Source organism: Aquabacterium sp. A7-Y (genome assembly GCF_026153205.1).
Taxonomy (GTDB): Bacteria; Pseudomonadota; Gammaproteobacteria; order Burkholderiales; family Burkholderiaceae_C; genus Caldimonas.
Map to the genome: position 1 here is coordinate 1 of NZ_JAPFBW010000014.1, position 56,760 is coordinate 56,760.

The 56,760-nt window shown below is 69.4% G+C and carries 48 protein-coding genes, 1 tRNA gene and 2 pseudogenes (1 of these 51 only partly in view); 23 read left to right on the plus strand and 28 right to left on the minus strand.

Features of this window, described 5'->3' with window-relative positions:
- Positions 1-96: 96 nt before the first annotated feature.
- The 3 genes from rapZ to OOT46_RS14210 are packed head-to-tail and all read right to left on the minus strand — an operon-like array spanning position 97 to position 3,610.
- Positions 97-1,023: an RNase adapter RapZ gene (rapZ, locus tag OOT46_RS14200; protein WP_265404269.1), complete on the minus strand. Its 927-nt coding sequence runs from the start codon at positions 1,021-1,023 to the stop codon at positions 97-99.
- A complete protein-coding gene (recN, locus tag OOT46_RS14205) occupies positions 1,023-2,732 on the minus strand; it encodes a DNA repair protein RecN (RefSeq protein ID WP_265404270.1) in 1,710 nt (569 codons plus the stop codon). The genes rapZ and recN overlap by 1 nt, the downstream gene beginning before the upstream one ends.
- Positions 2,732-3,610, minus strand: a complete 879-nt coding sequence (locus OOT46_RS14210) for an NAD kinase (protein ID WP_265404271.1) — start codon at positions 3,608-3,610, stop codon at positions 2,732-2,734. Before OOT46_RS14210 ends, recN begins: the two co-directional genes overlap by 1 nt.
- Before the next feature lie 178 nt (positions 3,611-3,788).
- On the opposite strand from OOT46_RS14210, the gene hrcA reads away from it, so the two are divergent.
- Both hrcA and OOT46_RS14220 read left to right on the plus strand, forming a co-directional pair.
- Complete coding sequence (gene hrcA, locus OOT46_RS14215; RefSeq protein WP_265404272.1) at positions 3,789-4,805, plus strand: heat-inducible transcriptional repressor HrcA; 1,017 nt, start codon at positions 3,789-3,791, stop codon at positions 4,803-4,805.
- Between the two features lie 91 nt (positions 4,806-4,896).
- A tRNA-Ile gene (locus tag OOT46_RS14220) sits at positions 4,897-4,973 on the plus strand.
- Between the two features lie 180 nt (positions 4,974-5,153).
- On the opposite strand, the gene OOT46_RS14225 is transcribed toward OOT46_RS14220, so the two are convergent.
- Entirely contained in the window at positions 5,154-5,822 is a 669-nt protein-coding gene (locus OOT46_RS14225; RefSeq protein WP_265404273.1) for an SH3 domain-containing protein, read from the minus strand.
- A 599-nt stretch (positions 5,823-6,421) separates the two neighbouring features.
- Here OOT46_RS14225 and OOT46_RS14230 point away from each other — a divergent pair.
- From OOT46_RS14230 to OOT46_RS14260, 7 genes are all read left to right on the plus strand, one after another.
- Positions 6,422-6,856, plus strand: coding sequence for a hypothetical protein (locus tag OOT46_RS14230; RefSeq protein WP_265404274.1), 435 nt, complete (start codon positions 6,422-6,424; stop codon positions 6,854-6,856).
- Positions 6,857-6,883: 27 nt separating this feature from the next.
- Positions 6,884-7,573: a TIGR02594 family protein gene (locus tag OOT46_RS14235; protein ID WP_265404275.1), complete on the plus strand. Its 690-nt coding sequence runs from the start codon at positions 6,884-6,886 to the stop codon at positions 7,571-7,573.
- 142 nt (positions 7,574-7,715) lie between these two features.
- On the plus strand, positions 7,716-9,041 hold the full coding sequence (locus tag OOT46_RS14240) for an SWIM zinc finger family protein (RefSeq protein ID WP_265404276.1): 1,326 nt from the start codon (positions 7,716-7,718) through the stop codon (positions 9,039-9,041).
- Positions 9,038-10,585 carry a DUF5691 domain-containing protein gene (locus OOT46_RS14245; RefSeq protein WP_265404277.1) on the plus strand — a complete coding sequence of 516 codons (1,548 nt, stop codon included), beginning with the start codon at positions 9,038-9,040 and terminating at the stop codon, positions 10,583-10,585. The genes OOT46_RS14240 and OOT46_RS14245 overlap by 4 nt, the downstream gene beginning before the upstream one ends.
- Positions 10,582-11,676, plus strand: a complete 1,095-nt coding sequence (locus tag OOT46_RS14250; RefSeq protein WP_265404278.1) for an ATP-binding protein — start codon at positions 10,582-10,584, stop codon at positions 11,674-11,676. Before OOT46_RS14245 ends, OOT46_RS14250 begins: the two co-directional genes overlap by 4 nt.
- Positions 11,677-11,686: 10 nt before the next feature.
- Positions 11,687-14,041 carry a DUF5682 family protein gene (locus OOT46_RS14255; RefSeq protein ID WP_265404279.1) on the plus strand — a complete coding sequence of 785 codons (2,355 nt, stop codon included), beginning with the start codon at positions 11,687-11,689 and terminating at the stop codon, positions 14,039-14,041.
- Positions 14,038-15,234, plus strand: coding sequence for a VWA domain-containing protein (locus tag OOT46_RS14260; RefSeq protein WP_265404280.1), 1,197 nt, complete (start codon positions 14,038-14,040; stop codon positions 15,232-15,234). The genes OOT46_RS14255 and OOT46_RS14260 overlap by 4 nt, the downstream gene beginning before the upstream one ends.
- 66 nt (positions 15,235-15,300) lie before the next feature.
- Here the strand turns inward: OOT46_RS14260 and OOT46_RS14265 are convergent, their stop codons facing one another.
- On the minus strand, positions 15,301-15,642 hold the full coding sequence (locus OOT46_RS14265) for a response regulator (RefSeq protein ID WP_265404281.1): 342 nt from the start codon (positions 15,640-15,642) through the stop codon (positions 15,301-15,303).
- Positions 15,643-15,921: 279 nt separating this feature from the next.
- Here OOT46_RS14265 and OOT46_RS14270 point away from each other — a divergent pair, with 279 nt between their 5' ends.
- Positions 15,922-20,067, plus strand: coding sequence for a CheR family methyltransferase (locus OOT46_RS14270; protein ID WP_265404282.1), 4,146 nt, complete (start codon positions 15,922-15,924; stop codon positions 20,065-20,067).
- A 24-nt stretch (positions 20,068-20,091) separates the two neighbouring features.
- Here the strand turns inward: OOT46_RS14270 and OOT46_RS14275 are convergent, their stop codons facing one another.
- Entirely contained in the window at positions 20,092-20,220 is a 129-nt protein-coding gene (locus OOT46_RS14275; RefSeq protein WP_265404283.1) for a hypothetical protein, read from the minus strand.
- A 159-nt stretch (positions 20,221-20,379) separates the two neighbouring features.
- Positions 20,380-21,381: a 2-dehydropantoate 2-reductase gene (locus OOT46_RS14280; protein WP_265404284.1), complete on the minus strand. Its 1,002-nt coding sequence runs from the start codon at positions 21,379-21,381 to the stop codon at positions 20,380-20,382.
- Positions 21,382-21,498: 117 nt separating this feature from the next.
- Here OOT46_RS14280 and OOT46_RS14285 point away from each other — a divergent pair, with 117 nt between their 5' ends.
- A complete protein-coding gene (locus OOT46_RS14285; protein WP_265404285.1) occupies positions 21,499-23,412 on the plus strand; it encodes a SulP family inorganic anion transporter in 1,914 nt (637 codons plus the stop codon).
- On the opposite strand, the gene rocD is transcribed toward OOT46_RS14285, so the two are convergent.
- Positions 23,380-24,633: an ornithine--oxo-acid transaminase gene (gene rocD, locus OOT46_RS14290; protein ID WP_265404286.1), complete on the minus strand. Its 1,254-nt coding sequence runs from the start codon at positions 24,631-24,633 to the stop codon at positions 23,380-23,382. The genes OOT46_RS14285 and rocD overlap by 33 nt on opposite strands.
- Before the next feature lie 119 nt (positions 24,634-24,752).
- Here rocD and OOT46_RS14295 point away from each other — a divergent pair, with 119 nt between their 5' ends.
- Together OOT46_RS14295 and OOT46_RS14300 are read left to right on the plus strand one after the other, a co-directional pair.
- Positions 24,753-25,223 carry an Lrp/AsnC family transcriptional regulator gene (locus tag OOT46_RS14295; protein ID WP_265404287.1) on the plus strand — a complete coding sequence of 157 codons (471 nt, stop codon included), beginning with the start codon at positions 24,753-24,755 and terminating at the stop codon, positions 25,221-25,223.
- A 77-nt stretch (positions 25,224-25,300) separates the two neighbouring features.
- On the plus strand, positions 25,301-25,516 hold the full coding sequence (locus tag OOT46_RS14300; protein ID WP_265404288.1) for a heavy-metal-associated domain-containing protein: 216 nt from the start codon (positions 25,301-25,303) through the stop codon (positions 25,514-25,516).
- Positions 25,517-25,557: 41 nt separating this feature from the next.
- Here OOT46_RS14300 and OOT46_RS14305 read toward each other — a convergent pair whose 3' ends face one another.
- From OOT46_RS14305 to hmgA, 5 genes are all read right to left on the minus strand, one after another.
- Positions 25,558-26,880, minus strand: a complete 1,323-nt coding sequence (locus OOT46_RS14305; RefSeq protein WP_265404289.1) for a TRAP transporter large permease — start codon at positions 26,878-26,880, stop codon at positions 25,558-25,560.
- A gap of 182 nt (positions 26,881-27,062) precedes the next feature.
- A complete protein-coding gene (locus OOT46_RS14310) occupies positions 27,063-27,554 on the minus strand; it encodes a TRAP transporter small permease (protein WP_265404290.1) in 492 nt (163 codons plus the stop codon).
- A gap of 76 nt (positions 27,555-27,630) precedes the next feature.
- The gene (locus tag OOT46_RS14315; RefSeq protein ID WP_265404291.1) at positions 27,631-28,662 is read right to left on the minus strand and encodes a TRAP transporter substrate-binding protein; all 1,032 of its coding nucleotides are present in this window, start codon (positions 28,660-28,662) and stop codon (positions 27,631-27,633) included.
- A 112-nt stretch (positions 28,663-28,774) separates the two neighbouring features.
- The gene (fahA, locus tag OOT46_RS14320) at positions 28,775-30,091 is read right to left on the minus strand and encodes a fumarylacetoacetase (RefSeq protein ID WP_265404292.1); all 1,317 of its coding nucleotides are present in this window, start codon (positions 30,089-30,091) and stop codon (positions 28,775-28,777) included.
- A gap of 2 nt (positions 30,092-30,093) precedes the next feature.
- Positions 30,094-31,392: a homogentisate 1,2-dioxygenase gene (gene hmgA, locus OOT46_RS14325; RefSeq protein ID WP_265404293.1), complete on the minus strand. Its 1,299-nt coding sequence runs from the start codon at positions 31,390-31,392 to the stop codon at positions 30,094-30,096.
- A 312-nt stretch (positions 31,393-31,704) separates the two neighbouring features.
- On the opposite strand from hmgA, the gene OOT46_RS14330 reads away from it, so the two are divergent.
- Positions 31,705-32,529 (plus strand): IclR family transcriptional regulator, encoded by an 825-nt coding sequence (locus OOT46_RS14330; protein WP_265404294.1) that lies wholly within the window; start codon positions 31,705-31,707, stop codon positions 32,527-32,529.
- A gap of 15 nt (positions 32,530-32,544) precedes the next feature.
- Here the strand turns inward: OOT46_RS14330 and OOT46_RS14335 are convergent, their stop codons facing one another.
- Positions 32,545-33,360: an IclR family transcriptional regulator gene (locus OOT46_RS14335; protein WP_265404295.1), complete on the minus strand. Its 816-nt coding sequence runs from the start codon at positions 33,358-33,360 to the stop codon at positions 32,545-32,547.
- 87 nt (positions 33,361-33,447) lie between these two features.
- Between OOT46_RS14335 and OOT46_RS14340 the strand changes: the two genes are divergently transcribed.
- The 4 genes and pseudogenes from OOT46_RS14340 to OOT46_RS14355 all read left to right on the plus strand — a co-directional run bounded on the left by OOT46_RS14340 (position 33,448) and on the right by OOT46_RS14355 (position 36,801).
- Positions 33,448-34,149 carry a 3-oxoacid CoA-transferase subunit A gene (locus OOT46_RS14340; protein WP_265404296.1) on the plus strand — a complete coding sequence of 234 codons (702 nt, stop codon included), beginning with the start codon at positions 33,448-33,450 and terminating at the stop codon, positions 34,147-34,149.
- A 43-nt stretch (positions 34,150-34,192) separates the two neighbouring features.
- A pseudogene (locus OOT46_RS14345) lies at positions 34,193-34,809 on the plus strand (3-oxoacid CoA-transferase subunit B).
- A 59-nt stretch (positions 34,810-34,868) separates the two neighbouring features.
- Positions 34,869-35,430: pseudogene (locus OOT46_RS14350) on the plus strand (3-oxoadipyl-CoA thiolase); the annotation flags it as partial.
- A gap of 198 nt (positions 35,431-35,628) precedes the next feature.
- Positions 35,629-36,801, plus strand: coding sequence for an ABC transporter substrate-binding protein (locus OOT46_RS14355; protein ID WP_265404297.1), 1,173 nt, complete (start codon positions 35,629-35,631; stop codon positions 36,799-36,801).
- Positions 36,802-36,952: 151 nt separating this feature from the next.
- Here OOT46_RS14355 and pcaB read toward each other — a convergent pair whose 3' ends face one another.
- Positions 36,953-38,347, minus strand: a complete 1,395-nt coding sequence (gene pcaB, locus OOT46_RS14360; protein WP_265404298.1) for a 3-carboxy-cis,cis-muconate cycloisomerase — start codon at positions 38,345-38,347, stop codon at positions 36,953-36,955.
- A gap of 239 nt (positions 38,348-38,586) precedes the next feature.
- Here pcaB and OOT46_RS14365 point away from each other — a divergent pair, with 239 nt between their 5' ends.
- Complete coding sequence (locus OOT46_RS14365; protein ID WP_265404299.1) at positions 38,587-39,366, plus strand: IclR family transcriptional regulator domain-containing protein; 780 nt, start codon at positions 38,587-38,589, stop codon at positions 39,364-39,366.
- Between the two features lie 40 nt (positions 39,367-39,406).
- On the opposite strand, the gene OOT46_RS14370 is transcribed toward OOT46_RS14365, so the two are convergent.
- The 8 genes from OOT46_RS14370 to OOT46_RS14405 all read right to left on the minus strand — a co-directional run bounded on the left by OOT46_RS14370 (position 39,407) and on the right by OOT46_RS14405 (position 48,510).
- Positions 39,407-40,168, minus strand: coding sequence for an FkbM family methyltransferase (locus tag OOT46_RS14370; protein ID WP_265404300.1), 762 nt, complete (start codon positions 40,166-40,168; stop codon positions 39,407-39,409).
- A 377-nt stretch (positions 40,169-40,545) separates the two neighbouring features.
- Entirely contained in the window at positions 40,546-41,280 is a 735-nt protein-coding gene (locus OOT46_RS14375) for an amino acid ABC transporter ATP-binding protein (RefSeq protein ID WP_265404407.1), read from the minus strand.
- A gap of 48 nt (positions 41,281-41,328) precedes the next feature.
- The gene (locus tag OOT46_RS14380; RefSeq protein WP_265404301.1) at positions 41,329-41,994 is read right to left on the minus strand and encodes an amino acid ABC transporter permease; all 666 of its coding nucleotides are present in this window, start codon (positions 41,992-41,994) and stop codon (positions 41,329-41,331) included.
- Positions 41,994-42,698, minus strand: a complete 705-nt coding sequence (locus OOT46_RS14385; protein ID WP_416136198.1) for an amino acid ABC transporter permease — start codon at positions 42,696-42,698, stop codon at positions 41,994-41,996. The genes OOT46_RS14380 and OOT46_RS14385 overlap by 1 nt, the downstream gene beginning before the upstream one ends.
- Positions 42,699-42,824: 126 nt before the next feature.
- Positions 42,825-43,718, minus strand: a complete 894-nt coding sequence (locus OOT46_RS14390; protein WP_265404303.1) for an amino acid ABC transporter substrate-binding protein — start codon at positions 43,716-43,718, stop codon at positions 42,825-42,827.
- A gap of 117 nt (positions 43,719-43,835) precedes the next feature.
- Positions 43,836-44,744, minus strand: coding sequence for an amino acid ABC transporter substrate-binding protein (locus tag OOT46_RS14395; RefSeq protein ID WP_265404304.1), 909 nt, complete (start codon positions 44,742-44,744; stop codon positions 43,836-43,838).
- Positions 44,745-45,237: 493 nt separating this feature from the next.
- Complete coding sequence (locus tag OOT46_RS14400; protein ID WP_265404305.1) at positions 45,238-47,478, minus strand: hypothetical protein; 2,241 nt, start codon at positions 47,476-47,478, stop codon at positions 45,238-45,240.
- A 108-nt stretch (positions 47,479-47,586) separates the two neighbouring features.
- A complete protein-coding gene (locus OOT46_RS14405; protein WP_265404306.1) occupies positions 47,587-48,510 on the minus strand; it encodes a LysR substrate-binding domain-containing protein in 924 nt (307 codons plus the stop codon).
- Positions 48,511-48,622: 112 nt separating this feature from the next.
- Between OOT46_RS14405 and OOT46_RS14410 the strand changes: the two genes are divergently transcribed.
- A complete protein-coding gene (locus OOT46_RS14410; RefSeq protein ID WP_265404307.1) occupies positions 48,623-48,877 on the plus strand; it encodes an acyl-CoA-binding protein in 255 nt (84 codons plus the stop codon).
- Between the two features lie 10 nt (positions 48,878-48,887).
- Here the strand turns inward: OOT46_RS14410 and OOT46_RS14415 are convergent, their stop codons facing one another.
- Genes OOT46_RS14415 through OOT46_RS14425 form a run of 3 tightly spaced genes read right to left on the minus strand, consistent with a single transcriptional unit; the run spans position 48,888 to position 52,368 of the window.
- A complete protein-coding gene (locus OOT46_RS14415) occupies positions 48,888-49,223 on the minus strand; it encodes a polyhydroxyalkanoic acid system family protein (protein WP_265404308.1) in 336 nt (111 codons plus the stop codon).
- On the minus strand, positions 49,220-50,305 hold the full coding sequence (locus OOT46_RS14420; protein ID WP_416136194.1) for an aminopeptidase: 1,086 nt from the start codon (positions 50,303-50,305) through the stop codon (positions 49,220-49,222). Before OOT46_RS14420 ends, OOT46_RS14415 begins: the two co-directional genes overlap by 4 nt.
- Complete coding sequence (locus OOT46_RS14425; protein WP_265404309.1) at positions 50,302-52,368, minus strand: molybdopterin-containing oxidoreductase family protein; 2,067 nt, start codon at positions 52,366-52,368, stop codon at positions 50,302-50,304. Before OOT46_RS14425 ends, OOT46_RS14420 begins: the two co-directional genes overlap by 4 nt.
- A 187-nt stretch (positions 52,369-52,555) precedes the next feature.
- Between OOT46_RS14425 and OOT46_RS14430 the strand changes: the two genes are divergently transcribed.
- From OOT46_RS14430 to OOT46_RS14440, 3 genes are read left to right on the plus strand one after another with little or no spacing between them, the layout of a single operon-like run.
- Positions 52,556-53,749, plus strand: coding sequence for a M20 aminoacylase family protein (locus OOT46_RS14430; RefSeq protein ID WP_265404310.1), 1,194 nt, complete (start codon positions 52,556-52,558; stop codon positions 53,747-53,749).
- A gap of 58 nt (positions 53,750-53,807) precedes the next feature.
- Entirely contained in the window at positions 53,808-54,902 is a 1,095-nt protein-coding gene (locus OOT46_RS14435) for a M14 family metallopeptidase (RefSeq protein ID WP_265404311.1), read from the plus strand.
- Positions 54,899-56,026: a class I SAM-dependent methyltransferase gene (locus tag OOT46_RS14440; RefSeq protein ID WP_265404312.1), complete on the plus strand. Its 1,128-nt coding sequence runs from the start codon at positions 54,899-54,901 to the stop codon at positions 56,024-56,026. The genes OOT46_RS14435 and OOT46_RS14440 overlap by 4 nt, the downstream gene beginning before the upstream one ends.
- Before the next feature lie 10 nt (positions 56,027-56,036).
- Here the strand turns inward: OOT46_RS14440 and OOT46_RS14445 are convergent, their stop codons facing one another.
- A complete protein-coding gene (locus tag OOT46_RS14445) occupies positions 56,037-56,714 on the minus strand; it encodes an HAD family hydrolase (protein ID WP_265404313.1) in 678 nt (225 codons plus the stop codon).
- Positions 56,711-56,760 carry the end of a glucose-6-phosphate isomerase gene (gene pgi / locus OOT46_RS14450; RefSeq protein WP_265404314.1) on the minus strand. The gene runs 1,549 nt beyond the window's last position, so 50 of the gene's 1,599 nt are visible here — the last part of the coding sequence; its start codon lies off the right edge, out of view — the gene reads right to left on this strand; its stop codon occupies positions 56,711-56,713. The genes OOT46_RS14445 and pgi overlap by 4 nt, the downstream gene beginning before the upstream one ends.

The following is a 56,760-nucleotide window of genomic DNA, read 5'->3' on the forward strand; positions in this document are numbered from 1 at the left end:
CCCCGCTGTCCGGGTACGGCCAGCGACCCTCCGAGAGGGTCGGGCCTTGCTCGGGGCGGCCCGGCGCGGCGGCCCGGGGAGAGGACAGCACCCCGCTCATGCCGAAGCATCGCGCGCATCGAGTTCCCGATGGCGGATCAAGGTGGTGCCACGCGCCTGGAAGCGCCGGGCGAGTTGTTCAACACAGTAGACCGAGCGGTGCTGCCCGCCCGTGCATCCGATGGCCACGGTGAGATAGCTGCGCTGGTCCTGCTCGAAGGCCGGCAGCCAACGCCGGATGAAGGCCTCGATCTGGGCCACCATCTCGGGCACCTCGGGCTGGGCCTCCAGGTAGTCCACCACGTCGGCGTCGCGGCCGGTCTGCGGGCGCAGCTCGCGCACGTAGTGCGGGTTGGGCAGCACCCGCACATCGAAGACGTAGTCGGCGTCCAGTGGCACCCCGTGCTTGAAGGCGAAGGACTCGAACACCAGCGTCAACTTGGCGGCCGGCGCCTGCACCAGGTTGCGGATCCAGCTGCGCAGCTGGGCAGTGCGCAGCTCGCTGGTGTCGACCACGCTGGAGATCTGGCGCAGCTCGGACAGCAGCTCGCGCTCCAGCTCGATGGCCTCGATCAGCGCATGGTGCGCGTCGCCGCCCGCGGAGGACTGCTCGGACAGTGGGTGGCGCCGACGCGTCTCCGAGAAACGCCGCACCAGCGTATCGGTCGAGGCGTCGAGGAACACCGAGCGCACCGTGACACCCGCCTCGCGCAGCTTGTCCATGGCCGGCAGCAGATGGGGCAGGGAGCGGGCGCTGCGCACATCGGCGGCAATCGCCAGCCGGGCGGTCGAGCGCGCATGCTCCAGCGCCACGAAACTCTCGATCAACTCGGGCGGCAGGTTGTCGACGCAGAAATAGCCCGCGTCCTCCAGCGCGTGCAGCGCCACCGACTTGCCGGAGCCCGAGATGCCGGTGATCAGCACCACCTCGCGCCACGAAGGCGGCGAGGCGGCAGCGTTCGAATCGTTAGCGGGAGAGCTCATCAGCGTTTCCGTGTGCGGGCCGCGGTGTCCTTGGGTGCGGCGGCCGGCGCCTCGGTCGCGGCCGCTGTCGCGGTCGCGAGCATTTCCTGTGCATGCGCGAAGCTGGTGCCCGAGAGCTGCTGGCCCCCCATCATGCGGGCGATCTCGGCCACGCGCTGCTCGCCGCCGACCGGCGCGACGCCGCTGGTGGTGACACCGCCGCTGCTGGCCTTGCTGACCAGCAGGTGCTGGTCGGCACAGGCGGCAACTTGCGGAAGATGGGTGACGGCCAGCACCTGCCGGTCGCGGCCGAGCTGCTTCATCAGGCGTCCGACCGTGTCGGCCACCGCGCCGCCGACGCCGGTGTCGATCTCGTCGAAGATCAGCGTGCCGGCCTCGCCGAGCCGGCTGGTGGTCACGGCGATCGCCAGCGAGATGCGTGAGAGCTCGCCGCCGGAAGCCACCTTGCCCAGCGGGCGCGGCGTGCTGCCCTCGTGCCCGGCCACCAGGAACTCGACGCCTTCGAGGCCGAAGGATTGCGGCGCATCAAGCGCGACCAGGCTGACCTCGAAACGGCCACCGGCCATGCCCAGCACCTGCATGGCCTGGGTCACCGCCGCCGACAGCCTCGGCGCGGCCTGGCGGCGTGCTTGCGACACCAGCCGCGCGGCAGCGTCGTAGGCCTTGCGCGCCGCGGCCGCGCTGCGCTCCAGCGCTTCGAGATCGGCCGACTCCTCGAGCTGGCGCAACTCGGCCTTCCACGCTTCGAGCAGCGCGGGCAGTTCCTCCGGCGGGCGGCGGTAGCGGCGCGCCAGGCCGATCCAGGCCGACAGACGCTCATCCAGCTCCTGCAGGCGATCCGGATCGAGCTCGGCGTGGCGCAGGTAGCCGTGCAGGGTGTGCGAGGCGTCCTGCAGCTGGGCCTGGGCGCTTGTCAGCACCTCCACCACGGCCTGCAGCGAGCTGTCGTACTCGGCCACGGCCTCCAGCTTCTCGACCGCGCGGCCGGCCAGCGCATCGGCACTGCTTTCGGCCTCGCTGACCGCTTCGAGAGCGCCTTGCACCGCGTCGAGCAGGGCCTGGGCGTGACTCAAGCGCTTGTGCTCGGCGTTGAGCTCTTCCCACTCGTCGCTGCCGGGGGCGAGCTTGTCGACCTCGCCGATCTGCCAGCTCAGGCGTTCGCGTTCGCGCTCCAGGTCGGCCTGCGAGTGGCGGGCCTCGTCGAGGCGCTGCTGCGCCTCGCGCCAGGCGCCCCAGGCGGCCGACAGGGGCTTGAGGTCGGTGCCGGCATAGGCGTCCAGCAGCGCACGCACCGAGTCGTTGCGGGTCAGGCTCTGCCAGGCGTGCTGGCCGTGGATGTCCACCAGGTGTTCGCCGGCTGCCTTGAGCTGGGCCACCGTGGCGGCGCTGCCGTTGATCCACGCGCGGCTCTTGCCCTGGGCATCGATGGTGCGGCGCAGCAGCAGTTCGTCGCCGCTGTCGAAGCCGGCTTCCTCCAGCCAGGGCAGCAGCGAGGCCGGCAGGTCGAAGGCGGCGGTGATCTCGGTGCGCGAGGCGCCTTCGCGCACGACACCGGCGTCACCGCGGCTGCCGAGCGCCAGCTGCAGCGCGTCGATCAGGATGGACTTGCCGGCGCCGGTTTCACCGGTCAGGACCGAAAAGCCGCCCGCGAACTCGACGTCGAGCTCGCTGACGATGACGAAATCGCGCAAGACGATGCGGCGCAGCATCAGGACCCCACCCCTTCGTTCCAGTGCAGTTTTTTCCTCAAGGTGCCGTAATAGCTCCAGCCCCTGGGATGCAGGAAGCGCACCTGGTGCGCCGAGCGCCGCACCAGGATGCGGTCGCCGTGCAACAGGCTGGCCAGGCTCTGCATGTCGAAATTGGCGCTGGCGTCGCGCCCTGCCACGATCTCCACCGAGATGTGGCTGGCATCGGGCAGCACGATGGGACGGTTCGACAAGGTGTGCGGCGCGATCGGCACGATCACCCAGCCCTTGATGCCCGGATGCAGGATCGGGCCGCCGGCCGACAGCGCGTACGCGGTCGAGCCGGTTGGCGAAGCGACGATGAGACCATCGGCCCGCAGGTTGGCCACGAACTGGTCGCCCACCTCGACGCGCAGCTCGACCATGCTGGCCGTCGCGCCGCGGCTGACCACGACGTCGTTCATCGCGATGCCGTCGAAGATCACCTCGCCGTCGCGCACCACCTGCCCTTCGAGCATGCTGCGGTGTTCTTCCTCGTAGTCGCCGCGCAGCATGGGCCCGAGCGCCTCCTGCACCTGGTTGACCGGCACGTCGGTGATGAAACCCAGGCGGCCCTGGTTGATGCCGATCAGCGGCACGCCGTAGCGGGCCAGCTCGCGCGCAATGTGCAGCATGGTGCCGTCGCCGCCGACCACGACCGCCAGGTCGCAGTGAGCGCCGACGCCTGCCACGTCGAGCGCGGGATAGCCCGGCAAATCAGTGTTGCGGGCGGTGTCGCGATCGAGCGAGACCTCGGCGCCGAGGCGCATCACGAACTGCGCGATCTCCTCCAGCACGGGCTCGATGCCCAAGGCCTGGTACTTGCCGATCAGAGCGACGTGGCGGAAGCGCGACTGCATGGCGGGATTACACCACAGCGCCCTTGTTTTGCCGGCGTTCCAGCCGGGTGCTGCACGGGATGACAGGCGGTCTGGCGTCGTCCTGCCGCCCCGGACGCCGACCGGCCGGGGATCCGGTCGCGCCGCCTGCGTAAAGTGCCCTACCGCACGGTCCGCCAGCCGGCCTACAATCTTTTTCATGTTGGACGATCGCTCCCGGATGCTGCTGAAAACGCTGGTCGAACGCTACATCGCGGACGGCCAGCCGGTGGGTTCGCGCACGCTCTCCAAGGCCTCGGGTCTGGAGCTTTCGCCGGCGACCATCCGCAACGTCATGGCCGACCTCGAGGAGCTGGGCCTGATCGCCAGCCCGCACACCTCGGCGGGGCGGATACCGACCGCGCGCGGCTATCGCCTGTTCGTCGACACCATGCTGACCGTGCAATCGCGCGACTTCGACCCCACCGGCTTCGAAGTGGCCGAGCAGCTGCAGCCCGACCAGCCCAAGCGCGTGATCGCCAACGCCGCGCAGCTGCTGTCCAACCTGTCGCAGTTCGTCGGCGTGGTGACCTCGCCGCGCCAGCCCTCGGCGTTCCGCCACATCGAGTTCCTGCGCCTGTCGGACCGGCGCATCCTGGTGATCCTGGTCTCCCCCGACGGCGACGTGCAGAACCGGGTCATCTTCACCGAGCACGACTACAGCCAGTCGCAGCTGGTGGAGGCGACCAACTTCCTGAACACCCACTACGCGGGGCTTGCGATCGAGGAGGTGCGCCAGCGCCTGAAAAACGAGGTCGACGCGCTGCGCAGCGAGATCGCGCAGCTGATGCAGGCTGCGGTGCAGGCCGGCTCCGACGCGATGGCCGAGAACGACCCGGTGGTCGTGTCCGGTGAGCGCAATCTGCTGCAGGTGCAGGACCTGTCGAGCGACCTCGCGTCGCTGCGCAAGCTGTTCGACCTGTTCGAGCAGAAGACCCAGCTGATGCGCCTGCTGGAGGTATCCAGCCGCGCCGAGGGCGTGCGTATCTACATCGGCGGCGAGAGTCAGGTGGTGCCCTTCGAGGAGCTGTCGGTGGTCTCGGCGCCCTACGAGGTGAACGGCCAGATCGTCGGTACGCTGGGCGTCATCGGCCCCACCCGCATGGCCTACGACCGCATGATCCGCATCGTCGACATCACCGCCCGCCTGGTGTCGAACGCGCTGAGCCAGAAGTAGCGCTTCGGCGGGGCCCGGCCGCGGCACCGCAGCCCCTACAATCACGCCTTTCGGCGCGGGAGTCGTGCAAGGCGATCCGAGCGCACGGAGAGGGCCGTTAGCTCAGTTGGTTAGAGCAGAGGACTCATAATCCTTTGGTCGCAGGTTCGAGCCCTGCACGGCCTACCAAACATTCGTGCGGGTAGCGGGCCATCTTGGCAGGCCCATCTTCCCTGCCGGTTCGTGCCCCGGTACAGCGTATCCGCGCTGCACTGATCCGAAGCCCGGCCCACCATCGTCGAAACCCGGTCTGGACCTGGAAGGCGCTTATCCGCGCTTCAAGACCGGTTCAACCATGAGCGAGTGCGATCAGCGGCCCGGCCCGTCGCAGCTCGTCTCCTGCAGCGCGCAGACCTGATCGACCCAGGCTCGGAAGCGTCCGGCCGGCAACCCCGAGCGCGCGGCCGGCGCGACGTGCAGCGCGCCGCGCACCTCGGCCGGCAGGCGGTCGTCGGCATACTCGACCAGCGCCCACACCCCGTCGCAGCCCACCAGCCGGCCCGCGGCCACCATCGTGTCGTTGTCGAAGCTGTCGCCCTCGCCCAGCCGCAGCACCACCGGCGCGCCGGACGCCGGGCGGGCGCGCCCGCCCGTAGCCTGCGACTTCACGACGAGCTTGCGGCCGCTGACCCAGCCTTCGCCGCCATACACCGGCCGTGCGGAACGGCCGGTCAATTCCTCGTTGTCGCGCGCGTGGCGGATGCGGAACCAGCCATCGGCAGCTGCGGTGACCTCGACCTCCACTCGCACCTGAAAGCCGCCCGCGAACGCGTCAGCCCATGTGGGGGGCAACGTGCCGAGCACAGCGGCGGAGGCATTCGGCGCTGCGCGCACGTTGAGGCCCGCGGAGTCGGTCTCCTCGACGAACGCGCCGAACGAACAGGCGCGAGGCGAGGCCGGAGCCGCGGCGGCGCAGCCGGCGAGGGTGGCGCAGGCGAGCAGCGAAACGGCAAGGCGAAGGAGGCGGTCAGCGGCCATCGATGAGCACGTCGCAGAACGACCTGACCCCGCCGAGCGCGGCGAGGAAGCCGGAGTAAAGGTTCTGAGGAATGGGCTGGCAACCGGCAGACCAGGTGTTGATGTCGGCGGCCGCTGTTTTCGGCGGGTTGCCGCGGGCGGTCCGTCCGCATTATCGAAGCCGGCGGCCTGACGGGGCCAGCCGTCCGAGTGACGAAGTGCAATGGTGGCGGCCGTCATGCCGACTGCTCGACCCCATCGAGACCGCTTTCCTGGAGGACGACGCTTTGCGGCTCCCGGCGGAGTCGCTGTTCGAACTCCACCGCGTCTTGGCGCGGACAAAGTCGCCGCCTCCCGCCGATGGCTCACGTCCACAGCAGGACCGAGCATCCGTCGGAATGCGCCTTCCTTCCCCTGAGTGTCGCTGCGCGCCCCGCAGCTTGTGGCGCGGCTCGGAAGAAGCAGGCAGAGTGAGGAGCGTCGAGCGGTGTGAGTGCCCGCACCGGAATCCCTCAACGAGATCTGCACGATGGCGCCGAAGCCTGCCAGCTCAGCTGGCTTCCAAGGTTCACCCCGCGCCGTCACCCAGGCAACCGCCCACCTTGATGAACTTGCGACGCATGAACTCATGGGGACCGTGCAGCGCCTTGCTGCTCGCACTGTCTTGCGCGACGCCGGCCACGGCGGCCAAGGCCGCCCCGTGCCCCGACAGCGCCCAGAGCTACTGGACGACTTTCCGGGCTGCCGCACTGAAAGGCGATGTCAAGACCGTCGCCGGCCTGACCCGCTTTCCGCTCGAGGTCCACGGCCCGCTGGACGAGAGCGACGAGCACTCGGTGGCCCGCAGCCAGTTGGGCCACTGGTGGCCCAGGCTGCTGAACGCCGACCCCGGCCTGAGCGCCGAAGCCACGACCATGAAGAGCTATGTCCTGGCCCATCCGCGCTTGCAGGACGGCTTCTGCACCGCAGAAGGACAGCAGTTCCGCGTCGGCGAATGGCTGTTCCACCTCGGGCCCGAAGGGTGGCGTTTTGTCATCGCCTACGTCAACGAATGAACATCGGCAGGGAGAGGAAAGAAAAGAATGAAGCCCATCCAGATCAACGACAGCGGCCCGGAGGTCACGCAGCTGCAGCTGCGGCTGAACTCGGCCCTGGCGTCCCGCCCGCGGCTCAAGGCGGACGGACGTTTCGGCCCGCGCACCGAGCAGGCCGTGATCGCCTTCCAGCGATCCAAGGGGCTGACAGCAGACGGCAAGGTCGGCCCGCGCACCTGGCAAGCCCTGGGTCTCAAGCCGGTCCCGGCAGCGTCGCCCGGCAGCGGGGCCGACGCTACGGCACGCTGGCTGCAGATCGCGATGGACGAGGCCGGCATCGAGGAGAACAAGCTGCCCGGGCAGCACACTGCGCGCATCGCCGAATACCACCAGACCACCACCCTCAAGGCCACCGATGACGAGACCGCCTGGTGCTCGTCCTTCGTCAACTGGGTGGTCATGCAGGCCGGCGGCACCGGCACCAACAGCGCTGCCGCGAAGAGCTGGCTCACCTGGGGCACGCCGGTGAGCCAGCCGACCCCGGGCACGATCGTCGTGCTCAAGAAAAAGACCGGCGGCTACAGCTCGGCCACCGGTTCGACCTCCGGCTGGCATGTCGCGTTTTTCGTTTCGAAGACGCCGACCCACATCACCCTGCTCGGCGGCAACCAGAGCGACCGGGTCAAGACCTCGAGCTTTTCGCTGTCCACCTACGAGGTCAAGGGCTACCGCAAGTAGGCGGCACGCCCCGCCGGCCGGGACCGCCTGCCATAACCCAGCGCGGGAGCTCTTTCAGCCCCCTGTGTCGGGGACGGCCCGGCCTGCCTCTCTCCCGTGACCTCGCCTACACTCGCGCCGAGGTGACGGGAGAACCATCAGAATGACTTTGACCGCCGAGGCGGTGCTGGCACTGGCGCCCGACGACACGTCGGCCAAAGCGGCCCGCGGACTGGTAGCGCCGGCGAAGTGGCCAACGGTTGGCGCCGACGCAGCCGCCGTCTGGGGCGAGTGCCAGGGCAGCGGCAGCAAGCCCTATCAGACCCAGGTCGATCTCAACGGGCCCGCATTCCGCTGCAGTTGCCCGAGCCGCAAGTTTCCCTGCAAGCATGGCCTGGCGCTGCTGTTGATGCGCGCGGCGGATCCCGCCCGCTTCCAGGGCGCGGCCCAGCCGGCCTGGGTCAGCGAGTGGCTGCAGTCGCGCGCCGACAAGGCCGAGAAGAAGGAACAGAAGGCGCAGGCGGGTGCGAGCGCTCCGGCCGATCCGGAGGCCGCAGCCAAACGCAGTGCGTCGCGCTGGGACCGCATGGCCCATGCCGGCGAAGAGTTGCAGCGCTGGTTGTGCGACCAGGCCTCGCGTGGGCTGGGCGGGCTGTCGGATGCACAGCGCGGCGAGTGGAAGACGCTGGCTGCACGCCTGGTCGACATGCAGGTGCCCGGCCTGGCGCAACGTGTGCTCGACGCGGCCGAGCGGATCGGTCAGGGCAGCGACTGGCCCGAGCACCTGCTGACGGCGCTGGGCAGCCTGCAACTGGCCTGCGATGCGCTCAAGCGCCGCGAGACGCTGAGCCCCGCGCTGCGCGCCGAATTGCGCACCGTGCTCGGGTGGCCCTTCGACAAAAGCGAAGTGATGGCCGAGGGCGAGCCGGTGCGCGACTGCTGGCTGGTGCTCGGGCAAATCACCGAAGAGCGCGCCGGCCGCCTCAGCGAGCGTCGCGTATGGCTGCAGGGCGCCAGCACCGGGCGACGCGTGCTGCTGCTCGATCACGCCTATGCCGGCCGGGGTTTCGAGCAGGGCTGGCTCACCGGCCAGGCGCACGATGCCACGGTGGTGTTCTTCCCCGGCGCCAGCCGCTTGAGGGCCTTGATCGGGCAGTTGCACGGCAGCGCCGAGCCGGTGCTGCCTGCCGTCACGAGCTGGCAGGACGAGTGGCAGCTGCTGGCAGACCGCGTGGCCGCCTCCCCCTGGACCGAGCTGCACCCCCTCGTCCTGGCCGATGTCGTGCCGGTGCGCGAGGGCGAGACATGGCGGCTGCTGGCCGATGGCCGGGCGCTGACCCTGGTGCTGAGCGAGGCGGACGGCTGGCTGCTGCTGGCGCACTGCGGAGGCCGACCGGCCCGGCTGATGGGCGAGTGGAACGGCAACACGCTGCGGCCGCTGGCCGCCTGGAACGATGACGGCCTGTGGCAGCGAGGAGGCGACGCATGAGCGTTTGGACCCCATTGCTGCCGGCAGCCATGGTCGGGACCGAGCGGGCGCCGGCCTGGTCCGCCGCCCTGCCCGGCCCGATCGGCGCGGTCCTTCGCGAGCTGGAGGCGGCGGCACCCGATGCCGCGACCCGTCTGCTGCAAAGCGCCGCGGTGCTCGCCACCTGCTCGCGGGCCGGCGCCCAGGGCGTGTTGCGCACCTCCCCGAAGCCAGCCGCCGCCGCGTCCGACCGCTGGCCGCCGCTGCCCGCCGGGGCGCTCCAGCTGCACCTGGCCTGGGCCCTGCGCGAAGGCCCGGCGCGCCTGCAGCACGAAGCGCTGTGCCATTTGGCCGAGGCCGGATGGCGGTTGCCCACCACGCTGCTGCCACTGGCGCTGGATCTCGGCCGACGCGCCACGCCCTTGCGAAGCTCGGTCATCGCAGCACTGGGTGAACGCGGCCTGTGGCTGGCTCGCCAGAACCCGGAATGGCGCTACGCCGCGGGCGCCAGCGCAGCAGCCGACGACGAGGACCGCTGGGCCCACGGCAGCATCGAGCAGCGCCGCGAACTGCTCGCGCAGGAGCGCGGCCGCGACCCGCAGGCGGCGCGCGAGCGCCTCGCCGCGGAGCTGCCGGGTCTGGCGGCGCGCGAACGCGCGGACCTGATCGGCACGCTGGCCCACCGGCTCGGCCCCGACGATGAGCCGCTGCTGACCGGCCTGCTCGGCGACCGCAGTCGCGAGGTGCGGCAGCTGGCCGTGGGACTGCTGGTGCGCCTGCCCGACAGCGCCTTCGTGCGACGCGCCGGCGAGCGCCTGGCTGCCTTGCTGCGGCAGGAGCAGTCGCCGCTGCGCCGCCGCTGGCAGATCGAGGCGCCCGCCGCGGCCAGCCCCGACTGGGACCAGGACGCGATCGACGCCACCCGCCCCAAGCAGGAGTCGCTGGGCGAGCGCGGCTGGTGGCTGTACCAGCTCGCGAGCCGCGTGCCGCTGGCCTGGTGGAGCGGCCACACCGGCCTGAGCCCCGCCGAACTGGTCGCCTGGGGCCTCAAGTCGGACTGGAGCGAGGCGCTGCTGCGCGCCTGGCGCGACGTGCTGCTCCAGACCGCCGAGCTCGAGGCCATCGAAGCCCTGCTGGCCGGCTGGCCGCGCAAAGGCCCCAGCCTCGATGCCGCCGCCCTGCTCGCCCTGCTGCCCCTGGAACGCCGCGAGCGCCACTGGCAGCAGCAGCTGTCGCAGGGCGCGAACGCCTGGCGCACGCTGCTGCCGCAACTGCTCGACGCCTGCCCGAGCGGCGTGCACCTGTCGCCCGCCTTCTCGGAGGCGCTCGCCGGCGTCATCCGCAGTGTGCTGGCCGACCCCAGCATCGTCTACGACTACACGCTGCGGCCGGTGCTGCCCGAGCTGTGCTGCCTGTTGCACCCATCGACCCTGTCCTTGCTGGCCGCGCTGCCGCAAAGCGGGAACGAAACCCCGGCCCATGCCGAAGCCCTCCACACCGCAAGCCGCATCGTCGAGGCCCGGCGTGTCTTTCACTCACCGACTTCCGCCCCCACCGCACCATGAGCACCTCCTCTGCCTCCCACGTCCTGCGCCAGCATGCCGAACAGCGCTTCGCGGAGGAGCTGGCCGAGCTGCAGCGCCACGACCAGCGCCATCGCCCCGAGCACTGGAAGCTGTCGCCCTGGGCGGCGGTCACCTACCTGATGGGCGGCCGGCTCGACAACGGCTACGAGGTCAGCCCCAAGTACATCGGCAACCGCCGCCTGATGGAAATCGCGGTGGCCACGCTGGCGACCGACCGGGCCCTGCTGCTCTACGGCGTGCCGGGCACCGCGAAGTCCTGGGTGTCCGAGCACCTGGCCGCCGCGATCAGCGGCGACTCGACCCTGCTGGTGCAGGGCACCGCCGGCACCAGCGAGGAGCAGCTGCGCTACGGCTGGAACTACGCCAGCCTGCTGGCGCACGGACCGAGCGAGAACGCCCTGGTGCGCAGCCCGCTGATGCAGGCCATGCGGCGCGGCCAGATCGCGCGCATCGAGGAACTGACACGCATCCCGGCGGATGTGCAGGACAGCCTGATCACCGTGCTGTCGGAGAAGACCCTGCCCATCCCCGAACTGGGCTCCGAGGTGCAGGCCGTCAGCGGCTTCAGCGTGATCGCCACGGCGAACAACCGCGACAAGGGTGTCAACGAGCTGTCCGCCGCGCTCAAGCGCCGCTTCAACACCGTGGTGCTGCCGGTCCCGGCCACCGAGGACGAAGAGGTCGCCATCGTGGTCAAGCGGGTCGCCGAGATGGGCCGCGCGCTGGCCCTGCCGGCCGAACCACCGGCCTTGAAGGAGGTGCGCCGCATCGTGCAGATCTTCCGCGAGCTGCGCAACGGCCGGACCGAGGACGGCAAGATGCAGATCAAGTCGCCGACGTCCACGCTCTCCACCGCCGAGGCGATCTCGGTGATCAGCAGCGGCCTGGCGCTGGCCGGCCACTTCGGCGACGGCGTGCTGCGCCCGCACGACATGGCATCGGGCCTGATCGGCGCGGTGGTCAAGGACCCGGTGCAGGACAGCGTGGTGTGGAAGGAATACCTCGAGACCGTGGTCAAGGAGCGCAGCGACTGGAAGGACCTCTACCGCGCCTGCCGCGAACAGGTCTGAGTCGGCTGCGATGGGAACTGTCGCGGCCGGCAAGCCGCACCTCTTCGGCATCCGCCACCACGGGCCGGGCTGCGCGCGCAGCCTGCTGAAGGCGCTCGACGCGCTGCAGCCCGACTGCCTGCTGGTCGAGGGCGCACCGGAGGCCGAAGGCCTGCTGCGGGCGATCGTGGACGAGGCAATGCAGCCGCCGGTGGCACTGCTCAGCTACTGCCCGGATGACACGACGCTGGCGGTCTACCACCCCTTCGCCGTGTTCTCGCCCGAGTGGCAGGCCTTGCGCTGGGCCATGTTGCGCGGGGTGCCGGTGCGTTTCATCGACCTGCCGCTGGTGCACGCGCTGGCGCTGGAGCAGCAGCAGACGCAGAAGCAGCAAGACGAGGCGCCGGCCAACGAAGCGGCCGACACAGAAGCCGAGGTGGAGCCTGACATCGCGCCCGATGGGGTGCTGGACGACGCGTCCGGCGGCGAGCCAGTCGCCGAGCGGCCCGACACGGACGACCCGCTGGACTGGCTCGCCCGGGCCGCCGGCCATGCCGACGGCGAAAGCTGGTGGAACCACATGGTCGAGGAGCGCGGCGACGGCGAGGAACTGTTCGCAGCCATTGCCGAAGCCATGCTGACCCTGCGGCTCGAACTCGGCGAGCAGGGACGGCGCGATCCCGAGGAGGCCCGCCGCGAGGCGCTGCGCGAGGCCCACATGCGTCAGTGTTTGCGCGAGGCACAGAAGGCCGGGCATGAACGTATCGCGGTGGTCTGCGGCGCCTGGCACCTGGCGGCCTTGCAAACAAACACGCCGGCCAAGGCCGACCAGCAGCTGCTCAAGGGCCTGCCCAGGGTCAAGGTCCACAGCACCTGGATCCCCTGGACCTACCGGCACCTCGCACGCAGCAGCGGCTACGGCGCCGGCGTGACCTCGCCGGGCTGGTACGAGCACCTGTGGAGCGGTGGCAACGCCGGGCAGCCGTCGCGCGCAGTGGGCTGGCTGGCCCGCGTCGCGCGCCTGATGCGCGACCGGGACCTGGACTGCTCGTCCGCCCATTTGATCGAAGCCGCCCGCCTGGCCGAGACGCTGGCCGCCCTGCGTGATCGGCCGCAACCCGGCCTGGACGATCTCAACGAGGCGGTTCGTACGGTGCTGTGCATGGGCGACGACACGGTGCTGCGCCTGGTCGAGGCCGACCTCGTGGTCGGCGACCGGCTCGGCACGGTACCGGCCGACGTGCCGGCGGTGCCCTTGCAGCGCGATGTCGAACAGGCGCAGAAATCGCTGCGCCTCAAACCGGAAGCCCTGAGCCGCACGCTGGACCTGGATCTGCGCAACACCAACGATCTCGCGCGCAGCCGGCTGCTGCACCGTCTTCGGCTGCTCGACGTGCCCTGGGGGGAGATCGCGCGCACCGGCCGCAACGCGCGCGGCACCTTCCACGAGGTGTGGTCCCTGCAATGGCGGCCGGAGTACGCACTGCGCCTGATCGAGGCGAGCCGCTGGGGCCGCACGGTGCTGCAGGCGAGCACCGCGCGCGTAATGGATCGCGCCGCACAGGCTTCCAGCCTCCAGGAACTCGCGGCGCTGGTCGACCAGGTGCTGCTGGCCGAGCTGCCCGACGCCGTCGAGCCGGTGACCCAGGCGCTGGAGCGCCGCGCCGCCGGCACCGGCGACGCGATGCAGCTGCTCGCGGCCCTGCCCCCGCTGGCCAATGTGTTCCGCTACGGCAGCGTGCGGCAGACCGACGGTGCGCTGGTCGCCCATGTGCTGGACGGCCTGATCGTGCGCGCCTGCATCGGCTTGCCGCTGGCCTGCACCTCGCTGGACGACAGCGCCGCCGAGGCCTTGCGCGAGCAGATGCTGGCGGCCCATGGTGCCGTGGCCTTGCGTGCCGCCCCCGAGCAGAGCGAAGCCTGGCGCCGCGCGCTGGGCAGCCTGAGGCAGCAGTCCGGCAGCCACGCGCTGCTGGCCGGGCTCGCCAGCCGACTGCTGCTGGACGACGCTGCGCTCGAAACGCGCGAGGTGGCACAGACCCTGGAACTGCAGCTCTCGCGCGGCGCTCCGCCGGCCCAGGCGGCGGCCTGGCTGGACGGCTTCCTCAACCGCAATGCCGCGGTGCTGTTGCACGACCCCACCGTGTGGGCGCTGGTGGACGGCTGGCTCGCGCAACTGAGCGAAGAGCACTTCCTCGCGGTGCTGCCGCTGACAAGGCGTACCTTCGCCGCCTTCAGTGCCGGCGAGCGGCGCGACCTCGGCGTGCGCGCGCGCGGTTCGGCGGGTGCCGCCGCGACCGCAACCCCGGCCGACGCGGGCTGGGACGAGGCGCGCGCGGCCCTGCCCCTGCCGACCTTGCGCCAACTGATCGGACTCGCCTCATGAGTGACGACACCCTGCTCCCCGATGAAACGCAGCGCCTGCGCCGCTGGCGCCTGGTGCTCGGCAGCGAAGCCGAGGCGAGCTGCGGCGCGCTGGGTGGCCCGCTGACCGAACTCGACCAGGCGCTCGCGGCCCTCTACGAGCCGGACGGGCCGCATGGGCTCGGTGGCGGCAACCGGCGCGGAGGCCGTGGCGGTTCGGCCCCCACGGTGGCGCGCTGGCTGGGTGACATCCGCAAGTACTTCCCGAGCTCGGTGGTGCAGGTGATGCAGCACGATGCGCTGCAGCGCCTGAACCTGCGCGACATGCTGCTGCAGCCGGAGATGCTGGAAAGCGTGCAGCCGGACGTGCACCTGGTGGCCAACCTGATCTCGCTGGCCGGCGTGATTCCGGCCAAGACCAAGGCCACCGCCCGGCTGGTGGTGCAGAAGGTGGTCGACGACCTGATGCGGCGGCTCGAGGAGCCGATGCGCTCGGCGGTGAGCGGCGCGCTCGACCGCAGCCAGCGCAACCGGCGGCCGCGCCACAGCGAGATCGACTGGCACCGCACCATCCGCGCCAACCTGCGCCACTGGCAGCCCGAGTACCGCACCGTGGTGCCGCAGCAGCTGCACGGCTGGGGCCGCAAGTCGCGGCGGCCGCAGCGCGAGGTGGTGCTGTGCATCGACCAGAGCGGCTCGATGGCGAACTCGGTGGTGTATTCGAGCATCTTCGGCGCGGTGCTGGCCTCGCTGCCGGCGGTCAGCACGCGCCTGGTGGTGTTCGACACCTCGGTGGTCGACCTGAGCGACAAGCTCGACGACCCGGTGGAGCTGCTGTTCGGCGTGCAGCTGGGCGGGGGCACCGACATCAACGGCGCGGTGAGCTACTGCCAGTCCATCATCCGCGAGCCGCGCAACGCCATCTTCGTGCTGATCTCCGACCTCTACGAGGGCGGCGTGGAAGCGCAGCTGCTGCGCCGCGCGGCCGACCTGGTGGAGTCCGGGGTGCAGTTCGTCACCCTGCTGGCCCTGAGCGACGAAGGGGCGCCGGCCTACGACCGCGCGCTGGCAGCGAAGCTGGCGGCGCTCGGCGTGCCTTCCTTCGCCTGCACGCCCGATGCCTTCCCGGGGCTGATGGCCGCCGCCATCCGGCGCGATGACATCGCCGGCTGGGCCGCGGCGCAGGGACTGGTGACCCAGCGTGCGGCGGGCTGAACCCCGGGGCGCGTCAATGCCGGCTGATGCAGGACCGGACCCGTGCACGGGCCGGTTGAAAAAACGCTAGTTCGCTGACAACAACGCATCCAGGCGCGCGAAATCCACGGGCTTGGTGAGGTATTGCTCGCATCCGGCCGCCTCCGCCGCAGCCGCGTACTCGTCGGGCGACCAGCCGCTCAACGCGATCAGCCGCAGCGGCCGGCCGCGCGACTCGGCGCTCAGCCGGCGCGCCAGCTCCAGTCCGCTGACGCCGGGCAGCGCCAGGTCCAGGATCACGCAGTCGGGATGGAAGGACGCGGCGCTGAGGAGGGCCTGCTCCGCGTCGCGGGCGATGGCGACCTCATGGTCCGCCAGCTTCAGCAGTGAAGCCAGCAGGCCGGCTGCCTCCTCGCAATCGTCGACCACCAGAATGCGCAGGGGAGCGCCGGTCTTTGTCTTCTCTTGGGTGAGGGGGGCTCTCGCAGGAGCCGGACGATATGCGCCGGGTCTTGCCGTCGGCGTTCCGGGATTCGACGATCTCATGGTCATCCTCCTTTCTCCGTGGCCTCCCCAGCCGAGCAATCGGGATGCCATACCGACCTGGCACCACGCGTGCTTTCCGGGTTGCCCGGCGCGCGCCCCTGCGCCGCGCACGGGTGCGTTTTGAAATGCCTGATTCTCACTGCGGCTCCCTAGAATCACCCCATGAGCCCCACCACTCCCTCGCTGCCTGACGTGGGCGACATCATTCCCAGCGCCCTCAACTTCCCCGTCGTGGGTATAGGCGCTTCGGCAGGGGGACTCTCCGCGCTCCTGCGCTTTTTTCAACACCTGCCGGCGGACAATGGCATGGCCTTTGTCGTCATCCTGCATCTCTCGCCCCAGCACCCGAGCGATGTCGACACGCTGCTGCAGGGCGTGACGAAAATGCCGGTGGTGCAGGTCAAGGGCAGCACGTCGATCGAGGCGGGCCACGTCTACGTGATCTCGCCGACCAAACACCTCTCGATGAACGACGGCTATCTGAGCGTGGAGGAGCAGCACCGCCCGCACGGACGCCATGTCGCCGTCGACCTGTTCTTCCGCAGCCTGGCGCTGGTCCACCGCGACCGCGCCTTCGCCATCGTGCTCTCGGGCACCGGCTCCGACGGGGCCGGCGGCATCGCCCGCATCAAGGAGCAGGGCGGCGTCACGCTGGCACAGCTGCCCGAGGACGCCGAGTTCGACGGCATGCCGCGCGCCGCGATCGCGACCGGCGCGGTGGACTGGGTGCTCCCGGTCGTCGAAATGCCGCAGAAGCTGATCGAGATATGGGGCAACGCGCGCCGCATCCAACTGCCCGAGGTCAAGGACGAGGAAAACGCCGTCCCACAGACCCACACGCAGCTCAGCGCCTCTGCGCAGAAGGAATCCGACGAGGCGCTGCGCGACATCATGCTGACGATGCGCACCCGCACCGGCCACGACTTTCGCCACTACAAGCGGGCCACCGTGCTGCGCCGGCTGGAACGCCGGCTGCAGGTCAACGCCCTGCCCCACCTGCCGGCCTACCGCGCCTTCCTGAACAAGCAGCCGGAGGAAGCCCCCGCGCTGCTGAAGGATCTGCTGATCGGCGTGACGAACTTCTTCCGTGACCGGGAGGCCTTCGAGGCGCTGGAGCGCGAGGTGCTGCCGAGCCTGTTCGACCGCACCCTGGGGCACGACATGGTACGCGCCTGGGTGCCCGGCTGCGCCTCCGGCGAAGAGGCCTACTCGATCGCGATGCTGCTGCATGAACACGCGGCCCTGCATTCCAGCCCGAGGGAAGTACAGATCTTCGCCACCGACATCGACGAGCAGGCCATCGCCATCGCGCGCAGCGGCGCCTATCCGGAGTCCATCGTCACCGATGTGCCGCCCACCCGGCTGCGCCACTTTTTCCAGAAGGAGGCGCACCAGTACCGCATCCGCAAGGAGGTGCGCGAGAAGGTCCTGTTCGCGGCCCACAACATCCTGCGCGCCCCGCCTTTCTCGCGTCTGGACCTCATCTCCTGCCGCAACCTGCTGATCTACCTGGACCGCGAAATTCATCCGCAGATTCTGGAGATGTTCCACTTCGCGCTGCGTCCGGGCGGCTATCTTTTCCTGGGCAGCTCCGAGTCCGCCGACGCTGCTTCGCAGCTTTTCTCGGTGGTGGACAAGAAAAACCGCATCTACCGCGCCAACGCCGTGCCCCACGCCGCCCGCTACACCACCAGCGTGCCCGCCCGCACCTTCGAGACGCCGCCCCTGCCCGGCCGCGAGACCGGCGTGGAGCGGCGCAAGGTCACCTATGCCGAGATCCACCAGCGCCTGGCCGAGCAATACGCGCCGCCCAGCGTGCTGATGGATGCCGACTCCAACATCGTCCACCTCTCCGAGCAGGCCGGCCGTTTCCTGCGCTATGCCGCCGGCACGCCCTCGCACCACCTGCTCACGCTGGTGCGCCCGGAGCTCCGGCTCGAGTTGCGTACCGCGCTCTACCAGGCCCTGCAGACCGGCAAGAGCGTCGAGGCCCGGCGCGTGCGCCTGGGCGACGAGAACCAGCGGACCCGCTACGTCAACATGGTGGTGCGCCCGGTGCAGGAGCCCTCCGCCGGCGGCCAGCTGGTGATGGTCGTGTTCGCCGAGGCCGAGGACTCGCTCGCGAACGATGCGGCGGCCCCCGACGCCCAGGGGCGCGACCCGCTGATCATGCAGCTGGAGGAGGAACTCAAGCGCACCAAGGAACAGCTGCAGAACACCATCGAGCAGTCGGAGAGCTCCACCGAGGAGCTCAAGGCCTCCAACGAGGAGCTGCAGGCGATCAACGAAGAGCTGCGCTCCACGACCGAGGAGCTGGAGACCAGCAAGGAAGAGCTGCAGTCGATCAACGAGGAGCTGATCACGGTCAACCACGAGCTCAAGACCAAGGTCGAGGAAACCGGCAAGATCAACGACGACCTGCAGAACCTGATCGCCTCGACCGACATCGCGACTGTCTTCATCGACCGCGGCATGGCGATCAAGCGCTACACGCCGCGGGCGACGCAGATCTTCAGCATCATCCCGAGCGACGTCGGCCGCTCGCTGCTGGACATCCGGCACCGCCTCGACTACGAGACGCTGGCCGACGATGCGACCGAAGCCTTCCAGTCGCTGCGTCAGATCGAGCGCGAGGTCTCGAGCAGCGACGGCAAGTGGTATCTCGCGCGCCTGCTGCCCTACCGCACCACCGAGGACCGCATCGACGGGGCGGTGCTGACCTTCATCGACATCACCACCCGCCGCCAGGCCGAGGAGAGCATGCGCCTGGTGGCCGAGAGCACCAAGGACTACGCCATCATCACGATGGACCTGGAGGGCCGCATCACGACCTGGAACAAGGGGGCCGAGCGCATCTTCGGCTACCCTGACTCCGAGGTGGTGGGCAAGTCGCTGTCCTTCCTGTTCGGTCAGGACGACGACGCCCCCCCCGAGGGCCTGCAAGGTGAACTCCGGCGCGCCCGCGAACAGGGCCGCGCCGAGGACGACCGCTGGCACCTGCGCATGGATGGCATGCGCATCTTCTGTAGCGGCATCGTGACGCCGCTCTACCGCGACGGTGAACTGCAGGGCTACGCCAAGATCGCGCGCGATCTGACCGGCAGCAAAAACCTGGAGGGCGAGCGCGAGGCCCTGCTGCGCCGGGAAACCAGCGGCCGTGCCGTGGCGCAGATGAGCAGCGACCTGAAGGACGAATTCCTGGCCGTCCTGTCGCACGAGCTCAAGAACCCGCTGAACCTGATCCAGATGAACGCGGAGCTGCTGACCCGGCTGCCGGGGGCTCGCGAGGTGCCGGCCGTCGTGCAGGCCGCCGAGACCATCCACCGCACCGTGCTCAGCCAGGCCCAGATCATCGACGACCTGCTCGACCTGTCGCGGCTCAACACCGGCAAGCTGACGCTCAGGCGCACGCAGGTGGATTTCCTCGCAATCGTGCAGCGCATCGCCGAGGCGGTCGCCGCCGACGCACTGGCCAAGCAGCTGGACATCCAGCTGGAGCTTCCCGAGCAGCCGCTGCTGCTGCACGCCGACCCGGTGCGCCTGGAGCAGATCACCTGGAACCTCGTCAGCAACGCGGTGAAGTTCACCCCCAGCGGCGGCCAGGTGGTGCTGCGCCTGGGCCTGGTCGAAGGCGAGGCCCGCTTGGAGGTGGTCGACAATGGCCGCGGCATCGAGCCCGAGTTCCTGCCCAAGGTGTTCGACATGTTCCAGCAGGCCGAGTCGCGCAGCATCCGCCACGAAGGCGGGCTGGGCATCGGGCTGGCGCTGGTGAAGCAGCTGGTCGGGCTGCACGGCGGCCGGGTCGAGGCGCGCTCGCTGGGCACGGGCCACGGCACCACCTTCGTCGTCTGCCTGCCCACCGGCCCCGACGAGCATTGCGCCAAACCGCAGGGCGGGCCGGGCCAGCAAGGCGGGCTGGAAGGGGTGCGGGTGCTGCTGGTCGACGACGAGCGCCAGACTGCCGAGACCTTGCGCCGGCTGCTCGGCATGGAGGGCATCGACGTGAAGATGGCGAGCAGCGCTCCCGAGGCGCTGGCCCTGTGCGAGAAGGAAAGCTTTGACGTGATCGTGTCCGACATCGCGATGCCGGGCATGGACGGCTATCAGCTGGTCGAGCGCCTGGTCGCGATGCCGCGGCACGCCCAGACGCGCAAGATCGCGGTCAGCGGCTTCGGCCGCCCGAGTGACGTGCAACGCGCGCTGGCGACGGGTTTCCACGCCCACCTCAGCAAGCCGGTCACCTTGGAGCAGCTGTTGCGCAGCCTGCACCAGGTGCTGCAAGAGACCACGCCCGACAGCGCGGGCTGAGGCCGCGGCCCGCCCTCGGGCCGCTCAGCCACGCTCGATCCGGTAGGCCAGCCGCGCGCCCATCTTGGCCGCGCCCACCATCGCCAGGGTCCGGCGGGCCTTGTGTATCACGGCCTGCTTGATCGCCACCTGGTCGAAAACCTCGCAGCTCATTGGATAACCTCCGTGCTGCGCACTGCGGTGCGAGCCCCTTCGGGCGGCCGGGCGGGGCTCATTGGATAACCTCCGTGCTATGCACTGCGGTGCGAGCCCCTTCGGGCGGCCGGGCGGGGCTCATGCCGCCTCGGCGCCGCCGCGACGGCATCTCGGGAATCAGGCTTCCGGATAGAGCCCGCGCACCCGCGCTTGCAGGCGCGTGAGTCCGAGCAGCGCGTCGATGCAAGGCGTGGCCAGGCCGATGTGCCGGGCGATCTCGTGCACCACGCCCACCAGCGGGTCGAGCTCGATCGCGCGCCCGGCCTCGACGTCCTGCAGCATCGAGGTCTTGAAGGCGCCGAGACGGCGGGTCACCGCGCAGCGCTCCTCGCCGCTCTGCTCGATGGGGCAGCCGATGCGCTCGCCGATGCTGCGCGCCTCGGCCATCACGTCGAGGCAGAAGCGCAGCACCAGCGGATCGTCGAGGATGCGGTCGCAGCTCGCGCCGGTCAATGCCGAGACCGGGTTCATCGTCATGTTGCCCCAGAGCTTGTACCAGATGTCCTTCTGGATCGCGGGCGAGACCTCGGCCTCGAAACCCGCCCCGCGCAGCAGCGTCCCCAGCGCCTCCACCCGCGCGCTGGTGCCGCCCGCCGGCTCGCCGAGGATCAACCGCTGGCCGAAGCCCTGCCGGACCAGCCCGGGCTCGGGCATGGAGCAGGTGGCATGCACCACGCAGCCGATCACGTGCGGCGTCGGGATGGCCTTGGCGATGCGGCCCTGCGGGTCCACCGAAGCCAGCCGCAGGCCGGCCCACGGCCCGCCGAAACCATCGAAGAACCACCAGGGCACGCCGTTCATCGCGGTCAGCACCAGCGTGTGCGGCGCCAGCAGCGGCGCCATGCTGCGGGCGACGCTGTCAAGGGCCTGGCCCTTGACCGCCACGACCACCACGTCCTGCGGGCCGAGCGCGGCGGGATCCTCGGCCACCTCCACCGGGGCCTGCAGGAAGGCCCCGTCGCTCGTCTGCAGCCGCCAGCCGTGCAGGCGAAGCGCGGCCGCGTTGGCGCCGCGCGCGACCGCGGAGACCGTCGCCCCAGACGCCGCCAGCCGGGCGCCAATGAAACCGCCGATCGCGCCAGCGCCGTAGATGTTGACCTTCACGCCTTTCGTCACCATGCCGTGTTTTCCTCGTCTTGCTTGTCCGCTCCGGGGCGGATCGCCCCGGGCTCTATGATCCTGCGCTGTCCGAATCGCTTCTTTTCTTTTTCTCTCTGTTCCGTTCGCCGCCACGCCGTGACCGACCGCTCCCCTGCCCACCCGCCCCTGCTCGCCCGCCTGTTCGGCCCCTGGGTGCAGGAGCTGTCGCCCGCCAGCTTGCGCGCCGATCTGCTGGCCGCGCTGCTCGGCGCGGTGCTGGTGCTGCCGCAGGGCATCGCCTTCGCGACCCTCGCCGGGCTGCCGCCGCAGTACGGGCTCTACACCGCCATCGTGCCTTGCGCCGTGGCGGCGCTGTTCGGCTCGAGCCGGCACGTCGTCTCCGGCCCCACCAATGCCAACTCGCTGGCCCTGTTCGCGATGCTGACTCCGCTCGCGCTGGCCGGCAGCCCGGCCTACATCGAACTGGCCCTCGCGGTCACGGTGCTGGTGGGCCTGATGCAGACCACGGTGGCCTTGCTCAGGCTCGGCTCCATCGCCAATTTCATCTCGCCGGCCGCCCTGCTGGGTTTCACCGGCGGGGCTGCGGCGCTGATCGGCGTGCATGCGCTCAAGGACCTGGCCGGCTTCGGCCGTGCCGCCGGTACCAGCGCGCCGGCCGTGCTGCAGTACCTGGCGACCCACATCCAGGCCGTGCATCCCGGCGCCCTGATGGTGGGCCTGCTCACGCTGGTCGTCGCGCTGGGCCTGCGGCGGCTGCGGCCGCGCTGGCCGGTGATGCTGATCGGCCTGGCGGCCGGCACGCTGCTGGCAGTGCTGCTCAAGCAGCAGGGCGGCCGCTGGAGGGTGGCCTCGGTCGGCGCAGTGCCCTCGGCCTGGCCGCCGTTTCACGTCCCGCGGGTGGACCTCGATGCACTGCCCGAGTTGCTCGGCCTGGCCTTCGCGCTGACCATCGTCGCGCTGGGCCAGTCCATCTCGATCGCCAAGGCCGTGGCAGCGCGCTCCGGGCAGCGCCTGGACGCCAACCGCGAGTTCCTCGGCCAGGGCCTGTCCAACCTGGTCGGCGGCTTTTTCTCGTCCTACGTGTCCTGCGGGTCGCTGAACCGCTCGCTGCCCAACCTCGAGGCCGGCGCGCGTACGCCGCTGGCCGCGCTGTTCTCGGCGGCGCTGCTGGTCGCGCTGCTGGCCGTCGCCGCGCCGCTGCTGGGGCTGATTCCGCTGGCCGGCATCGCCGGTCTGCTGTTGCTCATCGCCTGGAACCTGCTCGACCTGCCGCGCTGGCATCGCCTGGCCCGTACCGACCGGACCGAGTTCGGCATCGCGGCGGCGACCCTGGTGGCGACCGTCACGATCCGCCTGGAAACCGCGATCCTGCTCGGCACCATCCTCTCGCTGGTCTGCTACCTCTGGCGCACCTCGCGGCCGGCGATGCGGACCATGGGTTTCGACACGATGGCCGAGGAGCGTCCTTTCGTGGTCGTCGACGACCGCGCCGACGCACTGCCCGAATGCCCCCAGCTCAAGCTGCTGCGCATGGAAGGCTCGGTGTATTTCGGCGCGGCTCAGCATGTTGCCGACCGGCTGCATGCCCTCAGGACCGGCCCCCAGGCGCCACCGCACCTGCTGGTGATGAGCAAGAGCATGAACTTCATCGACGTGGCCGGGGCCGAGGTCTGGGAGACCGAGCTGGCGAAACGGCGTGCCGCGGGCGGCGACCTCTACTTCCACCGCCCGCGCCCGCCCGTGGTGGAGATGTGGGAGCGCAGCGGCTTCATCGAGACGCTGGGGCGCGACCACATCTTTCCGGACAAACGTTCGGCCATCGCCGGCATCTTCGAGCAGCTCGATCCGCGCGTCTGCGCGGCCTGCCGGGCGCGCGTCTTCTGGGAGTGCGACCGGGCGCCCTTCGAGCCGGCGAGCCCGGGCGAAAAAAAACCCCCGTCGGCCCGGCCGAGCGGGGATTTACCTCCCAGAGAATCCGCCGCGTCGACGCCGTCCCTGGCAGACGGGGAGCGAGCCTCAGGCGGCGAGCCGGGAGTCCGGCTCGACTGAACGCAAGGCCCTTCCGAGAGCGGCAACCGCGCTGTCGATCTGCGCGCCGGTGATGACGAGCGGCGGCGCCAGCCGCACGACCGTGTGGTGGGTGTCCTTGCTCAACACACCCTCGGCCATCAGTGCCTCGCAAACCGCGCGCGCGGAGGCAAACCTCGGATCGATCTCCACGCCCACCAGCAGGCCCTTGCCACGCACCTCCCGCACCGCGGGATGCTGCAGCGCCAGCAGGCGCTCGCGCAGGTAGCGGCCCTGGCGCTCCGCCTGCTCCGACAGGCCCTCGCGCTCCAGCAGTTCGAGCGCGGCGAGGCCGACAGCGGCCGCCAGCGGGTTGCCGCCGAAGGTGCTGCCGTGGTCGCCGGGACCGAACACCGACATCACGTCCTCGCGCGCGACAAAGGCCGAGACCGGCAGCAGACCGCCGCCCAGCGCCTTGCCCAGCGTCACCGCATCGGGCAGGACGCCTTCGTGCTCGCAGGCCAGCACGCGGCCGGTGCGGCCCAGCCCGGTCTGCACCTCGTCGCAGATGAGCAGCACGCGGTGCCGGGTGCACAGCTCGCGCACAGCGCGCAGATAACCCGCCGGCGGGACCACGATGCCGGCCTCGCCCTGGATGGGTTCGACCAGGAAGGCCGCGGTGTGCGGCGTGATGGCGCGCTCCAGTGCGGCCACGTCGCCGTAGGGCACCTCGACGAAGCCCGGCGCGAAGGGACCGAAACCGTCGCGGTACTGGGCTTCGCTGGAGAAGCCGACGATGGTGGTGGTGCGGCCGGCGAAGTTGCCGGCCGCGACGATGATCTGCGCCTGCCCCTGGGGCACGCCCTTGACGCGGTAGCCCCATTTGCGAGCCGCCTTGATCGCGGTCTCGACCGCCTCGGCGCCGGTGTTCATCGGCAGCGCGCGCGCCAGGCCGGTCAGCCGGCAGAGCTTTTCGAGGAAGGGTCCGAGCCGGTCGGTGTGGTAGGCGCGCGAGGTGATGGCCAGGCGCTGCGCCTGTTGCGTCAGCGCCTCGACCAGCTCGGGCCGGCTGTGGCCGAAGCTGACCGCCGAGTAGGCCGACATCATGTCCAGGTAGCGCCGCCCCTGCTCGTCCCAGAGGTAGACGCCCTCGCCGCGCGTCAGGACCACCGGCAGCGGGTGGTAGTTGTGGGCGCCCCAGCGGTCTTCGAGTTCGATCGCACTCGCGGTCGCGGGTGCCGTGGACAGAGTGCTCTGGGTCATCGTGGGTCTCTCCGAATGCTTCGAGTCACTCTAGGCCTCTGGCCGCGAAATTTGCGTGCCATTTGTTTTGCATCCCGGCCGTCTCAAGAAATAATCGTGCACACCCTAGGGGAAACACGATGTCGCACGCCGAACTCGACGCCCTCGACCGCCGCATCCTGCAAGTGCTGCAGGAGGACGGCCGCGCCTCCAATGTTGAGCTGTCGCAGCGGGTGCACCTCTCGCCCCCGCAATGCCTGCGGCGGGTGCGTTCGCTGGAGGAGCGCGGTGTGATCCGGGGTTATGCCGCCCAGGTCGCGCGCGAGGCGCTGGGCTACCCGGTGATGGCCTATGTCAACCTCAACATCGACCGCGAGCACTTCGGCCGGGTGCGCGAGCTGGAGAAGCTGCTCGGCAGCTTCCCCGAGATCATCGAGTGCCATTGCGTCTCCGGGGATCACGACTACCTGCTGAAGGTGGTGGCGCGCGATCTGAAGTCGCTGTCGCAGTTCCTCACCGACCGGCTGATGCAGGTGCCAGGTGTCGACGACGTGCGCTCGATGATCTGCATGGAGGAGATCAAGCCGCCCTCGGCGCTGCCGGTGGATTGAAGACGCGGCATCATGGCAAGGCCGAGACTGGCGGCCTTCCCCACTCATCGTCCGCTGCGGCGGAGAAAGGACACCCGATGAACCCCACCCCGGCGCCCTCCCAGAGCTTCCAGGTGCAGGGCATGAGCTGCAGCCACTGTGTCGCCGCGGTCACGCGCGCGGTGCAGGCGCTCGATCCCGAGGCCCGCGTCGATGTCGACCTGTCCAGCGGCAGCGTCCGCATTGCCAGCGGCCGCCCGCGCGAAGCGCTGGCGCAGGCCATCGTGGACGAAGGCTACGCGGTCGCGAGATGACCGGGGCGGCTTGCGATGTCCCAGGCGCGCGCTGGACGCGATCAGAACAGCCACCACACCGCGCCCAGGCTGAGCGCGGGCACGAACAGCAGCACGAGCACACGCAGCACGTCGCTGGCAATGAACGGCAACACGCCGCGGTAGGTCTCGCCCATCGGCACGCCCTTGCAGACACTGTTGACGACGTAGACGTTGAGGCCCACCGGCGGCGCCACCAGGCCGATCTGCACCACCATCAGCACCAGGATGCCGAACCAGATCGCCTTGTCCTGCATGTCCAGGCCCCACAGGTCCAGGCCCATGATGGCGGGGAAGAGCACGGGGATGGTCAGCAGCACCATCGACAGCTCGTCCATCACGCAGCCCAGCACGACATACAACAGCAACACGAAGGCGACGATCACCAGCGGCGCGATCTCCAGCGCCGCCACCCACTGCGCCAGCCGGACCGGCATCTGGGTCAGGGCCAGTGAGGCGTTCATCATGTCGGCGCCGAGGAAAATCATGAACACCATCGCCGAGGTCTCCGCCGTGCCGAGGAAGGAGCGCCTGACGCCTGCGAGGTTCAGCTCGCGCCTGGCCAGCCCGGCGACGAAGGTGCCGAGGGCGCCGATGGCCGCGCCCTCGGTGGGCGTGAACCAGCCTTGGTAGATGCCGCCGAAGACGATCACGAAAACGGTCGCGATCGGCCCTACCCCGAGCAGCGCCTTCCAGCGCCGGTTCCACGGCAGCGGCTCCATCGGCTGTGCCAGCTCCGGCCGCGCGCGGCAGTACAGCGCGATCACGACGATGTAGCTGATGGCCGCGATGAGGCCGGGCACGAAGGCCGCGGCGAACAGCTTGGCGATGTTCTGCTCGGTCAGGATGGCGTAGACCACCAGCGGCACCGAGGGCGGGATCAGGATGCCCAGCGAACCGCCGGTGGCCAGCACGCCGGTCGACAGCCGGCCGTGGTAGCCATGCGCCTTCATCTCCGGATAAGCCACCTGGGCGACGGTCGCCGAGGTCGCCACCGACGATCCGCACACCGCGCCGAAGGCGGTCGCCGCCAGGATGGCCGCCATGCCGAGGCCGCCGCGGATGTGTCCGACAAAAGCGGCCGCCGCCCGGAACAGCTCGCGCGAGAGCCCGCCCTGCGTCGCGAACTGGCCCATCAGCAAAAACAGCGGGATCACCGAGAGGTCGTAGACCGTCAGCCGCGCCACCGCCGAGCCCTTGAGCGTGTTGAGCAGCGCCAGCTCGCTGGTCATCGCCCAGTAACCCAGCGCGCCGGGAACGAACATCGCGGCCGCGATCGGCACGCGCAGCGCCATCAGCGCCAGCATCGCGGCGAACATCGTCACGCCGACCGCCGTGCCGCTCACTGGCTAAGCTCCGTGCTGCGCACTGCGGTGCGAGCCCCTTCGGGCGGCCGGGCGGGGCTCATTGGGTAACCTCCGTGCTGCGCACTGCGGTGCGAGCCCCTTCGGGCGGCCGGGCGGGGCTCATTCGGTAACCTCCGTGCTGCGCACTGCGGTGCGAGCCCCTTCGGGCGGCCGGGCGGGGCTCATCCCGCCACCTCGGGCAGCTCGCGCTGCCTCAGGTGCCCCCAGGCCTGGTAGAGCGCCACCGCCAGCGTCAGTGCGAAGCCCGGCGCCAGCACGGCGTAGACCACCCACATCGGCAGGCCGAGGATCATCGAGGTCTCGTGCGACTCCTGCACCGAGACCGCGCCGGCCGCGGTGCGCCAGGCCAGCAGGGCCATCATGGCCGACATCGTCAGCGCGCCCAGGCCGTCCAGCACACGCCGGGTGCGGGCGGCGGCGCGCACGGTGAAGAAGTCGACGGTGATGTTGGCGCCGCGCAGCTGGCACCAGGGCAGGCACAGCGAGATGCACAGCGCGATGCCGAACTGCGTCAGCTCGACATCGCCAGGTAGGGGCGCTGCCCAGAGGGCTCGACCGACGATGCTCGCGGTCGTGAGGAAAGCAAGGGCACAGGCCGCGAGGGCACCGGCCAGCGCGAACACCAGCGCCGTCGTGCGCAGGAAGACAAACATGGGGCTCCAGGGCCGGACGCCGGCAGCAGCCGGTGCGCGCCGAAGGCGAGCACCGCGCCGCGCCGCGCGGCAGGCATCACTTCTTGTACTTCACCAGCAGGTCGCGGGCGTCCTGGAGCATCTGCTTGCCGGGCAGGCCGGCCTTGTTCATGTTGGACACCCACTCGTCGTACAGCGGCGCGGAGGCCTTGATCCAGTGGTCGAGCTCGGTCGCCGGGATCGTGTAGAAGGTGTTGCCCCGGTCCACCGCCGGCTTGCGGCCCACCGCCTGGCTCTCGTCCCAGATCTTGCCCGCGGTGGCCGAGAAGCCAGCCCCGCTGTTGCGGTCGATGATGGCCTTCAGGTCGGCCGGCAGGCTGTGGTACTTGGCCTGGTTCATCGCCAGGATGAACAGCGCCGAGTACAGCGCCGGCCGCGAGGGCTCGGTCTCCGAGTGGAACTTCACCATCTCCTGCAGCTTGACCGAGGGAATCACCTCCCAGGGCAGCAGGAAGCCGTCGATGACCCCCTTGTTGACCGCCTCCGCCACCGCCGGCAGCGGCATCGCTACCGGGGTCGCGCCCAGTGTCGCCAGCAACTTGTTGGTCATGCGGGTCGGGGCTCGGAACTTCAGGCCCTTCAGGTCCGCCATGGTCTTGACCTGCTTCTTGCTGGTGTGCAGATAGCCTTCATCGTGCACGCTGAACATCAGCGGCCTGAGGCCCGGGAACTCCTTCTGAGCGTACTTGGCATAGAAGTCCCAGGCGGCTCGGGCGCCGGCCTCGGCCGAGTTGGTCATGAAGGGCAGCTCGAACACCTCCATGATCGGGAAGCGCCCGGCCGTGTAGCCCGGCAAGGTGAAGGCGATGTCGACCACGCCGTCCTTGGCCTGGTCGACCAGCTGCGCCGGCGTGCCGCCCAGCTGCATGGCCGGGAAGATCTGGCACTTCATCCGCTGCTTGGACTCGGCGGCGATCCTGTCGCACCAGGGCTGCAGCACACGCACCGGCGGCATGGCCTGCGGATTCCAGAAGTGGTGGACCTTCAGCGTGACTTCCTGCGCCGCGGCGCCGACACTCAGGGCGGCAGCGGCCACGGCCAGGCCGCACAGCTTGAGCAACTTCGTCATGAGGACAAGTCTCCGTCTCGATTTTCTCGGAGGCCCGTGCGCCTCCGATCTCAGCATCAGGATGCCCAGGCCCTCTCCGAGGGCCCCGGCTCGTGCGACCGGAGTCCCTGCCTCACCGCTTGCCGGCAGGCAGCACCGTGCCGGCACAGTCCCCGAATCCAATGCGTCGGAAACCGTCGCGCTGGCACTGGGCTCGCAGGATCACAGTATCTCCATCAGCCAGGAATGTGCGAGTCTCACCGTTCGCTAATCGCACCGGCCTTTTTCCTCCGCACGTTAGTTCTAGCAGCGAACCACCCTGCCCGTCCTCCGGGCCGGACTGGGTGCCGGAGCCGAGCAGGTCACCGGGCTGGAGGTTGCAGCCGTTGACGCTGTGGTGGGCCACCATCTGCGCGACGCTCCAGTAGGCGTCGCGGAAGTTGGACTGCATCAGGCGCTCCGGTGCCTGACCCGCGGCTGCCATGCTCGAGGTCTGCAGCCAGACCTCCAGTGTGATGTCGATGGCGCCCTGGCGGCGGTTGACTTCGCTGTCCAGGTAGGACAGTGGCTGCGGGTCCCCGGCGGCGCGGGTCCACGCCGCGCGGAAGGGGGCGAGCGCCTCCATCGTGACGATCCAGGGGGAGATCGTGGAGGCAAAGTTCTTGGCCAGAAAGGGCCCGAGCGGCTGGTACTCCCAGGCCTGCAGGTCGCGCGCCGACCAGTCGTTGAGCAGCACCAGACCGAACACATGATCCTCGGCCTGCTCCATCGCGATGGGGCTGCCCAGCGTGTTGCCGGTGGCGATGAAAGCGCCCAGTTCGAGCTCGTAGTCGAGCCGCTTGCTGGGGCCGAACTCCGGCGTGTCGGCTGTGCCCTTGGTCTGCCCCTGGGGCCGCAGGAAGGACTGGCCGCTCACGCCCAGCGAGGACGAGCGGCCGTGGTAGCCGATCGGCACCCACTTGTAGTTGGGCAGCAGCGGGTTGTCGGGGCGGAACAGCTTGCCGACCGCGGTGGCGTGGTGTATGCCGGTGTAGAAGTCCGTGTAGTCGCCGACACGGCAGGGCATCGCGTGCTCGATGTCGGCCTGGCGCAGCAGCGCCGCCTGCAACGCCGCCTGCGCGGTGCTGCCACTGCGCAGCGCCTCGGACAGCGCGCGGCGCAATGCGCGGCGAGCATGAGGGCCTTGCGCCATGAAGGCGTTCAGTTCACCGTGCTCGCAGCCCGCGAGCGAGCCCGCCACCTCGCGCGGCAGCAGGCCCGCATCGCGCGCCGCCAGCAGGTCCACCACATGGTCCCCGATCGCGACGCCGGGGCGGAAGGTTTCGCGGCTGCCGGCGCGGCGGAACACGCCGATCGGCAGGTTCTGGATCGGGAAATCGGTGGCCGGGTGGTTGGCGCTCTCGACCCAGCTCTGCAAGCCGGCGTCGTGCGTGTCGTCGATCTGGTACATGTTCAGTCCTTCCTGAAGGAGTTCTGCAAGCCTTGCCAGCATTCCGGATAGGCCGTGTCGAGCGCGCCGCCGTCCATCGCGAACTGCGTCGGCACGAAACGGAAGCGGCTCTCGAACATGAAGGCCAGCGTGTGGTCCAGCTTGTGCGGCGCGAGCACCGCGGTGCTGGCCTTCTCGAAGGCCTCGGCGTCGGGGCCGTGCGGCACCATGCAGTTGTGCAGCGAGGCGCCGCCCGGCTTGAAGCCCTCGGGCTTGGCGTCGTACTGGCCGTAGACCAGGCCCATGAACTCGCTCATCAGGTTGCGGTGATACCACGGTGGACGGAAGGTGTCCTCGGCCACCATCCAGCGCGGCGGGAAGATCACGAAGTCGCAGTTGGCGGTGCCCGGCGTGTCCGACGGGGAGGTCAGCACCGTGAAGATCGACGGATCCGGATGGTCGTGGCTGATCGAGCCTATCGTCATGAAATGCTCGGTGTTGTACTTGCACGGCGTCAGGTTGCCGTGCCAGGCCACCACGTTGAAGGGTGTCTGCGCCATCGGGGCGCGCCACAGGGCGCCGCCGTACTTCTTGATGAGCTCATAGCCGCCGGCGTCGTGCTCGTAGGCCGCCACGGGAGCCTGGAAGTCGCGCGCGTTGGCGAGTCCGTTGGAGCCGATCGGGCCCAGCTCCGGCAGGCGGAAGTGGGCGCCGTAGTTCTCGCAGACGTAGCCCCGCGAAGGACCGTCGGGCAGCTCGACCTTGAAGACCACACCGCGCGGCAGCAAGGCGATCTCGCCCGGCCCGACCTCCAGCACCCCCATCTCCGTGACGAGGCGCAGCCGACCCTGCTGCGGCACCAGCAGCATCTCGCCGTCGGCGTTGACGAAGGCGCGCCGCTCCATCGAGCGGTTCGCGAGGTAGACGTGGGCGGCCATGCCGGCCTGGGCTTCGACATCGCCGTTGGCCACCAGGGTGCGCATGCCGTCGACGAAGTCGGTGGGCGCCTCGGGAATCGGAAACGGGCGCCAGCGCAGCGGCTCGGGCGGCGTGGCGATGCCGCCGGCCGCACCGGTCTTCCACCCCGGCTGGGCATAAGCAGCGTAGCGGCCCGACACCACCGAGGGCTGGCTGCGGTAGAGCCAGCTGCGGCGGTTCTCGGCACGCGGCGCCGTGAAGGCCGAGCCGGAGATCAGCTCGGGATAGAGGTCGAAGGGCGCGCGCTGCGGGCTGTTGCGGCCGACCGGCAGCGCACCCGCGACCGCTTCGGTGGCGAACTCGTTGCCGAAGCCGCTCTGGTAGCTCAAGGCGGAATGGCTCATAAATAACTCCTCAGGAAGATGCCAGCTTTGCCCCTCTTCTCCTCCAGGCCGGCCTGGGAGGCAAAAGTTTTCGTCGGGCTGCAGCTCATCGGGACGCCAGGCAGACCGCCGCAGCAGCGGCGGTCCGATTAATCTTTGTCGAAGTAGTTCGTCATAAGCGAATCGTGAGTTGATCTTAGTTAATTGGTTTGCTAATGTCTAATCACGAAGGGCTCCCCGACGGGCAACCAAGGGAAAACCCCGAGCGCAGCCGGCGGCGTGGCCGCCTTGCGGCATGCTTCGGCCCCTGCACCTGCACAAGCGAGACTGAGCGTGGACGACGACAACAAGACCGACCGGGACCGCCGCGGCATCCAGAGCGTGGAAGTGGGCGGCCAGCTGCTGCTCGCGCTGGCGCACCACGGGCGTCCCATGGCCCTCAAGGACTTGGCGCGCGAGGCCGGCATGGTGCCGGCCAAGGCGCATCCCTATCTGGTGAGCTTCGGCAAGCTGGGGCTGATCGAGCAGGACGCGACCAGCGGCCGCTACGGCCTCGGGCCGCTGGCCTTGCAACTCGGTCTCATCAGTCTGCAGCAGGCCGATCCGGTGCGGATCGCGACCCCCCTGATCGCCGAGCTGGCCCAGCGCATCGGCCACACCGTCGCCATCGCGGTCTGGGGCACCCGCGGTCCCACCATCGTGCGGCTGGAGGAGTCGCCGGCGCCGGTGCATGTCAGCATGCGGCACGGCACCGTGGTGTCCGTGACCGACACCGCGTCCGGCCGCCTGTTTGCCGCCTACCTGCCGCCCGGGCAGGTCAAGGCGGTGCTCGAGGACGAGCGGCGCCGCGAGAGGGCCGACCGCGGGCCGCCGTCGCCCGGCATGCCGCGGCCCGAGCCGCTGCCGACCTGGAAGGAATTCGAGCCCCAGCTGGCCGAGGTGCGCAGCCACGGCATGAGCCGCTCCGAAGGCGCGGTGATCCAGGGCGTGAGCGCGATGTCGGCACCGGTCTTCAACCACACTGGGACGATGGTGCTGGCCGTGACGGCCATCGGCCCCTCGGGCCTGTTCGACACCCGCTGGGACGGACTCATCTCGCAGGAACTGCAGCAGTGCGCCCGCACGATCGGCCAGCGGCTCGGAGAACGCCTGCCTTGAAGACGGTGCCGGCCCTCAGCTGCGCCCGCCTATCATCCCGCTGATCTGGTTGGCCGCGCCGAGCAGCTTTGGCAGGAAACGCTCCAGCATCACCACCGGCGGCGTGCGATGCTGCTGGCCGCTGACGTTGATCGCCGCCACCACCTCGCCGTGCCGCCCGCGGATGGGGGCAGCCAGCGATACCAGCCCCTCCTCCAGCTCTTCCGCCACCAGGGCCCAGCCCTGCAGCCGCGCCTGCTCCACCAGCTCGGTGAGGCGCTTCACGTCGGTGACGGTCTTGGGCGTGCGCGGCTCCGGCGGGCTGGCCGCGAGCCGGGCCTGCACAGCGTCCGGCGCCAAACCCGCCAGCAACACCCGGCCCATCGAGGTGCAGTAGGCCGGCAGCCGGCTGCCCACGCCCAGGTTGATCGCCATGATCTTGTGGGTCGGGACGCGCAGCACATACACGATGTCGCTGGCGTCGAGTACCGCGGCCGAGCAGGACTCCTTGATCTGCTGCACCAGGTTTTCCATCACCGGCTCGGCCAGGTTCCACAAGGGCAGCGAGCTGAGATAGGCAAACCCGAGGTCCAGGATCTTGGGCGTGAGCCGGAACAGCCGGCCCTCGGCCTCCACGTAACCCAAGTGCTGTAGCGTGTGCAGGATGCGACGCGCGCCGGCGCGCGTCAGCCCGGCGCGCTCGGCCACTTCGGTGATGGTTTGGGCGGGCGCCTCCGCGCTGAAGGTGCGCACCACGGACAAGCCGCGGGCGAAAGACTGCACATAGCTGTCGCCCGGCTCTTGCCGTGCGGGCGGGGCGCCGCCCGGGGCCGGGCTTGAGGGGTCTTGCATGAGAGGCTACACTTGTTCTTATATTGAACTAGTGTTCAATATAAGAACTTTTCTCGTTCAACTCAAGACCTTGTTCTGCCTCCGCCCATGATCAACAAGATGTGCCCTTCCGTTGAAGCGGCGCTGGCCGACATTCGCGACGGCGCCACGGTGATGATCGGCGGCTTCGGCGGCGCGGGCCAGCCCTCCGAGCTGATCGACGGGCTGATCGCGCAGGGGGCGCGCGATTTGACGATCGTGAACAACAACGCCGGCAACGGCGAGACCGGGTTGGCCGCGCTGCTCAAGGCCGGGCGGGTGCGCAAGATCATCTGCTCGTTCCCGCGCCAGGTCGACTCCCACGTGTTCGACGGCCTCTACCGCGCCGGGCGCATCGAACTGGAACTGGTGCCGCAGGGCAACCTGGCTGAGCGCATCCGCGCGGCAGGCGCCGGCATCGGCGCCTTTTTCACACCCACCGGTTACGGCACGGAACTGGCGCGCGGCAAGGAAACCCGCGAGATCAACGGCCGCATGTACGTGCTGGAGTTGCCTATCCACGCCGATGTCGCACTGATCAAGGCCGAGCGCGGCGACCGCTGGGGCAACCTGGTCTACCGCAAGACGGCGCGCAACTTCGGGCCCATCATGGCGAGTGCCGCCCGGCTCACGGTGGCTTCGGTGTACGAGGTGGTCGAACTCGGCACGCTGGACCCCGAAACGGTGGTGACGCCCGGCCTCTACGTCCGACGGCTGGTGCAGGTGCCGCGCAGTGCCACTGGCCCGGCCGGCTATCGGCACGCCGCCTGAGGAGGCGCCGGTGAGCCAGACCCCGAAATGGAGCCGCGACCAGATGGCCGCGCGGGTGGCGCGCGACATCGAGGACGCATGGTCGTCAACCTCGGCATCGGCCTGCCCACGCGGGTCGCCAACCACCTGCCGGCCGGCCGCGAGGTGGTGCTGCACAGCGAGAACGGCGTGCTCGGCATGGGCCCGGCCCCGGCCGCGGGCAACGAGGACTTCGACCTCATCAATGCCGGCAAGCAGCCGGTCACGCTGCTCGACGGCGGCTGCTTTTTCCACCATGCCGACAGCTTCGCGATGATGCGCGGCGGCCACCTGGATGTCTGTGTGCTGGGCGCCTTCCAGGTCGCCGCCAACGGCGACCTCGCCAACTGGCACACCGGCGCGGCCGACGCCATCCCGGCGGTCGGCGGCGCGATGGACCTCGCGATCGGGGCCAAGAAGACCTACGTGATGATGGAGCACTTGACCAAGGCCGGCGACAGCAAGCTGGTGGAGCGCTGCAGCTACCCGCTCACCGGCATGGCCTGTGTCAGCCGGGTCTATACCGACCTGGCCGTCATCGACCTCGGCAGCGGCGGGCCCCGAGTGATCGACATCGTCGAAGGACTGGACTTCGACGACCTGCAAGGGCTCACCGCCGTCGCGCTGGTCGACGCCCGTTGAGCCCGCCGCTCCCTTACCCTCGCGGACCGGCCTCCTCATGAACCATGCTTTCACCTGCGACGCCGGTGACCCTGCCGCAGAAGAAGGGGGGAAGCTGTCGTCGTCTCGCGCGAGGCGCTGGCGAAGCTCAAGCCGGCGGTTCGGCCCAGGGGCAGCGTGACCGCCGGCAGCGCCTCGGGCATCAACGACGGCGCCTGGGCGCTGCTGCTGGCCGACGAAACCAGCGCGGCACGCCACGGCCTGACGCCGCGCGCCCGGGTCGTCGCGATGGCGACGGCCGGCGTACCGCCGCGCATCATGGGCATGGGCCCGGCTCCGGCCACCCGCAAGGTGCTGGCGCTGGCAGGGCTGAGCCTGGCGCAGATGGACGTGATCGAGCTCAACGAGGCCTTCGCCGCGCAAGGCCTGGCGGTGCTGCGCGAGCTGGGTCTGCCCGACGACGACCCGCGCGTCAATCCCAATGGCGGCGCGATCGCGCTGGGTCATCCGCTCGGCGCCTCAAGCGCCCGACTCGCGACCACGGCCGTGAACCAGTTGCATCGCAGCGGTGGCCGCTATGCCCTGTGCACGATGTGCATCGGCGTGGGCCAGGGCATCGCCCTGATCCTCGAAAAGGTCTGATCCTTCCCGCGTCCCGGGGTCGGAGCCGCCGCCCCCGGCGCTAACCCACTGTCGAGAGTGCCAGGACGGGAAATTCCCGAGCCTGGACAACGTTACTTTGTCGTCGCAATGACAGGTCGGCAAAGCTGCAGTTCCTAGCATCGGGCCGCCCGTCCTCGACGGGCCTTGCCTGTCCCCGCAGATGCCAGGAGCTGCACCATGGCCTCCACGCCGACTTCCCGCCACCCCGGCACCGTCCGCCCCCGCCGGCGACTCCTGCTCGCCGCAGCCGGCATGGCCGCCGGTCTCGGCGCGCCCCTGGTGCATGCGCAGCCAAGCAGCACGATACGGCTGCGCCAATCGATCGCGCTGTCGGGTCCGCTGGCCGACCTGGGCCAGGCCGTGCACAACGGCGCCAAGGCGTGCTTCGACGCGCTGAACGCGCAGGGCGGCGTCAATGGCGCGAAGATCGAGCTGGTGGCCCGCGACGATGCCTATGAAGTGCAACGTTCGGTTCAGAACCTGCACGAGTTCATGGCCGACAGCTCACTGTTCGCCCTCTTCAGCTGCCTGGGTACGCCGATGGTGGAGGCCGCGCTGCCCCTGCTGAAGGGCACCGATGTGCCCTATTTCGCGCCCTTCACCGGCGCGCGGGCCGCGCGGCCCAAGGACTTCGACAACGTGTTCAACGTGCGCGCCAGCTATGCCGAGGAAACCGAGCAGCTGGTGCAACACATCTCGACCGTCGGCCCGCGCCGCATCGCGGTGGTCTACCAGAACAACAGCTTCGGCAAGGAAGTGCTGCTCGCCGCCCAGGCCTCGCTGGTGCGCCGCGGGCTCGCCGTCCTGGCGGCCGAGACGATAGACAGCGACGGCCGCGGCGCCGAGGCGGCGGCCAAGACACTGGCCGGGGTCCAGCCCGAGGCGGTGCTGATGGCACTGGCGGGCCGGCCAACCGTGGAGTTCGTGCGCCACGCACGCGCGCTGCGCCGCAGCCTGCCCCTCTACGCGCTGTCGGTGCTGGGCGGTGCCGGCACGCTGACCTCGCTGGGCCACCAGGCGGTCGGCATCACGGTCAGCCAGGTGGTGCCACTGCCGACCAACACCATGCTGCCCGTGGTGCGCGACTTTCTTCAGGCCTGGCGCTGGTTGGGCAGCACCATCGAGCCTTCGCACATGGCCTTGGAGGGCTACATCAACGCGCGCGTGTTCATCGAGGCGCTGCGACGCGCCGGACGCAACCCGAGCCGCACCGACTTCATCCAGGCGACCTGGGGCCTGAAGCGTTTCGACCTGGGCGGCTTCCTGGTCAACTTCTCGGGACCGGGCAGCAACGCCAGCCATTTCGTCGACCTGACCATGGTCGGCCGCGGCGGCCGTTTTATCCGCTGAGACCCTCGTGCACGCCGACGAACTCCCGCAGCAGCGGCTCGAAGGCTTCGGGCTGCTCGAGCATGGCGATGTGCGAGGCGCCGTCCGCGATCGCTGCCAAGCCGCCCGCGAAGAGGGGAAGACAAGCGACCCGTCGCGCGGCCGGTCCGCTTCAGACGCCGGGCGCCGCATCAAAGCCCGCGGCCTGCTCGCGCAGGGCCTGCAGCTGCTGACGCGCGATGGCCGCCGCCGGTGCGGCGGCAGCCTCGATACTGAACAAGCCATCCAGCTCGGCCGCGCCGCCGGCGCCGGCGCCCCGCAGCTCCGGCTCGCGCTCGAGCGCGTCGAGCGCGACCTCGCGCAGGTGGCGCCGCTCGCGCAGCGCCTGCTGCGTCAGGCGCTCCATCAGCGTGTGGGCGGCCGCCTTGCCGAGGCTGGCGGCCCAGTGCATCTCGACCGCCTCGGCAAACACCAGGCCCTGCAGCGCGTCGATGTTCTCGCGCATGCGCTGCGGTGCCACCTGCAGCCCCGGCGCGGCCTCGGCCAGCGCCTTCAGCGCGCCGTGGGCCGAGATGAACAGGCCGGCCCACTCGGCGATCTCGGCCTGCCAGTTGCCCAGCCCGCGTTCGTGCTCCTGCGGCATGGCCGCCAGCAAGGCGGCGACACGATGCGGCGCCCGCAGCGCTGCGGCCAGCGCCACCATCGAGGCGACCGGATTGCGCTTGTGCGGCATCGTCGAGGAGCCACCGCGTTCGGCCCCCGCGGGCTCGGCCAGCTCGCCGATCTCGGCCTGGGCCAGCAGCGAGAGGTCCCTGGCCAGTTTGCCGAGCACGCCGCACAGCAGGCCCACCTCGACCCCGAGCGCCACCCACTCGTCACGCTGGGTGTGCCAGGCCGCGGGCGGCAGGCGCAGCTGCAGGCACTCCGCCATGCGGCGGGCCACGGCCGGGCCGCATCCGCTCATCGCCGAGACCGTGCCCACTGCCCCGCCGAGCTGCAGGCTCAGCGCGCGTGCCGCGGCATCGCCCAGGCGGCGCCGGCAGCGCAGCAGCGGAGCCGCCCAACCCGTCAGCTTGAAGCCGAGGCTCAGCACCTGGGCCGGCTGCATCAGCGTGCGTCCGAGCACTGGCGTGTCGAGATGTGCTTCGGCCAGGTCCAGCAGCGCGGCGCAAAGCGCCGCGAGGTCGCGGTCGAGCAGCGCGACGGCCCGGCGCGTCAGCAGCACCAGGCCGGTGTCGATGACGTCCTGGCTGGTGCTGCCCCAGTGCACATGGCCGGCCGCCTGCTTGTCGAACAGCGCCACCGTCTCGGTCAGCTTCTTGACCAGCGGGATGGCGATGCTGCCGGCCCGGCCGCTTTCCCCGACGATGGCACCGACGTCGTAGAGCTCGGCCTTGCAGACGCCCGCGATGGTCTGCGCCGCCGCGGCGGGCACCAGGCCTTCGGCGGCCTGGGCCTGCGCGAGCGCGGCTTCAAAGTCCATCATGGCTTGGACCACCGACGTCTCGCTGAAGATGTCCAGCATTTCGGGCGTGGAGAGAAAACCTTCGAAAACGAATGCCGACATCGCGAGCGGTGGGAGGAGGAAACAACCGCAGCGGGACCGCGGCGATCGGCTGAGCCGGAAGGGGCCGGGGTCACAGGGGGCAGTGCGATAAACGCACGTTTGTGTGTCATGCGAACCGGTTGTTGAATCTAGGCTATATTGCCCGGCGCAACAAGCGGTTTTCCGACGCCAGGTCGCGCCCAGCACACCGGTCAGTGCGAAGAGCGCGCGCAAGGCAGAAGGATGGGTGGGTGGCAAGAATGGATTCTCAAGACACGGCGTTCACGATCCAGAAGCGCGATTTCATTGCCGGACTGGAGAAGGGGCTGGCAGTGATCGAGGCCTTCGACCAGCAACAGTCGCGCCTGTCGATGACGGAGGTGGCGCAGCGCACGGGCCTGACCCGGGCGGCCGCGCGGCGCTATCTGCTGACGCTCACCCAGCTGGGTTATGTGTCCTACGACGGCCGCATGTTCTCGCTGGCGCCCAAGGTGCTGCGGCTGGGTCAGTCCTACATGCACTCGGCCCGCCTGCCGCGCATCGTGCATCCGCAGTTGCACAAGCTCGCGCACACCTTGCAGGAAGCCTCGTCGGCCGGCGTGCTGGACGCGAGCGACGTGCTCTGCGTCGCGGCCACCACGGCGGGACGCATCGTCTCGGCCACCCTGCAGCCGGGCACCCGGGTGCCGGCCTATTGCACCGCCAACGGCCGCGTGTTGCTGGCCGCCCTGCCGCAGGAAAAGGTGGACGCCTGGCTGGACCAGCAGACCCTGCATGCGCTGACCTCTTACACGGTCACCAACAAGGAGCGCTTGCGCATCGAGATCGCCCGCGCCCGATCGCTCGGCTATGCCACGGTCGACCAGGAACTGGAGCCGGGCTTGCGAACGCTGTCGGTGCCGCTGAAAAACCTGCGTGGCGATACCGTGGCCGCACTCAATGTGAGCGTGCATGCCGCGCGCATGTCGATCAACGACCTGCAAGAGCGCTGCCTGCCGGCGCTGCTGCAGGCCCAGGCGCAGATACGCAACCTGCTTTGACCCACCGCCGCCTGGCGCCAGGACGCCGCGGCGGCGCGCCTCAATGCACCCCAGCCGGGATCGCCCCGTGGCGCACGAAGGTGAAGTTCTGGTTGTCGATCCAGAAGATGCCGTAGCCGTTGCGCTGCAGCTTGCGCACGATCGCCCGGATAGCGGCCAAGCGCTCGTCAGTGGGGAAGCGGAACTCGTCGAACTCGACCAGCAGCAGGTCGACCTCGACCCCGTCTTCCAGCATCGATTCGAGCACCGGGATCTCGGCGCCTTCGATGTTCATCTTGAGCAGCGCCAGCCGCTCGTGGTGGTTCTCCTCCATGACCTGCCTGAGCCGCTTGGTCTTCACCTCGATGGTCTGCCGCGTGTGCTGCAGGTTGGTGAGGCTGTAGGAGACGTGGTTGCTGTCCTGCGGCGCGAAAAACTCCAACACGCCTTCGCTGCTCCAGATGCCGATGTCGTGGAAGGTGTAGTGCGGGTTGCCGCGGGTCAACTCTCTCACGTAGGCGATCGAGCGCGGGGTCGGGTCGAAACCGTGCACCTCGCACTGGAAACGCTCGATCAGTCCCAGGTCGAAGGAGATGTCCTCCCCACAGCCCACGCAGTAGCACACGTCGCCCGCGTGCAGGGTATTCTCGGGAACGGTCCAACCGCCATAGTCGCTGCCCAGGCGCAGCTTGTGCGCACTGTTGGACAGCGTGCGCAGGTAGTCGCCGAAGACCCCCGCTTTCAGCGCGTTGCGTGAGCTTCTCAGGTGAGCCAGCGAGCTTTTCGGAAGCACCCGCCTCACCGCGGTTTTCAGTGCAGACATCGCGACAGCCTTTGCAAAGGGTCCTGCCCGTCGCGCTGGTGGCACCGCGCCGCCAGCCCCGGCTACCTCAAGCTAGTCGCTGAAGTGCTGCATACCAAAGCGAATATGAGAGCAAGTGCAACAAGATCTTTAAGCCGGGCGAGGGCGGCGCGATCACACGCAGCGTCACTTTGCCCCGGCACCAAGGACTGTGGCTACGCCTGCGCGGCAGTCCGATCCTGTCGTGTTTCGCGCAGCGCAGCGCGGCCGGGCGCGCCGCAAGACAGCACCGCGAGCGGGTCGGCGCCGCCTTTGCGCGTCTGCGCGTAAACCGCCGTCCAAAATGAACAAGGGCCCGGACGGGCCCTTCGAGTTCTCGACAACGATGTCTGGCGGCTTCAGTGCTGCAGGATCTTGGACAGGAAGTCCTTGGCGCGCGGCGAGCGGGCATCGGGGTTGCCGAAAAACTCCTCCTTGCGGCAGTCCTCGATGATCTTGCCCTGGTCCATGAAGATCACGCGGTGACTGACTTTGCGTGCGAAGCCCATCTCGTGGGTCACGCACATCATCGTCATGCCTTCCTGGGCCAGCTGCACCATGACGTCCAGCACCTCACCCACCATCTCGGGGTCGAGCGCCGAGGTGGGCTCGTCGAACAGCATCACGATGGGGTCCATGCTCAGCGCGCGGGCGATCGCCACACGCTGCTGCTGACCGCCGGAGAGCTGGCCCGGGAACTTGTCCTTGTGCGCCGACAGGCCCACACGCTCCAGGTACTTCAGGCCCTTGCTCATCGCTTCGCTCTTGCTGCGGCCGAGCACCTTGATCTGCGCCAGCGTCAGGTTTTCGGTCACGCTCAGGTGCGGGAACAGCTCGAAGTGCTGGAACACCATGCCGACGCGCGAGCGCAGCTTGGGCAGGTTGGTCTTGGGGTCGCCAACCGAGACGCCTTCGACGAGGATGTCGCCCTTCTGGAAGGGCTCCAGAGCGTTGACGGTCTTGATGAGGGTGGACTTGCCGGAACCGGACGGGCCGCAGACCACCACCACTTCGCCCTTCTGCACGCTGGTGGTGCAGTCGGTCAGCACCTGGAACGAGCCGTACCACTTGCTGACGTTCTTGATTTCGATCATTGCCGACATGTTGTCGTCTCCTGATTCAAAGCCGCTCGGAGCCGATGCTCAGCGGACGATCGCAATTTTCTTCTGCAGGCGCTTGACCAGCTGGGACAGCGCGAAGCAGATGATGAAGTAGACCACGGCGGCCGCCAGGTAGGCCTCGATGGGCCGGCCCAGGTTCTTGCCGGCCGTCTCGAAACCCTTGAAGAGGTCGTAGGCGCCGATCACATAGACGAGCGAGGTGTCCTGGAACAGGATGATGGTCTGCGTCAGCAGCACCGGCAGCATGTTCCGGAAGGCCTGAGGCAGGATCACGAAACGCATGTTCTGGCCGTAGCTCAGCCCGATGGCCTGGCCGGCGAACACCTGCCCGCGCGGAATGGACTGGATGCCGGCGCGCATGATCTCGGAGTAGTAGGCCGCCTCGAACAGCGTGAAGGTGACGAAGGCCGAAGCTTCAGCCCCGATGGGCCGGCCGATCGCCAGCGGCACCAGCAGGAAAAACCACAGGATCACCATCACCAGCGGGATCGAGCGCAGCCCGTTGACGTAGATCGTCGCGATCCACTCCAGCGGCTTGATGCCCGACAGGCGCATCATCGCCAGCAGGGTCCCCAGCACGATGCCACCGATCATGGCCACCAGCGTCAGCTGCAGGCTGAACAGGAAACCCTTCTGAACGAAGTTGCTCAGCAGGTCCCAGTTGTAGAAGGACAGGTCCAGATTCATCACTTCGAGCCTCCGACGTAGCCCGGCACGCGCACCCGGCTTTCGATGAAGGCCATCACGCGGTTCACGGCGAAGGCCGAGACAGCGTAGAGCACCGAGACCACCAGGTAGACCTGGATCTCCTTGGACAGCTCGACGCCCGCCTGCTGCGCGTACAGCGCCAGCTCGGCGATGCCGGCGGCGAAGGCGACCGAGGAGTTCTTGATGATGTTCATCGCTTCGCTGGTCATCGGCGGCAGCACGATGCGCGAGGCCATCGGCAGCACCACATAGCGGTAGGTCTGCGTACGCGTCAGGCCGATCGCCGAGCCGGCCATGAACTGGCCGCGCGGCAGCGACTGGATGCCGGCACGCACCTGCTCGGCGACACGCGCCGAGGTGAACAGCCCGAGCGCCAGCACCACCAGCACGAAGGTGGACACGCCACGCAGGGAGGGGAACATCGCGGGCAGCACCTGGTACCAGAGGAAGATCTGGACCAGCAGCGGAATATTGCGGAACAGCTCGACCCAGGCGTTGCTGAACCACTGCAGCGGCTTGCTGGGCACGGTGCGCAGGGTGCCGATCACGAAGCCGGCCACCAGTGCGATGATCCACGCGCACGCGGCGACCCCCAAGGTCCAACCCCAGGCAGACAGCAGCCAGTCGACGTAGGTGATGCCGTCGCCGCGGTCCTGCATGAAGATCTGCCAATCGGATTGCAAATCCATCTCTCTCCTCCTCCTCGGGCGCCTCTCCTGGAAACGCCGTCGGACTGCTCAAACGAGCACGCTAAACCGGCAAAAAAATGACCCACCCGCGCGAGCGGGCGGGCCACCTGTTGGCACGCCTTACTTCTTGGCGTAGCTTTCCATCGGATTGTCGTTGGGGTTCGCGATCGCGGCCTTCAGCGCAGCGCCCATCGGGACGTTGGGGTTGGTGTTGCGCGGGGGAATCGGCGACTCGAACCACTTCTTGTACATCTTCTCGAACTCGCCGCTTTTCATCATGGCGCGGATCTGGTCGTCCACCGCCTTCTTGAAGGCGGGGTCGTCCTTGCGGAACATGATGGCGATCGGCTCCACTGACAGTGCCTCGCCGGCGACCTTGAAGTCGGCCGGGTTCTTGGAGTTGGCGATGTTGCCGGCCAGGATGTAGTCGTCCATCACGAAGGCATCGGCACGGCCGGCTTCCAGGATCAGGAAGGAGTCGGCGTGGTCCTTGCCGAAGATCTCCTTGAAGTCCAGGCCGGCGCCGCGCTCGTGCTTGCGCAGATGCTGCACCGAGGTCGTGCCGGTGGTCGTCACGACGGTCTTGCCGTTGAGCTTGGCGATCGTGTCGATGCCCGACTTGGCGTGGACGGCCATGCGCACTTCGGTGACGAAGGTGGTGAGCGCGAAGCCGACCTGCTGCTGGCGGGCCTGGTTGTTGGTGGTCGAGCCGCACTCGATGTCCACGGTACCGTTCTGCACCAGCGGGATGCGGTTCTGCGAGGTCACCGGGATGTATTCCACGGCGAGCTTGTCGAGCTTCTGTTCCTTGCGGATGTTCTCGAGGATGGTCTCGCAGAGGTTCACGTGGAAGCCGGCGTACTTGCCGCTGCCCAGCGTGTAGGACAGCACGCCCGAGGAGTCACGCACTCCCATCACGACCTTGCCGGTCTCCTTGATCTTCTTCAGCGTGTCGGCTTGCGCCGCGCCGGCGGCCAGCAGCGCCGCGGCCAGGACGAGCAGAGGCTTCTTCATAGAGGCTCCTAGTGGTTGAGCTTGGACCCGATGGGGGTCATGAAAGGGTGGGATTCTAGAGACCTGGAGCTACGCAGAACTACGTAGTCCCCGCGGAACCCTGCGGTCAGCTTCGCATCAGAACGGCACCTGGTCTGTCGGGTATTTCCAGAAGTCTTTGAGCAGATAGCTCATCGGCAGGTTGAGCGGCGTGTTGCGGGGCGGTATGGGCCGCTGGAACCACTGTTCGTAGATCGAATGGATTTCACGGCTCTGAATCAGTCGCTTCATTTCATCATCGATCATCTTCTTGAACTCGGGATCGTCCTTCGACAACATGATGGCGAGCGGTTCGATGGTCAGGAACTTTCCCACTACCTTCAGCCGGGTCGGATCCGAGCGTCCGGCGATCAGGCCGTAGAGCAGCACGTCGTCCATCGCGAAGCCATCGGCCTGGCCCTTCTCCACCATCTCGGCGGCGGCCGCATGATCGGCCGCCTCGAGGATGGTGATACGCAAGAGCCGTTCCTTGTTGGCCGAGTCGATCGCCTTCAGCGGGGTGGTGCCCTTGGTCGACACCAGGCGCTTGCCCTCGAACTGCGGCAGGTCCTCGATCTTGCTGTCCGCTCGCACCATGTAGCGCGCACCGGTGATGTAGTGCGGCACGGTGAAGGCCACCGTCTTGCGCCGCTCGGCGTTGTTGGTCGTCGAGCCGCACTCGAGGTCGGCCTTGCCCTCCGCGATCAACTGCAGCCGGGTCGCCGCGGTGGCCTGCACGAACTGGGGCTTGAGCGACTTGAGATCGAGCTTCTTGCGCACCGCCTCGGCCAACCGCTGGCAGATGTCGAGCGCGTAGCCAACCGGCTTCTTGTCGCCGTCGAGGTAGGAGAACGGCACCGAGGAGTCGCGGTGCGCCAGTTGGATGGTGCCACTGGCGCGGATGCGCTCGAGCACCGGTCCGGCCTCGGCCGGCGTGACATGGAACAAGGCGGCACTGCCGGCCACCAGCGAGACGCCGGCAGCACGCAACCAAGGACGGGACAACATCGATCTACCCTCACCAACCACTACACATCGCCCGTCGAAGCCGGTGTGCCGGCCGCCCGAGCCTTGCAGGCGCGCGTAGCGCCTGCTGCTGATTGCGCCGCGTGATGTTGCGCGCGGCGGGAGTGTCTGCCATCGGGTCCTGACTGGCGAGGGCCCATTTGGCAACCGGTGAATATTTGTTGCAGAAATCCTTGACGTGCGCGCCACGGACCGGTGCAGTGGCCGCCCCGGAATGGGGCGCGTTGCGAGCGCAGGTGACGCGTCAGGGGGCGCTGCCCGCCGGAGCCAGGGGCCGGGTCCGACGGGGACGTCGTAGGCGGCGCGGACACTCGGGCGGTTCATCGGGGGCAGGCGGCTTGCAGGGTCGAGATCGATTGGCCGCGAACTGTACGGGCGAGGCAAACGGGGTGCCAATGCTGTTTGCAGGGCAAACTATGCAAGCGCGGCATGATGCATCAGGGTTAGTACCGAGCCCACCAGCCCCCGCGCAGCCTCAGTCCGACGCGGAAGCGGGCACTGACCGACGCTCCCGCCAGCGCCGCTGCAGCAGTTCGCGCAGCCCTTGCTCCTCGGCGAGGAAACCGACCTCGGTGTCGAGCGACACCAGCCGCCAGTCCTCCCCCTCGGGCCGGGGATGCAACAGCACCGGGCGGCCGTGCACCTCGCCCACCTGCAGCCAGGATACGACGGCCTCGACGCGATATTCACACGGCTTCTCGTCTGCTCGCCTGCATTCGCCCACGATGCGGAGCGGCGCACCCGGTGAGCGCTCGCGCAGCCCGGCCACCAGCCGCCCCGGCAGCCGCGGCTTGTTGTCGCGCAAGGGCTGCACCTCGCTGGCGGGCAGCAGGACCAGTTCCGGCCCGCTGTCGAGCCCGTCGCGGGCGAGATAAAAAGCGCGCACCTCGGCCGGCAGCGGGCGGCCGGTGCGCTGTGCCAGCGAGCTCAGAGCCAGTTCCGCAGCGCCGCTGGCCTCCAGCCGCGGGTCGAGCGCCCGTGCCAGCGCCGCGCTGTCCATGTCTTGCAGCCGAGCCTCGGCGCGCGCTGCCGCATCCGCAGCGGCCGAGGCGGGATCGTCGGCAAACGCGCGGCTCATGCTGCGCCAGCCGCCGGGCGCCAACGCCAGCGCGCCGAGCAGCAACAGGCCATACAAAACCGCGAAGGCCGCGACCTGCCGGCGCGGCATGGACTTGCGGCGCAGATGCGACACGAGCGTGTCCATCATGCGCAGGCGCTGGCTCATGGAGGCCCGCGCCGGCAGCAGACGCTCCAGCAGTTGAAACCCTTGGCGGGCCAGGGCCAGGCCGTCGCGGCGCTCCAGACCCGCGCTGACGGCCCGGTGTTGCTGCTCGAACCGGAGCTGGCGCCACAGCGGGCGCCAGCCGAGCGCCCTGAGGCCCCACAGCGCGGCCAGCGGCAGCCCCGCCAGGGACCAGCCGGCGGCTCCCCACGCCCCCAGTCCAGCCAGCACGGCAAGGACTTCGAACACCGCCCTGAGCTGCAGCCGCCGCGCCGGCCACAGGGCCTCGACCAGGGCCGCACCGTCCAGCGGCTGAAAAGGCAGCAGGCAAGCGGCATTGAGCAGCAGCAACGTCGCACCGGCCAGCTCCAGCGATCCCGCCGGCGGGGCGAGCGCCCACACCAGCACGCCGGCCAGCAGTCCGGGCAGCGTCCCCGCCAGAGCCAGCAGGGCCTGCTGTCGTGTGGTGGAACGGGTATGTTCAGGCAGTCGAACCCCACCGATCAGGGGCAGCGGCAGCACCTCGATGTGCCGAAAGCCCAGCCTTTGCAGGCAGGCCCAGCGCCCCGCCTCTTGCACCGCGACGCCCAGCATCAGCAGCAGCGCGAAGCGCGGCCCCGCCAGCAGCGCGCACGGCAGCAGGATCGGCAACCAGCTGGCGAGGTAGAGCCCCCATTGCAGCGCGAGTGGGACCTGCGCCACGGCAGCGCCTGCGCGCCCCGCGACAAACAGGGCCAGGCACTGCTCCAGGCGGGCCGCGCGAGCGCTTGGGGTGCTGGCCCCGGCCTGGCGCTTCAAGGCGGAGCGCAGGCGCACGGACCTGCGCATCCCCTGTGCGGCGAGCAGCGGCAGGCGGCGGATCGCGATCGCCAGCGTCTCGCCCTCGCTCACCAGCCAGCCGGCCTCGATCAACGCCTCCAGCTGGCGCTGCTCGTAGCGGCTCAGTCGCGCCTCGATGGTTTCGGGCCCTTCCCAAGGCAGGAAGTCGGGCAGACCTTCGTCCTGCATCAGCGCGAGTTGCGCCTCGTATTGCGCCTTGACGCTGGCGAACAGGTCGCCGGCCGGCTTGCACCAGCGTGGACTCGGCGGCACCGTCCAGAGCGGCAGTTTGAGCGAGGCCACCATCAGGCCTTCCTCGACCTCCGCATACATCGTGAGCTGGACCAGTTCGGGCGTCGCGGCCGAGACCGGGGCCATCAGCTCAGCGATGACCGGGACCTGCCGGTGCCGCCAGACCTGCACGGGTTGCCAAGGGGCGAGTTCTCGCGGCGTGCTGTGAAACTGGGTCGCATGCGAGTGAACGAAGCCGAGCGACGACAGTTCGGCCTCATAGGGCTGCAGGCAAGCCTGCACCGTGGCCTGCAGGCGCGATGGTCCCGGGCGGCGCTCGATGCGGGAAGGCAGCCGCAGCGCCGCCAGCGCACGCACCCACTGCACCCACGGCGTGAGCGCGCAGGCGATCAGGATGGCCGCGAGTAGCGCTGCCCAGCCCATGGTGACCCTCTCCGGGGCATGTGCCCCTCCAGTGTGATGCCGGAAGACGGCCGATGCCGTGGCGGGATTATGGGCAGCGCTGCGCCGGGCGGGGCCGTCTGCGCGACGTCAAGCGTGACGTGTTTCGCGCAGGTAGTCCCACAGCGACTGCACGCCGTGGCGCACATGCTTGGCGACCTCGGGCCGCTCGCGGTAGATGCGCACGTCCATCGTCACCTCGTGCGAGCCGGCCGGCGCCGCGAGCACCAGCCGCTTGGCGCGCAGTTCCTTCTTCACGGAGCTGGCCGGCAGGAAGGCCAGGCCATGGCCTTCCAGTGCCATCGCCTTGAGGCCCTCGGCCATGTCGGTCTCATAGATCGCGTCGAGGTTGAGCGGCACCGGCGAGCGCTTGATGATCAGGTCCACCAGCCGGCCCAGGTAGGCGCCCGAGGCATAGCTGAGGAAGGGCACCCGCTCGCTGGGACGGCCCGGCACCCGGAACAGCGGCTGGCCATCGGGCCCGGCCTTGGCATAAGGGGCCAGGGTTTCCTGGCCCAGGCTCAGCATCTCGTAGCGGTCGGGGTTGAGCTGCAAGGGCTGCGAGGCATGGTGGTAGGCGATCAGCAGGTCGCAGCCGCCCTCGGCCATGCGCATCACGGCATCGTGGACATTGAGCGCGATGAGCCGGCTCTTGACGGCGCCGAAGCTCTTGCGCAGGCTCATCACCCAGTGGGGGAAAAAGCTGAAGGCCAGCGTGTGCGGAACCGCGAACTCGATCATGTCCTGGCCCGCCGAGCGGTGGCCGCGCATCATGTTGCGCGTCGCCTGCAGGGTGCCGAGGATCTCCAGCGCCTGCGCGAGGAAGGTCTCACCGGCCGGTGTCAATCGCGTCGGATACGAAGAGCGGTCGACCAGGTCGATGCCCACCCATCCTTCCAGCGCCTGAATGCGGCGCGAGAAGGCCGGCTGCGTGACATGGCGCAACTGCGCCGAACGCGAGAAGCTGCGCGTCTCTGCCAGGCTGACGAAATCTTCTAGCCACTTGGTTTCCACGACCGCGCAGTGTAGCGATGCACCGACTGACACGAACCGAGGGCTAATGCGGATGCCTTTGCACTAGGATGCGCAGCTTTCACCCCTTCCATCCAGCCAGGAGTTTTCCGAGATGTCCGACCTGAAAGCCCGCTTCGAGCAAGCCGTCACCGAATCCAAGTCGCTGCCCGAGAAGCCCGACAACATGACGCTGCTGAAGATCTACGCGCTCTTCAAGCAGGCCAGCAGCGGCGATGTCGAGGGCGACCGCCCCGGCATGACCGACTTCGTCGGACGCGCGAAGTGGGACGCCTGGAACCAGCTCAAGGGCCGCAGCCAGGAGCAGGCCATGCAGGACTACATCGACCTGATCGAATCGCTGAAGTAAGGCAGCGGCCTCAGCCGCCCCCGCCGGCCTTGCGTTCGGACGCCGCGCGGCTCTCCAGACGCAGCAGCTTGTCCAGCTGCTTCTCGGCTTCGGACTGGATGCGTGAGCGGAGACCCGCCAGCAGGATTCCCAGGCGGGCCTCCAGCGCCAGGCGGCCCGCCTCGACCGCAAGCGTCCCGCGCATGCCGGCGCGGCTGAAGTGCAGCACGTCGCCGTGCTCGCCCTCATCGATGCGGCAGGCCATGCCGTACTGTTCCTCGGCGTCCTCGGCCCACTTGGCGGCCAGCTCGCGGGCCTTGGCCAGGCCGAGCGCGTGCGGGCGCTCGATGCGGATGGTGTCGTTCACGGAATGCGTCCTTCCTCGTGGGGGTCGGCGAGCACGCGGCGGCGCTCTTCCCGAGGCGCTTCGGCGAGCCGCTGCACCTCGGCATAAAAACGCCGGAAATCGCGGCCCTGGGCTTCGAACAGCCGCTCGAAGCCGGGCACCAGTTCGTTGTAGGCGGCCAGCACGCCCAGCGAGGCGTTGTTGGCCCGCGCGAACCAGCCGTCGTAGCCGGCCCAGCCACCCCAGCGGGTGGCCTTCATCGTTTCGTACTCGGCGCGCATCTCCGCGAACAGCGCCGCCTTGCGCTCGCGCAGCTCGGCCGGGGCCAGCCGGGTGCGGTAGAGCGCGTCCAGCCGGTCCCGCCAGCTCAGCGTGAAGGCACGGAAATCCTGGCGTCGCCCGTCGAAGCGCTGGTACTCCTCGCGCGCGGCGGCGTCGGCGCGCTCGTGCAGCCAGCGCTGCCCGCCCAGGCGTTCGACCGCTGTCGCGAAGGACTCGTTGAAGGTGGTGTCGCCCTTGGCATAGGCCACCTGGTGGGCCAGCTCGTGGAAGATCAGGCGCGCCAGCTCGCCTTCCGGATAATGGATGAAGGTGTTGAGCAGCGGGTCATCGAACCAGCCCAAGGTCGAATAGGCGGGCACGCCGTAGACGGCCACCTCGTAGCCCTCCTCGCGCAGGCTGGCGGCGAGCCGCTCGGCCTCGGCCTTGTCGAAATAGCCGCGGTAGCCGACGCAGCCGACCACCGGGAAACACCAGGTCTTGAGCTGCAGGCTCAGCTCCGGCGCGGCCACCACGTTCCATACCGCGGCCGGGCGCTTCAAGTCCGCATAGCGGCGGTAGCTGTTGTTGTCGGGCAGGTGCAGCTCGGTGACCGCGAAGTCGCGGATGCGCTGCGACAGGGCCAGCCGCTCGCGCAGCGGCCCTGGCGTCCCGCTCTCGGCCAGCCACTCGGGCACCGGCCGGGCATCCTGGAGCATCGAGAGCTGCCCGCGCACCGACTGGGCGTAATAGCCCACCGTGCCGCAGCCGGCCAGGCCCAGCCCCAGCAGCGCGAGCACCGCGGCGGTGCCTGCGCCCGCGAGCCAGCGTGTCACCCGCGTCACGCGGCCTTCTCCGCTCGCACCTCCACGAGCACGTCGTAGAAGCACGGCGCCCGGCCGATATCGGTCAGTCGCTGGTGCGTGAGCTGGTTGACGTTGGTGCCGTCGATGCCGAACTTGCGCCACCACACGCCCAGGCCGTTGACCACGCCGGGACGCGCGCGGCCCGAGATGCGCGCGGTGCAGCGGTGCTCGCCGCGGTCGTTGAAGACGCGCACCAGCTGGCCGTCGGCGATGCCGCGCGCGGCCGCGTCGTCCGGGTGCATCTCGACCAGCGGCTCGCCCTCGATGTCGCGCAGGCTCTTGACGTTCACGAAGGTGGAGTTGAGGAAGTTGCGCGCCGGCGGCGAGATCATCGCCAGCGGGTAGCGACGTGCCAGCTCCGGCGCCGTGGTGGCCGACTCGTGGTTGGGCACATGGTCGGGCAGTCCGCCGGCGGCGATTTCGCAGCGGCCGGAAGCGGTCGGGAAGCCGCCCTCGGCGAAGGGCGCCTCGGGCAGCGGCAGCTTGATCCAGTGCTGCTGCCTGAGGGCCTGGAAGTCGACGTCGCGGCTGAAGGCCGCCGCGGCGACGGCCTCGTCGCTGTCCTGCAGGCACGGTTCGCGCAGCCCCATGCGCGCGGCCAGCTCGCGGAAGATCTGCGTGTTGGACCGCGCGTGGCCGAGCGGCGCGACGGCCGGCTCGTTGATCAGCGCATAGGTGTGGCCATAGCTGGTGTGCACGTCCAGGTGCTCCAGCTGGGTGGTGGCGGGCAACACGTAGTCGGCCAGGTCCGCCGTGTCGGTCATGAAGTGCTCCAGCACCACCGTGAACAGGTCCTCGCGCTGGAAACCCCGCACGACCTTGGCCGACTCGGGCGCCACCGCGACGGGGTTGCTGTTGTAGACGATCAGCGCCTCGATGCGCGGGCCGAACCCGGGCCCGGCCTCGCGCAGCAGGTCGTCGCCTATCGTGCTCATGTTGATGGTGCGCGGCTGGCGGCCGCGCAGCAGGTCGGGCCGCTGCAGCGCCTGGCGATCGACCGGGAACCAGCCCGAGGCCGACAGCAGCAGGCCGCCCGCGCGGTGCCGCCAGGCGCCGGTCAGGCAGGGCAGCACCGCGATCAACCGCACCGCGTTGCCGCCGCCGCGCACGCGCTGCATGCCGTAGTTGAGGCGGATCGCCGCCGGCCGCGTGGTGGCGTAGTCGCGCGCCAGCTGGCGCACTTCCTCGGGGCTGATGCCGCATACCTCGGCGGTGCGCTCGGGCGTCCAGGCCAGCGCGCGCTCGCGCAGGGCCGGCCAGCCGGAGGTGTGGCGCTCGATGTAGTCGTGGTCCAGCCAGTCGTTGACGACCAGCTCGTGCATCAGGCCCAGCGCCAGCGCGCCGTCGGTGCCGGGCAGCAGGGCGATGTGCTGGTGGCACTTGTCGGCTGTCTCGGTCTTGCGCGGGTCGATGCACACCAGCTTGGCGCCGTTGCGCTTGGCCTGCTGGGCCAGGGTCCAGAAGTGCAGGTTGGAGGCGATCGAATTGCTGCCCCAGATCAGGATGAGCCGGCTTTCGGCGAAATGCTCCAGGTGCATGCCGACCTTGGCGCCATAGGTCGCCGCCAGCGCCTCGCCGCCGGCACTGGCGCAGATGGTGCGGTCCAGGCGCGAGGCACCGAGCGTGTTGAAAAAGCGCGCTGCGATGCTTTCGCCCTGCACCAGGCCCATGGTGCCGGCGTAGCTGTAAGGCACGATGGCCTCGGGCGAACGCTCGGCGATGGCCGACAGGCGCGCGGCGATGTCGTCCAGCGCCTCATCCCAGCCGACCGGCTCGTAACGGCCGCTGCCCTTGGGCCCCACGCGCCGGAGCGGCTGCAACAGGCGCTCGGGGTGGTAGGTGCGCTCGGGATAGCGCGACACCTTCTGGCACAGCGCGCCGTGGGTGGGCGGGTGGTCGGGATCGCCTTGCACCTTGACGGCACGGCCGTCCTCGACGGTGACGCGGATGGCGCAGGTGTCGGGGCAGTCGTGCGGACAGGCGGCACGGACCGTGCGGGTGGTGACCGGGGCAACGGTCTCGGGGGCGGCAGCTGGGTGCATCGGGGCGACTCCGCGGTGGACGGACGGTGGGCGACCCCGATTTTTCCACGCCTCGGCGCCTCATGCAGGGGAGCCGAAGCTTTTACTGTGAACTTGCGCGAGTTTCACGCGACAGGGCTAAACTGGTCCGATCCCTGCCACCGCCGGCACCCCCCGCCGCGTGGCAGTACGTCTGGAGTTCTCCCCGATGCAGCTGATCGAATCCATCCTGGCCGAAAGCGCCGAGGTCGCCGCCTTGCGCCGCGACATCCATGCCCACCCGGAGCTGTGCTTCGAAGAGCAGCGCACCTCGGAGCTCATCGCCCGCACACTGGGCGACTGGGGCATCCCGGTGCACCGCGGTCTGGCCAAGACCGGCGTGGTCGGCATCGTCAAGAATGGCAATTCGCCGCGCGCGGTCGGTTTGCGCGCCGACATCGACGCGCTGCCGATGACCGAGCACAACACCTTCGCGCATGCGAGCAAGCATGCCGGCAAGATGCACGCCTGCGGCCACGACGGCCACACCGCGATGCTGCTCGGCGCGGCCCGCCACCTCGCGAAACACCGCAACTTCGACGGCACGGTCTACCTTATCTTCCAGCCCGCCGAGGAGGGCGGCGGCGGCGCCCGCGAGATGATCCGCGAGGGCCTGTTCGACCGTTTCCCGATGGAGGCGGTGTTCGGCATGCACAACTGGCCAGGCATGGCGGTAGGCCAGTTCGCGATCAAGAACGGGCCCTGTTTCGCCTCCAGCAACGAGTTCAAGATCGTGATCCGCGGCAAGGGGGCGCACGCCGCGATGCCGCACAACGGCATCGACCCCGTCCCGGTGGCCTGCCAGATGGTCCAGGCCTTCCAGACCATCATCACGCGCAACAAGCGGCCCATCGACGCTGGCGTGATCTCGGTCACGATGATCCACACCGGCGAGGCCACCAACGTGGTGCCCGAGAGCTGCGAGATCCAGGGCACCGTGCGCACCTTCACGCTGGAGGTGCTGGACCTGATCGAGCAGCGCATGCAGGAGATCGCGCGGCACACCGCCGCGGCCTTCGGCTGCGAATGCGAGTTCGAGTTCTCGCGCAACTACCCGCCCACCATCAACCACCCGGCGGAGACCGAGTTCGTCCGCGGCGTGATGGCCGACCTCGTGGGTGCCGGCAATGTGCAGGAGTTCGAGCCGACCATGGGCGCCGAGGACTTCAGCTACTTCCTGCTCGAGAAGCCCGGCGCCTACTTCCTGATCGGCAACGGCGACGGCTCGCACCGCGAGGGCGGCCACGGCATGGGGCCCTGCATGCTGCACAACCCCAGCTACGACTTCAACGACGACCTGCTGCCGCTGGGCGCGACGCTGTGGGTGCGTCTGGCCGAGATGTGGCTCAACACCGCGCGATGAGTTCTGCCCGGCCGCCCGAAGGGGCTCGCACCGCAGTGCGCAGCACGGAGGTTTCCCGATGGCCCTGAACCTCCGCGACGCCTACTCCCAGACTTATGGCGAGGCCAGGCACAAGTTCCTGCAAGCCTGCGAGGCCGCGGGGCTGGACGTCGAGCACCAGATCCACCCGCTGCTCGGCCGCGACGGCGAGACCCTGGCGATGGACGTGTGCCGCCAGGGGCCGCGCACCGCCGAGCGGGTGCTCCTGCTCAGCAGCGGCTGCCACGGCATCGAGGGTTATGCCGGCTCGGGCATCCAGGTCGCGCTGCTGCGCGATGCCGACTGGCACCAGGCGGTGCGGGACAGCGGCGTCGCGGTGCTCTACCTCCACGCGCTCAACCCCTACGGCTTTTCCTGGTGGCGCCGCGTCACGCAGGAGAACGTGGACCTGAACCGCAACTTCCACGACTTCTCGCAACCGCTGCCGGCCAACCCCGCCTACGAGGCGCTGCACGCCCTGCTGCTGCCGCGCAGCTGGCCCCCGCCGCCCGAGGTCGAGCAGGCCATCGAGGCCTACCTGGCCGAGCACGGCATGGCGGCCTTCCAGGCCGCCGTTTCGCAGGGGCAACACACGCACGAGGACGGCCTCTACTATGGCGGCCGCAACCCGACCTGGAGCAATCTCACGCTGCGCCGGGTGCTCCAGGAGCACCTGCGGCACGCGGTGCAGCTCGCCTGGATCGACCTGCACACCGGGCTGGGCCCGCGCGGCCACGGCGAACGCATCTTCGCCTCCGGCTATGTGCCGGCCGATCTGGCACGGGCGCGCGACTGGTGGGGCGCGGCGGTGACCTGCGTCGAGGAAGGCAGCTCGAGCTCAGCCCGGCTGACCGGCACACTCTGGCCGGTGGTCTTCGAGGCCAAGCCCGAGATCCGCTACACCGGCATCGCGCTCGAATTCGGCACGCGGTCGGTGCGCGAGGTGTTCGACGCGCTGCGCGCCGAGCAGTGGCTGGAGAACCACCCGGAGGCGCCGCCCGAACAGGCGCGCGCGATCAAGCAGCAGCTGCGCGAGGCCTTTTATGTCGAGGCCGACGACTGGAAGGCGCAGCTCGTGGCGCAGGCGCGCGAGGCGGCGCTGCAGGCACTGGACGGCTTGGGGCGGAGCGCATGAACGAGCCGGTCGCGATCATCTCGTGGAGCGATGGCGAGGCGACGCACAGCGTGCGTTGGCGCTGCGAAGCAGGCGTGCCGCCGCCGCGCCGGGTACAGGTGGTGGATGACCGCACCCCGGCCGACCAGGCCTGGCGCCTCGCCAGTGAAGGCACCGGGCTGCTGTGGCGCGGTGACTTCCAGAACGCGCGCCAGCTGCTGCAGGCGATGGCACGGCGCATCGACCGCAAGCCGCGCAAGAAGGCCGGCACGCCGGCCGACGCCTTCAACCTGCATCGCCAGGCCCAGGGGCAGCGGGCCCGCACGCTGGGCATGCTGCTGATCCCCTTCGATCCCGGGCACCGCATTCCCTTGCGCCGGGCGCCGGATGTGGAGCGTGCCTGCACCGAAGCCTACGGCGAGGCGAGCGAGCCCTACGTGGCCTCGCTGCGCGAGCTGCTGGGTTTGATCGGCGCCCACGAGTGGCGCAAGAAAGGTGTCGAGATCCCGGCGCTGGGCAGCCGCATCCATGCCCACTATGGCGTGTTCTCGCCGGTGCGCGGCGAATACGTGGACCTGGTCGCAAAGGCGCCGCTGCCGTCCGGCACACGCTGCGCCTTCGACATCGGCACCGGCACCGGTGTGCTGAGCGCGGTGCTCGCGCGCCGCGGCATCGCGCGGGTGGTCGCGACCGACATGGATGCGCGCGCACTGGCCTGTGCGCGCGACAACCTGCAGCGCCTGGACCTGGGTTCGCGGGTGGAGGTGGTGCAGGCCGACCTGTTCCCCGAAGGGCGCGCCTCGCTGGTCGTCTGCAACCCACCCTGGGTGCCGGCACGGCCCAGCTCGGCCCTGGAGCATGCGGTCTACGACCCGGACAGCCGCATGCTGAGGGGTTTCCTCGGCGGCCTCGCAGCCCACCTCGAAACCGGCGGCGAAGGCTGGCTGGTGCTGTCCGATCTGGCCGAACACCTGGGGCTGCGCCCGCGCGAGACCTTGCTGGGCTGGATCGAGGCGGCCGGGCTCGACGTGCTGGGGCGGCTCGATGTGCGGCCCCGGCATCCCAAGGCCAGCGATCCGGACGACCCGCTGCACCAGGCGCGTTCCCGCGAAATCACCTCGTTGTGGCGGCTGGCGCCGCGCTGAACAACCGCCTTCAGTCCGCCGGCACCCAGCCGGCCGAGCGCAGGTCGGCCTCGCACTGCACGACATCCGTGAACTGCACCGACTGCCAGCCCTCGGCACGCGCGATCTCGACATTGCCCGGGTGGTCGTCGATGAAAACGCTGTCCGCCGGCACGATGCCGAAGCGGCGCGCCGCCTCGGCGAAGATGGCCGGCTCGGGCTTGATCAGCTGCACCCTCGACGAGAAGATGCCGCCCTCGAACCAGGCGAAAAACGCATGGCTGCGCTCCAGGTGCTCGGCATAGGGCAAGGGCATGTTGGAGAGGTAGAACAGGCGGTAGCCCGCGGCCTTGAGGCGGCGCATCAGCTCCACCGTCGGGGCCTGCGCCTCGAGGTGGGTCGGGATGGCATCCACCACGCGATGCACCTCCTGGGCCGGCAGGCGGGTGCGTGCCGAGATGCGCGCCACCAGGTCGTCCTCGGCAATCGTGCCGCGGTCGAAGGCGGCCCAGTCGCTGCCGACGTCGAAGGACTGGAAGATGCTGGCCGCCAGCTCGCGCGCCGCTTCCTCGTCCGGCACCCGCTGTGGCAGCACCTCCTGCAGCAGCTCCAGCGGCCGCCAGCGAAACACCACGCCGCCGAAGTCGAACACCACGGCACGACCCGTCCCGGTGCCCGATGCGCCGTTCACCCTGCTCACTGCACTCATGCCAGCACCCGTTGCAGCAGTCCCGCCGTCGAGCCGTCGAGCCCGG

Bases quoted from the DNA above. Each gene is read 5' to 3' on its own strand.
- OOT46_RS14355 (WP_265404297.1), top strand. From the start codon at position 35,629: ATGGCCTCCACGCCGACTTCCCGCCACCCCGGCACCGTCCGCCCCCGC.
- OOT46_RS14310 (WP_265404290.1), bottom strand. From the start codon at position 27,554: ATGTTTGTCTTCCTGCGCACGACGGCGCTGGTGTTCGCGCTGGCCGGT.
- OOT46_RS14255 (WP_265404279.1), top strand. From the start codon at position 11,687: ATGGGAACTGTCGCGGCCGGCAAGCCGCACCTCTTCGGCATCCGCCAC.
- OOT46_RS14440 (WP_265404312.1), top strand. From the start codon at position 54,899: ATGAACGAGCCGGTCGCGATCATCTCGTGGAGCGATGGCGAGGCGACG.
- OOT46_RS14425 (WP_265404309.1), bottom strand. From the start codon at position 52,368: ATGCACCCAGCTGCCGCCCCCGAGACCGTTGCCCCGGTCACCACCCGC.
- OOT46_RS14400 (WP_265404305.1), bottom strand. From the start codon at position 47,478: ATGGGCTGGGCAGCGCTACTCGCGGCCATCCTGATCGCCTGCGCGCTC.
- OOT46_RS14270 (WP_265404282.1), top strand. From the start codon at position 15,922: ATGAGCCCCACCACTCCCTCGCTGCCTGACGTGGGCGACATCATTCCC.
- OOT46_RS14300 (WP_265404288.1), top strand. From the start codon at position 25,301: ATGAACCCCACCCCGGCGCCCTCCCAGAGCTTCCAGGTGCAGGGCATG.
- OOT46_RS14245 (WP_265404277.1), top strand. From the start codon at position 9,038: ATGAGCGTTTGGACCCCATTGCTGCCGGCAGCCATGGTCGGGACCGAG.
- OOT46_RS14390 (WP_265404303.1), bottom strand. From the start codon at position 43,718: ATGAAGAAGCCTCTGCTCGTCCTGGCCGCGGCGCTGCTGGCCGCCGGC.
- OOT46_RS14435 (WP_265404311.1), top strand. From the start codon at position 53,808: ATGGCCCTGAACCTCCGCGACGCCTACTCCCAGACTTATGGCGAGGCC.
- OOT46_RS14230 (WP_265404274.1), top strand. From the start codon at position 6,422: ATGAACTCATGGGGACCGTGCAGCGCCTTGCTGCTCGCACTGTCTTGC.
- OOT46_RS14395 (WP_265404304.1), bottom strand. From the start codon at position 44,744: ATGTTGTCCCGTCCTTGGTTGCGTGCTGCCGGCGTCTCGCTGGTGGCC.
- OOT46_RS14235 (WP_265404275.1), top strand. From the start codon at position 6,884: ATGAAGCCCATCCAGATCAACGACAGCGGCCCGGAGGTCACGCAGCTG.
- OOT46_RS14260 (WP_265404280.1), top strand. From the start codon at position 14,038: ATGAGTGACGACACCCTGCTCCCCGATGAAACGCAGCGCCTGCGCCGC.
- OOT46_RS14295 (WP_265404287.1), top strand. From the start codon at position 24,753: ATGTCGCACGCCGAACTCGACGCCCTCGACCGCCGCATCCTGCAAGTG.
- OOT46_RS14240 (WP_265404276.1), top strand. From the start codon at position 7,716: ATGACTTTGACCGCCGAGGCGGTGCTGGCACTGGCGCCCGACGACACG.
- rapZ (WP_265404269.1), bottom strand. From the start codon at position 1,023: ATGAGCTCTCCCGCTAACGATTCGAACGCTGCCGCCTCGCCGCCTTCG.
- recN (WP_265404270.1), bottom strand. From the start codon at position 2,732: ATGCTGCGCCGCATCGTCTTGCGCGATTTCGTCATCGTCAGCGAGCTC.
- OOT46_RS14315 (WP_265404291.1), bottom strand. From the start codon at position 28,662: ATGACGAAGTTGCTCAAGCTGTGCGGCCTGGCCGTGGCCGCTGCCGCC.
- OOT46_RS14380 (WP_265404301.1), bottom strand. From the start codon at position 41,994: ATGAATCTGGACCTGTCCTTCTACAACTGGGACCTGCTGAGCAACTTC.
- pcaB (WP_265404298.1), bottom strand. From the start codon at position 38,347: ATGTCGGCATTCGTTTTCGAAGGTTTTCTCTCCACGCCCGAAATGCTG.
- OOT46_RS14375 (WP_265404407.1), bottom strand. From the start codon at position 41,280: ATGATCGAAATCAAGAACGTCAGCAAGTGGTACGGCTCGTTCCAGGTG.
- OOT46_RS14210 (WP_265404271.1), bottom strand. From the start codon at position 3,610: ATGCAGTCGCGCTTCCGCCACGTCGCTCTGATCGGCAAGTACCAGGCC.
- rocD (WP_265404286.1), bottom strand. From the start codon at position 24,633: ATGACCCAGAGCACTCTGTCCACGGCACCCGCGACCGCGAGTGCGATC.
- OOT46_RS14370 (WP_265404300.1), bottom strand. From the start codon at position 40,168: ATGTCTGCACTGAAAACCGCGGTGAGGCGGGTGCTTCCGAAAAGCTCG.
- OOT46_RS14340 (WP_265404296.1), top strand. From the start codon at position 33,448: ATGATCAACAAGATGTGCCCTTCCGTTGAAGCGGCGCTGGCCGACATT.
- OOT46_RS14225 (WP_265404273.1), bottom strand. From the start codon at position 5,822: ATGGCCGCTGACCGCCTCCTTCGCCTTGCCGTTTCGCTGCTCGCCTGC.
- OOT46_RS14410 (WP_265404307.1), top strand. From the start codon at position 48,623: ATGTCCGACCTGAAAGCCCGCTTCGAGCAAGCCGTCACCGAATCCAAG.
- OOT46_RS14365 (WP_265404299.1), top strand. From the start codon at position 38,587: ATGGATTCTCAAGACACGGCGTTCACGATCCAGAAGCGCGATTTCATT.
- fahA (WP_265404292.1), bottom strand. From the start codon at position 30,091: ATGTACCAGATCGACGACACGCACGACGCCGGCTTGCAGAGCTGGGTC.
- OOT46_RS14430 (WP_265404310.1), top strand. From the start codon at position 52,556: ATGCAGCTGATCGAATCCATCCTGGCCGAAAGCGCCGAGGTCGCCGCC.
- OOT46_RS14280 (WP_265404284.1), bottom strand. From the start codon at position 21,381: ATGGTGACGAAAGGCGTGAAGGTCAACATCTACGGCGCTGGCGCGATC.
- OOT46_RS14445 (WP_265404313.1), bottom strand. From the start codon at position 56,714: ATGAGTGCAGTGAGCAGGGTGAACGGCGCATCGGGCACCGGGACGGGT.
- hmgA (WP_265404293.1), bottom strand. From the start codon at position 31,392: ATGAGCCATTCCGCCTTGAGCTACCAGAGCGGCTTCGGCAACGAGTTC.
- hrcA (WP_265404272.1), top strand. From the start codon at position 3,789: ATGTTGGACGATCGCTCCCGGATGCTGCTGAAAACGCTGGTCGAACGC.
- OOT46_RS14250 (WP_265404278.1), top strand. From the start codon at position 10,582: ATGAGCACCTCCTCTGCCTCCCACGTCCTGCGCCAGCATGCCGAACAG.
- OOT46_RS14275 (WP_265404283.1), bottom strand. From the start codon at position 20,220: ATGAGCTGCGAGGTTTTCGACCAGGTGGCGATCAAGCAGGCCGTGATA.
- OOT46_RS14335 (WP_265404295.1), bottom strand. From the start codon at position 33,360: ATGCAAGACCCCTCAAGCCCGGCCCCGGGCGGCGCCCCGCCCGCACGG.